Here is a 55,267-nt window from a genome sequence, read left to right as displayed (position 1 = left end):
GCTGATCCCAACCAGAGTGAGCGGACACCCCTTCTGGACACACGTCTTGAAGTGAGCACAAAACGCGACCCCGCCGAAACACCCGTGTCAGCTGCGTTACCCGACACGCGCAGTCCGAAAGTGCCTGAAACCGAGCAAACCGGCCAGGCCAATACGGTCGATAGACTGGATGCAGGCATCAATGATTCGCGCAAAGTTACCCCGGACTTTCAGCACAGCGCGGCATTGAGGACCGCGTCACAACCAATAGCAACGCGGGGAAAGGCGGACCTCGCGACTTCTGCGTTGCAACCTGTGGGCGTACCCCCGAAAGAGACCGCGGATCTGACCGTTCATACAGCGCGGCACCAGCGTGAAACGCAACATCCGCCGTTAAACAATCTTGCACCACCGCAAACGACCAACCCGGATCGCGCGCCGAGCATCGCCCAATTGCAGATGTTCGCGTCGGAAAAAACCCGTGCTCAGGCTGACGCGCCAACATTTCACGAGGTGGAAGACGTTCACTCCCTCAGGGCAGATTCGCCCGTTTCGGCGGGTCGGGATTCGGTATCTTCTACGCAAGTCATGGCACAGACTGCCCGGGCCGAGACAGCGCGCGCCGTCGCCGGGCAAATGGCTGCCGTCATCACCGCACAGCCGAAATCCGGTTCCGTTGAAATCGCGCTGAACCCCGAAGAACTGGGGCGGGTTTCCATCATGTTGAACGGCCGCGATGACGGATTGCATCTGACAATTTCCGCCGAGCGCCCGGAAACCCTGGAGATGATGCGGCGTCATTTGGCGGTGCTGGAGGAAGAGTTCAAAAATTTTGGCTTAGGTGATCTGTCATTTGACCTCGGGACATCCGAAGACGCCGACCAGAACCAGGCGAGCCATCAGGAAGGATCGCCCGCTGAGGCCGCGCAACTCCCCGATTCCTCTTCAAACGCGTCTCCCATTCCAAAAACCGGCCCCGTTGGCCGCATCGACATGAGGTTGTGAAATTGATTACCCCGACCCAACCCAACGCCCAACCGTCAGCCACAGCACAAACCCAAGACGCGCCAAAGCAAACAGGTCTGGCATCAGACTTTGAGACATTCCTAACAATGCTGACCGTACAGGCCCAGAATCAGGATCCTTTGAAACCGTTGGATGCCTCGGAATATGCATCGCAACTGGCGCAATTCTCAATGGTCGAACAACAGGTTCAGACAAATGATTTGCTGGAGACACTTGGGCAGGCGCTGGGTGGTGCAAATCTGGATAAACTCGGCAAATGGATCGGGATGGACGTGCGAGCGCCCACGGCTTTCCAATATGAGGGCGAGCCCGTGACGCTGTTTGCCACACCTGCACCTGAGGCTGACAAGGCGGTCATAGTCATCCGCGACAGTGACGGTGCCGTTGTCGATCGTGTGGCTGTTTCCACGACCGACAGTAAAACAGTTTGGACTGGTCAGGGAAGCGATGGGCAGCCTTTGGCGGCGGGAAGTTACTCGGCCACACTGGAAAGTTATGATGGTGACGAACTGTTATCGGCACAACTGGCAGAGACCTATGGCGAGGTTGTCGAAGCTCAGGTTACGGGCAATCAGGTTATGCTGACCCTCGAAAGCGGGCAGGTTGTCGCCGCCACGACGGTAACCGGGGTCAGAGCCGGAACTTGATCTGCCGGGCAGGACAGTTCAAACCTTGGCAGATTCGACTCGCTAACTGCATTGGTGAAACTCCTGCCTGCCCCAACCCACCCCCCTTCTGATCTGGTCAACGATCTGCGCGCCCGTGACTTTGTTCAGCCCGGCGCAGAATTTCATACGTTGTATGGCGGGCGAACAAATCAGGTCTGGAAAGTACTGGGTGGCAGCGGTGATAAGGTTCTGAAGTTGTATCGCGCAACACCGCGCAATCCACTGTTTCGCAACGATCCCGAACTCGAAGCGCAATGCCTGCGCGCCCTTGAGCCCACCGGATTTGTTCCCCGCCTGCGTGCGACCGGAACACATGATACAGGCCATTGGGTGTTCTACGATCACGCCCCCGGATCACCGTGGCAAGAAGGGCCTGAGAGTGTCGCCGGTTTGCTGCGTGAACTGCACAGGCTTGATGTTTCGGTCCAAGCACCGGATGGCTGCAACGGCAGCCGGGACCTGGCTGAACATGCCGAACGTATTCTTAGCGTCTGCACCTCTGATACACGCGCACGGCTCGTGCAGCTGCGCCCAAAAGGCCATGTGCCCGCGACCGCACACACATGCCTGATCCATGGCGATACCGTGGCCGGAAACATCCTTGTCGCGCCGACTGGCATAACCCTGATCGACTGGCAGTGCCCGGCTTGGGGCGATCCGTGCGAGGACATTGCGATGTTCCTGTCCCCGGCCATGCAACGGCTTTATCGGGGCGCACCCCTGAGCGTGACCGAGGAAGAGCGGTTTCTGACTGCTTATGGTCACGATGAAACTGTCGCGCGATACCGGGATTTGCGCCCGTGGTATGCATGGCGCATGGCTGCCTACTGTTTGTGGCGCATCGAAAACGGGGCTGCGGATTATGCCCAAACGCTCGAACTGGAAGTCGCCGCGCTTTAGAGCGATAGCCGATCCGCGATTGCCATCGCAGCATAGGCGGGCGGCATTAACGCGCGCCGCCAGAATCCAAGGGGAAACCGACCTGGCGGCTGTGCAATCGGCGCGGGCAACTCGGTCTGCTTATCCAAAACCACGCGGGCAAGGGCGCGTCCGCAATACGTCCCCATGGCAACGCCATTCCCGTGATAGGCAAAGGCAGTAAACATTCCGGGTTGATCGGGAACCGGCCCGACATAAGGCGTCAGCTTGCGCGACAGGCACACCATTCCGGACCACATATGGGTCACATCCACATCTTTCCATTCCGGAAACATGGCCTGAAAGTCCCGGCGCATTGTCTGGCGAATGGCGGCCTCAGCCCGAGGGGATGACCGCAGCCCTCCGCGCATGCCGAACAGGAACCTCCGATCAGGCATCAGGCGGAAATAGTGCAGCAGGTTTCGGGTGTCATAACACATCTGCTCCGAGGTCCACCCTTGCGCCTGCAACTCAGCGTCTGTCAGGGGCCGGGTCACCAGAACCGTGGATTGTGTGGGCATGTAGCGTCCCGACAACCAGGGCGGCATATCCTCGCTGGAGTATCCGTTCGTGCAAATCAGAACATTCGTGGCGCGGATTTGACCTGATCCGGATTCAATATCGAACCCGGCCTGAGTTCTCCTGATGGTTTCAACCGGCGATTTCTGGAAAACCTGTACGCCCCGCGCCTTGGCGGCACTTGCCAAACCAAACAGATACTTTCGAGGGTTAAGAGCGAAACCAACCGGATTTGTATATGCACCATGAAAGAAACCGCCCAGACCCAGGCGCTGCAGGTCACCAGAACCGTGCAAGACACCTGATGCTTCTGCGTTACGACGTAGCTTTTCCATCGCCCGCACCGAATGGGCCAGTTGGGTTTCCCCTTTCGAATGGGTATCGGCGTCGATCTGATGCTGTTCCAGCAAATCTGCGACAAGCTGAACAGCATCTTCTTCCGCTTGTTCGTAGGACTGCGCAGCCTCAACACCAAACCCACGGACCAAAGCCGCATGGCTCAGCTTGGACCCTCCGAGACAACAAAATCCTCCATTCCGGCCCGAGGCACCCCACCCCGGGGTTGCGGCCTCAAGAACCGCAACTTTCACACCTGCCTCGGCCAGATGCAGGGCTGCCGAAAGCCCCGTGAAGCCGCCGCCGACGATTGCGACGTCAACGTTCAGATCACCGTTATGGGTCGGCCAATCAGGTGCCGAAATTGTCTGATCCCACCAGCAGTTCTGACGGGGTCCAGGCCCATAGGTGTAGTCCGGAAAAAGACGTTTCATTCGGTGCGCGCAGCGGCAAGTTCATCCTGCTTTTGCCGAACCATTGCGCGTTTCGTCACCAGCGAGGCGGTGATGACGCCAACGGTAACAACTGCGATCATGATCGTGGACAAGGCATTGATCTCGGGGCTGACGCCCAGACGCACGGCCGAGAATATCTTGATCGGCAGCGTTGTCGCCGACGGGCCCGAGGTAAAGGACGCGATGACCAGATCGTCCAGCGACAAGGTAAATGCCAGCAACCATCCCGAAATCACCGCGGGCGCAATGATCGGCAGTGTCACAAGACGGAACGCTTGCGCTGGCGAACATCCCAGATCCAAAGCGGCCTCTTCCAGCGACTTGTCAAAGGTTACAAGGCGCGAGGATACGACGACCGACACAAAACACATCGAAAAGGTTGTGTGGGCCAGAACGATGGTCAGAATGCCCCGATCCAGTCCAATACCGATAAACAGCAGCAGCAGCGACAGACCGGTGATCACTTCGGGCATTACCAGAGGTGCATAAATCATTCCAGAAAACAGTGTCCTGCCAAAAAACCGCCCGCCTCGGACCAGAACATATGCGGCAGCGGTGCCAAGAACCGTGGCCAATGTGGATGAGAACACCGCAACCCGTATTGTCACCCAGGCCGCGTTCAGAAATGCCTCATTCTGGGCAAGCTCACCGTACCATTTGGTCGAGAACCCTGCCCATACTGTGACCAGCTTGCTTTCGTTAAAGCTGAAGATGATCAGGATAACCATCGGGATATAGAGGAACGCAAAGCCCAGTGTCAGAGACACCGCGTTGAACCAACTCAGCCTGTTCATTGCTCGGCCTCCGTCTGTTTCTGCTGGTTGCGCTGGAACAGCACAATCGGGATCACGAGGATAAGCAACAACACAACGGCAACGGCACTGGCCACCGGCCAATCGCGGTTTGAGAAGAACTCTTCCCACAGCACCTTGCCGATCATTAGCGTGCTGGACCCGCCTAACAGCGACGGGATCACGAATTCACCGATCACCGGGATCATCACCAGAAAACAGCCGGCAATGATGCCGGGGCGCGACAGCGGTATAGTCACCAGCCAGAACGCCTTCAGACGGGAACAGCCCAGATCTTCGGCTGCTTCGATCAGGGATTCATCCATGCGCTCCAACGACGAATAAATCGGCAGGATCATGAAGGGCAAATAGGTGTAGACGATACCGATGTAGACGGCAGTGTTGGTGTTCAAAATGGTCAGCGGGGTCGAAATGATACCCAGCCACAACAGAATCTGGTTCAGATAGCCTTCATTGCTGAGAATTCCCATCCACGCGTAAACGCGGATCAGGAACGAAGTCCAGAACGGCAGGATCACCAGCATCATCAGCGTCGGGCGCCATTCGGCTGGCGCACGAGCCATTCCATAGGCAATCGGATAACCCACCAGCAACGTCAGAACCGTCGAGATCAGAGCGATCTTGACGCTGGACAGGTAGGCTTTCCAGTAAAGGTCATCTTCGGTCAGCCAGACGAAGTTTTCGAAATCCAACTGGCTGAAAAAGTCGGTTATCCCAGACCAACCCTGCGACAGATCCAGTGTCGGCGTATATGGCGGGATCGCCAGTTCGACATCCGACAGCGAAATCTTCAGAACGATGAAAAACGGTATCAGAAACAGGGCCAGCAGCCAGACGTAAGGAACAGCGATCAGAAGGGCGCGGCGCATCAGTTTGCCAACAAAACCGCAGCCGTTGCCGTCCACGACAGCCAGACCGGGTCTTCCCATGTAAAGGATCGGCGCGAGATTCGGCGCGTGTTGGCCGATTGCGCCTTGATGATCGTGCCATTCGGCAGTTCCACGTAGTACGTGGACAAGTTGCCCAGATAGGCAATGTCAAGCACCTTACCCTGTACCGCATTGATGGCATCCGCCGGGCGGTCGGCCGAGATCGTCACCTTTTCGGGGCGGATCGCAAGATGGCAGCTTTGCCCGTTCGAGAATTCTGTCGACGAGGTTGCGGTCAGCGGCGATTGCCCCTCGGCCCAGTCGATTTGGTAGGCTTCATCGCCGTTCGCAGTCGCCCGGCCCTCGATGATATTCACATCCCCGATAAAGTCAGCGACATAGACTGAGTTGGGGTTTTCATAGATCCTGTCCGGCGTCGATACCTGCATCAGCTTGCCCTGATCCATCACGGCGACGCGGCTGGCAACAGTCATCGCCTCTTCCTGATCGTGGGTCACGATCACAAAGGTGGTGCCGGTCTTTTCCTGAATATCCATCAGCTCGAACTGAGTGTCCTGCCGCAGTTTTTTGTCCAGCGCACCCAAGGGTTCGTCTAGCAACAGCAGTTTTGGCGCTTTTGCCAGTGACCGTGCCAGCGCGACCCTCTGCCGTTGGCCACCCGAAATCTGGTGCGGTTTACGGCGGGCGAATTGCTCAAGCCGGGTCAGGCGCAACATCTCTTCCACGCGGTCTTCAAGATCCCGCTTGGGCATGTTGTCCCGGCGCAGACCGAAGGCGATGTTCTCCCAGATGCTAAGATGAGGAAACAGCGCATAAGACTGGAACATCATGTTCACAGCCCGCTTGTTTGGCGGGATCGGGTCGATGTCCTGCCCGCCCAGCATGATGTGCCCTTCGGTAGGCTTTTCAAACCCTGCCAGCATCCTCATCATGGTCGTCTTGCCGCAGCCGGATGGACCGAGCAAAGCAAAGAATTCCTGTTCAAATATGTCCAGTGACAGGTTGTCGATCGCCGTGAATCCGCCAAAACGTTTGGTCACATTCTGGAATTGGATCAATGGTTTCGCCTGTGGATCTTCCCACGGCGCAAAGACGTTTGTGTTCAAGGCGGCCCCCGTTCGACGGTCTGATTGAAAGGGCAAGGCGGTCGGGCCGCCTTGCTCAGATACTTCGGTTCAGGTGCCCGATTTGATTTTGGTCCACAGGCGGGTCACGCTCCGCTGCGTTTTGACGGGATAAGGCGTCGTGATGTAGAGATTCTGCATCGTGGCATCACTCGGATAGATTGCCTGATCACCAATCACGTCTTCCTCAAGGAACTCCTGAGAAGCCTTGTTGCCATTGGCATAGTACACATAGTTCGATGCGGCAGCCATGTTGTTGGCGTCCAGAATGAAGTTCAAGAACTGGTGTGCGCCTTCCGGGTTCGGAGCATCTGCCGGGATGGCCATCTGGTCGAACCACATCAGCGAACCTTCAGCGAATGGGTGGTATTCAATTTCCACGCCATTTTCGGCCTCGGCCGCGCGATCCCGCGCTTGCAGGATGTCACCTGACCAACCGACAGCTACGCAGATATCGCCATTTGCCAGCGCGTTGATGTATTCCGAGCTGTGGAATTTCTGGATATGCGGGCGAACGCCAGCCAGGACTTCTTCGGCTTTACCGATCACATCGGTGTCATGGCTGTCCGGATCTTCACCGATATACTGCAGCACCATCGGAATAATCTCGGCCGGAGCGTCCAGGAAATGGACGCCGCACGAGGCCAGCTTTTCCATATTCTCCGGCTTCAGAACCAAGTCCATGCTGTTCAGAGCAACGTCATCGCCCAGCACTTCCTTAACCTTACCAACGTTAACGCCGAGGCCGGTCGTCCCCCACATGTAGTTGATCGAATAGGCGTTGTTCGGGTCATAGCCTGCGGTACGTTCCTGAATCACGTCCCATAGGTTTCCTGAATTCGAAAGCTTTGCTTCGTCCAGTTCCTGAAAGGCGCCAGCCTGAATCTGACGCTGTAGAAACGTACCCGACGGCACAACCACGTCATAGCCTGATCCACCGGCCAGCATCTTGGTTTCCAGAACCTCGTTGCTGTCAAACACGTCGTAGATCAGGGTCAGCCCTGTCTCTTCTTCGAATTTTTTCAGTAGATCCTCGTCGATATAGTCGGACCAGTTGTAGACGCGCACCTCTTCGGCAAAAGCCGCCGAAGTCCCCAGCGCGACAATCGCTGTCATCGTCAGCGTTTTGATTGACATATTTCTCTCCCTGCAAGTGTACGGGTATTCTCCCGTTTTTTTTGATTTGATCAAGTTTTGCGTTTTCCCCCGATCCATCGTATGGTTTCACGAGGTCAGGCGTCTGGCAAGTCGACACCACGCGAAACAGGGTAAACCACTTGGATTTGATCAAAAATAAAGCATCCAGCTCGAAAGTGGATGAGGGAAAAAGACCGGCGCATGAACAGGTGTACCAAACCCTGAAATCTCAGATCATGTACGGTGATCTGGTCCCGGGACAACCCGTCACGATACAGGGTTTGACCGAATCGCTCGGGGTTGGAATGACCCCCGTCCGCGAGGCGATCCGGCGGCTGATTTCGGACGGTGCGCTGGTGTTTCAAGGCAATCGGCGGGTCAGCGTCCCTTTGTTGTCGGGTACCGATGTCGAGCAGATGATTTTTGCCAGAATATCAATAGAATCAGAACTTTCCAGGCGGGCAACCGCAAAGTTAAAGCCTGCCGATATCGACCAGCTCGAAAAGCTTGATCAGCGATTGGATCAGACCATCACAGACGGCGACGTCAGTGGTTATTTGCGCTTGAACCACCAGTTTCATGAAACGCTCTATGCGCATGCGGATGCTCCGATTCTCAACGATCTGGCCGAGCGGCTTTGGCTGCGGTTCGGCCCCTCACTACGCGTTGTCTGCGGACGGTTCGGAACACATAGCCTGCCGGATCGGCACAAGGACATCATTGCAAGCTTGCGGGCGAAAGATGCGGAAAAGGTCGCGAAAGCAACCGCTCAGGACATTGAGCAGGGTATGGAATTGATGTCGGACGCTTTGATCTCCGCCTGATTCAGGTCGATTCGATTGACACGAAAAAATTTGATCATATTGTGATGGGTAACCGCCTTTTGCAGGAGATTCTCTGATGTCGACCATCACCAATCACATGCCGACCGCCGAATTGCAGGCACTGGATGCGGCGCATCATATGCACCCGTTTTCGGCCAACGGATCATTGGGCGAGGAAGGAGCGCGCGTCATCACTCGCGCCAAAGGCGTGTACCTGACCGATAGCGAAGGCGAAGAGATTCTGGACGCCATGGCCGGTCTTTGGTGCGTCAATATCGGTTACGGTCGCGATGAACTGGCCGAGGTTGCTGCCCGTCAGATGCGTGAACTGCCCTATTACAACACGTTCTTCAAAACGACCCATATTCCGGCCATTGCTTTGGCAGCCAAGATCGCAGAACTGGCGCCGGGGGATCTGAATCACGTATTCTTCGCGGCAGGCGGGTCCGAGGCAAATGACACCAACATTCGCCTGGTGCGCACCTATTGGGCTGAGAAGGGTCAGCCGGACAAGAACATCATCATCAGCCGCCACAATGCCTATCACGGGTCCTCCGTTGGTTCGGCCTCGCTGGGCGGTATGGCGGGCATGCATGCGCAGGGCGGCATCCCGATCCCGAACATCCACCACATCAACCAGCCGAACTGGTGGGCAGAAGGCGGCGACATGGCGCCGGAAGAGTTTGGCCTGGCCCGCGCGCGTGAGCTGGAAGAAGCCATTCTGGAACTGGGCGAAGACCGCGTCGCGGCCTTTATTGCCGAACCCGTGCAGGGTGCGGGCGGGGTGATCGTTGCCCCCGATACCTACTGGCCCGAGATCCAGCGCATTTGCGACAAATACGATATCCTGTTGATCGCCGATGAGGTGATCTGTGGCTTTGGACGCACAGGCAACTGGTTCGGGTCCGAAACCGTTGGTATCAAGCCGCATATCATGACGATCGCCAAGGGTCTCAGCTCGGGCTACGCACCCATTGGCGGATCCATCGTAAATGACGAGATTGCTGAGGTGATCGGCGGCACCGAGTTCAATCACGGCTATACCTATTCCGGCCACCCGGTTGCGGCGGCTGTCGCGCTGGAGAACCTGCGCATCCTCGAAGAAGAAGGGATCGTCGACCACGTCCGCGACGTGGCCGCCCCCTATCTGAAAGAGAAATGGGAGGCCCTGGCCGATCATCCATTGGTCGGTGAGGCCAAGATCGTCGGCATGATGGCCTCAATCGCTCTGACGCCGGATAAGGCCAGCCGCGCCAAATTCGCGTCCGAGCCCGGTACGGTCGGCTACATCTGCCGCGACCGCTGCTTTGCCAACAACCTGGTCATGCGCCATGTGGGCGACCGGATGATCATCTCACCCCCGCTGGTCCTGACTCCTGCGGAAATCGATGAGATGTTCGTGCGGATTCACAAGTCACTGGACGAGGCGCAGGCCGAGATCATAGCGCAGGGGCTGATGAAAGCAGCGTCATAGTCCAGATTGCTACTTTCCGGGTTTAAGGGGCGCACTAAAATGCGCCCCTTCTCACTTTCTAAATCGCAATTGCACGTCAATCGATCCAGCTCAATTGCTGAACACGGCTAGATCCGATCAAATCGATCGACAAAAAGAAGTAATCTTGTATCGCGCGGCAACTAAAAATTTATCGCGCGATAAATATCTTGATTTGATGTGTCTCAGATTCAAGTATGCGAATGCGAGTCGGTTATTTGTATTACCTCTACCGGCGTCGCGACCCGCTCTTCTGCTGGGTCCACCTCCCGTCTATCGTAGTGAGTGCCGGTAGTCGGGAGGTTGCACAGCCAATAACTGAGAGAGTATCCGCGGCGCATACCCAGGCAATAGATCAACGCCCTTCCATTGTCACCGCAACGCTTCCAAGAGGTTCAGACTGGCATATCCGTCTGGCAGCAACCCCTGCGCCAATTGATAAGCCCGAACAGCTTTGACTGTGTTTGGCCCTGTACGCCCGTCGACGCCTTGGGTATCAAATCCAGCCTCTGTCAGTCGGGATTGCAGTTCCTTTTTCTCGGTGAAACTCAACACCCGATCACCGCGCGGCCATTCGGTCTGGAACGACCCCCGTCCGGCCAGACGGTCGGACAGGTGGCCGATGCCGATCACATAGGCGTCGGCACCGTTGTACTTTTCGATCACCTTGAAATTGTCGAAGATCATCAGCGCGACGCCCTGCCCTCCGGCAGGCAACAGGATCGCCGCCTGCCCGTGATCCGATACAGGCCCGCCGTTCGCCGCCACCACGCCACGTGCGGCCCATTGTGAGGGCATCAATGTGTGATCCCGCCTTGCGGTGGAATAGTCGAACCCTTTGGGCAGGGTCACCTCGACGCCCCACGGCTGCCCCTTGGTCCACCCATGCCGCGCCAGATAGGCGGAGGCCGAGGCCAGCGCATCGGTTGGATCGTCCGACCAGATATCGCGCCGCCCGTCCCCGTCGAAATCAACCGCATGGTCCAGAAACGAGGTTGGCATGAACTGTGTATGCCCCATCGCCCCGGCCCAGCTGCCCATCATACTGCGCGGGCTGACGTCGCCCGCCTGAATGATCTGCAATGCGGCGATTAACTGGGTTTCGAAAAACTGCGCGCGCCGCGCGTCAAACGCCAATGTTGCAAGAGATCGGATGGTGTGGTCGTTGCCCCGAAACGTTCCAAACGACGTCTCAAGTCCCCAGATCGCTGTCACGACCTCTTTTTCGACACCGTACTTGGCTTCGATGCGGGTCAGTGCTTCGCGATGGCGCTCCAACCCCGCCCGGCCGTTTCTGATGCGCGTGTCTGAGACGGCAGAATCCAAATACTCCCAAATGGGTTTCGAAAATTCCGCCTGATTGCGGTCGCGCCTGATCACGTCCTTATCGTAGGTCAGTCCCGCCAGCGACCGATCCAGAGTTGAGGTTGATATCCCTTGCTTTACCGCCCGCTCACGAAAAGCTCCAAGCCACGCCTGAAACCGCGCGTTTCCTTCCGTCGACACCCGGTACTCCTTAGCTGAGGGTCGTAAAACTGGCCGGATCGATATCGCCACGCCAGCTGACGCCAGCTGTATGGCCTGTGACCCGCCCAGAGTATTGATAGATTCCGCCTGCACAATGGATGCCCATAATGCGGCGGTCATAACGCCACCTATGCATTTACGCATTCCGAATTTTCCTGGTTACTGCTCGACTTCAGAATACCGCAAAATTCGCGTTTTCCAAAGCGTTCAACTCGACCCCTCGCGATCTTTTGCTTTGTGTTCCGCACGAATTCCGGCAAGTGCCTCACGCAGCAAAGGGATGCGGTTTGGTCTAAAGCTTTCGCCTGTCACGGACATTTCGCGTATCCGGTCCAGCCGAAAGACGCGAAAATCCTGCCTCAGATGGCACCAGGAAATTAAAACGCTGGCGCGGTCCATATAGACGATACTCAGTGGGTTCACCTTACGGCGCGTGCCATCGCCCTTGGCATCAGTGTAGGCGAACTCGATCGTGCGTTCGTCCCATGTGGCCTGCCGCAAGTCAGCCACCGCGATGGTGGGCTTGGCTGGGCGATCAAAGCGCGTTGCCGTCAGTACTGCATGGGACAGGCGGTGAGATTGGCGCTGTGGCAATCGCCCCTGCAATTTGCGCAACGTATTGCTGGCAGCGTCTGCCAACCCAGGATCACCAATGGCCTGAACCTCTCGCAGCCCCAAAACCAGCGCTTCAAGTTCATCATCTGTGAACCCAAGCGGCGGCAGGGTTGCGTCTTCGATCAGGGTAAAGCCAAAACCGGCCTCACCGTCGATCACCGCTCCAAGCCCGCGTAACGACTCAATGTCGCGATGGACGGTGCGCGGCGACACGCCCAGATCCTGCGCCAGGTGTTGGGACGTCTTGGGTGACGGACCAGAGCGCAGGGCTTGCATCAATTGGAACAGGCGGGCGGTTCGGGACATAGTGCAGATTAATCTAAACCTAATGACAGAAACTGTCATCAGGCAAAGCTATTCCTCGGACATCCCGAAATTGGAGCCTCCGATGTTGACCCTAATGATTTACCCTTCGGCCTTTGGCCTGTTCAGCGCCAGCCCCTTCTGCGTCAAGGCCGCTTACATGCTGGAACATGCGGGCCAGCGTTGGCAGCGGTCCGATATGTTGGACCCCCGCAAGATGCCCCATCAGAAACTGCCGGTTCTGCGCACGCCAGAACGGCTTGTCCCCGACAGCGACCTGATCCGCGATTGGCTTGAGGCGCAGGGCGCAAACTTCGACACTGGGCTAAGCGACATACAAAAGGCGCAGGCGCGGACGCTGATCCGCATGGCAGAAGAACATATCTATTTTCAGGTCGTCCAGGACAGATGGGCCAATGACGACGTCTGGCCAATTCTGCGTAAGACCTTCTTTTCGGTTATTCCTGCGTTGATCCGAACGCCGGTGTCGAACTCAATCCGGAAAAAGGTCGTCCAAGGATTGGTGTTTCAGGGTGTCGGCCGTTTCTCACCCGCTGAGCGTCAGGACCGTCTTGAGCGGGACCTTGAAGCGATATCCGCTTATTTGTGGCAATCACCGTACCTTCTGGGCGACCGGCCAACATCAGCAGATATGAGCGTTGGGCCCATGTTGGCCGCAATGCGCGCAACCCCGGTGGAAACCCCGCTGACCCAGCGGATCAAACAGGATAGGCTGCTCAACGACTACGTGGACCGAATGGAACAGGCGATACCGCTGCCATGACACCTTTTGACGACCCTGCGGTGCAGACCGCCTTTGAAGCGTTTCCCGAAGACACCCGTTCGGGTGTCCTCGTCTTGCGCGAGCTGGTGTTTTTAACGGCCGGGACTTTGCCTAAAGCTCAGCCATTGAATGAAGCACTGCGTTGGGGCCAACCCGCCTATCTGGCGCCCAAAGGTTCAACCATCCGGCTGGGCGGGCACAAAGCGGCATCCTTTGCACTGTTCGTGCATTGTCAGAGCCGACTAATGGGTGATTTCATCACCGCCTTTCCGGGCGAGGATCGGTTGGACGGCAACCGGGCCATTCTGTTTGATGACCCGGATCAGATTGATAAAACCCGGCATGGCTGGTTGATCGCACGGGCGCTGACCTATCACCTTTGACGGCGTTTGCGTTCGACCTTGCGCTTGATCTTGTCTTTCTTGCGCTTGGTACTGACAGCCTTGCGCCGCGCACCCCCTCGCTTAGCAGGCCCGCCTCCGCGCGGCAGGGCCTGGTCATCGATGGACAGCAGCTCCAGCTCGAGCCCGCCGGTAACGGGCGTGGCCTCGGTCAGGCGCACGGTGACCCGCTGGCCGATGGCAATGATCAGCCCTGAGTCCGATCCCATAAGCGTGCCGGCTTCGCGGTCGAAATGGAAAAACTCGCGCCCCAGTGACCGGACTGGCACCAGACCGTCCGCGCCAGTTTCATCCATCTTCACAAAGGCGCCGAACCGCGCGATGCCGCTGATGCGACCACTGAATTCATTGCCCACACGCTCGCTCAGATAAGCGGCCAGATAGCGATCCGTCGTATCCCGCTCGGCCATCATCGAGCGGCGCTCGGTGTCCGAGATATGCGTTGCCGTTTCATCGAGCCGCGCGATTTCATCCTCGGTCAACCCATCGTCACCCCAGCCATGCGCTGTGATCAGCGCCCGGTGCACGATCAGGTCCGCGTAACGACGAATGGGAGAAGTGAAATGCGCATAGTTGCGCAACGCTAACCCGAAATGGCCGAAATTCTCGGGATTGTAATAAGCCTGTGCCATTGAGCGCAAAGTTGAAAGGTTGATCAGCTCTGCATCCTCTGTCCCGGCAGCCGCGTTCAGCAATGCATTCAGGTGCCGGGTTTGCAGCACCTGACCCTTGGCCAAATTTAGGCCCGCAGCCTGCGCGGTTTCCCGCAGGCTTTCCAGCTTTTCTTGCGCCGGTTCCTCGTGCACACGGAACAGCAACGGGCGTCGCTTGGCGATCAATGTCTCGGCGGCGGCGACATTGGCGAGGATCATGAACTCCTCGATCAGCTTGTGCGCGTCCAAGCGGTCGCGGAAGGCCACGCTTTGGACCTCACCCGCGTTGCTGAGAACGATCTTGCGTTCGGGCAAGTCCAGTTCCAGCGGTTGCCGTTCTGCCCGCGCTTTCTTAAGCGCGGCATAGGCATCATAGAGCGGCTTCAACACAGGCTCTAACAAAGGCCCTGTGCGGTCGTTTGGATTGCCGTCGATAGCGTCTTGAACTTCGGCATAGTGCAGCGACGCGGCCGAGCGCATCAGACCACGTACAAAGCGATGAGCAATCTTGTTTCCATCCGCATCGATCTGCATCCGAACAGCGATACAGGCGCGCGGAACGCCTTCGTGCAGCGAACACAGGTCTCCAGAGAGTCGATCCGGTAGCATTGGTACCACCCGGTCCGGGAAGTAGCTGGAGTTGCCGCGCTTGCGCGCCTCGCGATCCAGCGCCGTACCGGGCTGCACATAGGCGGCAACATCTGCAATGGCGACCCAGATCACATGCCCGCCAGGGTTCTTGGGATCATCGTCGGCATGGGCATAACAGGCATCGTCATGATCCCGCGCATCTGACGGATCGATGGTAAGCAAAGGTATATCCCGCAGGTCTTCGCGGCCTTTTAGACCAACCGGTTTGGCCTTATCGGCCTCGGCAATCACCTTGTCGGGGAAATCATCCGGAATGCCGTGCTGATGAATTGCAATCAGTGACACTGCCTTGGGCGCCGATGGATCACCCAGCCGTTCCACGATACGCGCAGGTGGCAGGCCCATGCGATTCTTTGGCCCGGCCTGTTCAGCCTCGACCAATTCTCCATCCTTGGCACCCAATACGGCCCCATCAGCAACCAGCCATTCGGTCTGACCGGCCTTGTCGATGGGCACGATCCGTCCGCCTTCCGCCCCTTTGCGAAAGATGCCCACGATCTTGCGCGGGTTCGTCCCGACACGTCGGATCAGGCGTGCTTCGTAATTGTGGTCTTCTTCATGCACAACCGTGAGGCGGGCCAGAATGCGGTCGCCCTCGCCCAGCGCAGGATCGCTGGCACGGGTGATGAGCAGAATGATCGGCTCGACCCCTTCGCCATGCCATTCCAAGGGCCGTGCGAACAGATCACCATCCGAGTTCGGTGCCTTCACCTGCAGCACACTGACCGGTGGCAGGCGGTCCGGGTCGCGATAGCTGCGCTTGCGCTTTTCCAGATGCCCCTCGGCCTCTAGCTCTTTCAGGATGCGTTTCAGATCGATCCGGTCCGCGCCCTTGATACCAAAGGCTTTGGCGATATCGCGTTTCGAGGTCAGGGTGGGGTTCGCCGAGATCCAATCGAGGACCTCCTGCTTGGTAGGTATGCGAGTCATACCTCCGGCCTATCACGGGTATGCGACCGCGTCATGACCAAAAAGTTCAGGGCGTCAAGTCAGCCACCGTATCAACGTCGCGCAGATGGTCCAGCAATCCTACGCGGCACCCCGGAACTGAGGCCAGAGTGTCAGCCAGCGCGGTTTCAGTAGACCAGCGTACACTACGGAACAGGCTTGTCGGCAACGCCTTGTACCGCTGAGCCCCTACCAACCAATAGCCACCGTCCGGCGCAGGGCCAAATACAAATTCCGACTGTCCCAATTCCTTGAAGGCTCGTGCGATATGCTGGGATGTGATCCCGGGAATGTCCGCGCCGATCAGACAAACCGGTCCCTGAGGCATACCGCGCAACATGCGCCCCATGCGGTCGCCCAGATCGCCTCGCCCTTGCGCCGCGCGGGGCAGATCAACAGGCCAGATGCGGCTGGTCAGACCTTCCCGATCCGGGGCGACGGCAAGCACTATCTGCCAGCGTGGGTCCCGCAAACGCCGGATCAGCGCGCGTGTCTGATGGCGAAACCACCATGCAGCACCAACCATGCCGATGTCTCGCCCCAGCCGCGTCTTGACCCGACCCGGGCGAGGTTCTTTCACCATGATGACTAATGTGCGTTGCATGGTTCAGGCGAAATAGTCCCGAAGGATGCGCGTGTAGATCGCCTTGAGCTGTTCGATCTGCGCCACCTCGACGCATTCATCGACCTGATGCATCGTTCTGCCGACAAGGCCGAACTCAACCACTGGGCAATGGTCTTTGACAAACCGCGCATCCGAGGTGCCACCTGTTGTCGACATCTCGGGGCGTACACCGGTTTCGGTCTCGACCGCTTTCGCGACCAGATCAGACAGGGGGCCGGGTGGGGTCAGAAAGCTCTCGCCTGAGATCTTGATCCGGACGTCGATCGCGACATCGTAGGTTTCAGCCACGGCTTTGGCTTCGGCCTGCAACCACTCACTGAGGCTGGCGCCCGAGTGCAGATCGTTAAAGCGAATGTTCACGGCTCCGGTACATTGCGCCGGAATCACGTTGGTTGCTGCGTTGCCCGTGTCAATACTCACAACGGCCAGGGTTGAGGCATCGAAATGGTCCGATCCCTGATCCAGTTCGTGGCTGGCCAGCTGATGCATCAAACGCGCCATGGCGGGCAGAGGGTTTTTGGCCCGGTGCGGATAGGCCGAATGCCCCTGCACACCGGTCACAGTAAACCAGGCGGTCATCGAACCACGCCGCCCGATCTTCATCATCTCGCCCATTGTGTTGGGGCAGGTCGGCTCGCCCACCAAACAGGCAGACATGTGTTCTCCAGCCTCGGACATGTAATCAAGCAGTGCCGTGGTGCCGTCCACCGCGTCCGCCTCTTCATCGCCCGTGATCGCAAGAATAATCGCCCCGTTCGGGGGTGTGTCGCGCACGAAATCCACAGCGGCCGCCGCAAAGGCCGCCACGCCGGATTTCATGTCTGTGGCCCCGCGCCCATACATCACACCTTCGCGGATTTCTGCGCCAAAGGGGGGCATCGTCCAGGCCGCTTCGTCCCCCACTGGGACAACGTCAGTATGCCCGTTAAACCCAAAGCTGCGCGGATGGGCTTTCGGCCCCCAGCGCGCGTACAGATTGCTGACATCACCCCGATCTGCACGGGTGCAGTCGAAGCCTGCGTCGGACAGAAGCTTCTCCAACAACACAAGCGCGCCGCCTTCCTCAGGTGTGACCGATGGGCAACGGATCAGGTCCGCCGTCAACTTTACCGGATCTGTCATTTCTGGGCCCTTTTGGTTGGTTCAATCGCGGGATCGTGCACAGATTCAACGAATTGGACCAATTGCCAACCCCTCGCCACCGGATTCCGGGCGCTTTTTTTCGCGAGTCTTGAAATGACACCCCAATAAAACATGGCGGTTTACCTTGCGGCCACCTTGCCGTGCCTTTCAAATCTGCGTTAGAGGGCCGCGAAACAGGTGAATTGACGATGACACGTGCGCTTCTCGTTTGGATCTGCCTGACTTTCGCCGTTCTTGCACAGCAAAGCCAGGCGCAGACGCTTTCGGTCACGACCGTGACCCGCCCCCCGTTTTCCTATGTCGAGGACGGGGCCCAAACCGGTTTTTCAATGGACCTGCTGCAAGCCCTGGCCGAGGCATTGAATTGGGACTACTCGGTCACCAGGGTCGAAGCCTTCAGCGATATGCTGGGTGCCGTGCAGGATGGAAACGCGGACCTGGCCGTGGCCAATATCTCGATCACGGCTACACGTGAAACGCAGATGGATTTCAGCCAGCCCATATTCGAGGCCGGCTTGCAGATCATGGTTCCTTCGGATGCAGCGCGCAGACCATCGCTGCTGCACGCATTGCTATCTGTCGAGCTGTTCATTGCCATTGGTCTGGCCTTTGCGATCCTGCTTGGCGGCGGGATGCTGATGTGGGGGTTTGAACGTCGCGCCCAGCCCTATTTCGACCGCAAGCTGAATGAGGCATGGTTCCCGTCATTTTGGTGGGCGCTGAATCTTGTGGTCAATGGCGGTTTCGAGGAACGCATGCCACGCACGCCGTTCGGGCGTTTGCTGGGCGTGGTTCTGGTTGTGTCTTCGCTGTTCATCGTATCGGTCTTTACGGCGCGCATCACGTCGGTCATGACCGTGGATGCCATCAGCGGCAACGTGAACTCGGTCAACGATCTTTACGGCAAACAGGTGGGCACAATCTCGAACTCGACTGCGGCAAACTTCATGAACCGACGCGAGATCGAGTTTTCCGGTTATGAAAACCTGGATGATGTGCTGACCGCATTCCGGGACAAGGAGTTGGACGCCGTAGTCTTTGACGCACCGATCCTGTCCTATTACGCGGCGCATGAAGGACGTCGGATCGCATCGATGACAGGTGGCGTTTTCCTACGAGAGAACTACGGGATAGCGTTCCCAACCGGCTCGCCATTGGTCGAGGACGTGAACCAAGCCCTGTTGGCGCTGCGCGAAGACGGCACCTATGACGAGATTTATCGCAAGTGGTTCGGGGTGCGGAACTAAGCTGGTTCTTCATCCCCGAAAAACGGGGTCATCTGCGCCACGATAACGGCGTTTTCGTCCAGCGCCCGCTGCATCAGGGCGCGTTCGTCCGGGTCGATGTCGTGCCCCTGCGCCTCACGCTCGGCCAGAGTTCCATAACCGGTGACGTCCAGTGGCGCGGTGTCGGCCTGTTTCAGGATCGCCACGGTTTCACGCACCGCTTCAGCCTCATCCACCCCGCTGGCAAAACACATCAGCGCTGCTCCGGTCGCACCTTCGGGCAGGCCGTCGCCTTCCTTGCGGCCAATCTGAACGAGCAATGTATAGACTTGCTGACGGGACGGTTTCTTTTGCTTTTCCATGCAGGGGGCCATAGCCGCGCACCTGTCCGTGGTCAAGCAGCCAGCCAATTGCAAGACGATGGATGGATGGACATAGTGGCGTTGCTTTTAATCGCCGACACACCAAAGGACGTTTCTATGACCTATCCTGATTTCATCACAGATTTCCCAAGCCTCGACGTGCCATTCCCCGAGGACGTGGTGCAATCCGCCGTCATCCGGTCAGATGCGGGTTTGGTCGCGTTCTTCACCTTCCTCAAGGATTTCGAACTGCCACCGCATTCACACAAGGCGCAATGGGGCACGGTGGTCGAGGGTGAGGTTGAGCTGACAATCGGCGGGGAGACTAAGACCTATCGCCCCGGCGACAGCTATTCGATTCCGTCGGGTGTTGAACATGGCGGAAAAATCAAGTCCGGAAGCCGCGTGATCGACGTGTTTGAGGAACCCGACCGCTATCCAATCAAAGGATAAACAAAAAAGGGCTGCGGCGAGATACGCCACAGCCCCGTTTCAAATCCGCGCTTAATTTAGTCGCGCAGCAGTTCGTTGATCCCGGTTTTCGAACGGGTCTTCTCGTCCACGCGTTTTACGATCACGGCGCAATACAGGTTGACGTTGTTCTTGGATGGCATCGAGCCCGCGACAACCACCGAGTACGGTGGAACTTCGCCGTAAGTGACTTCGCCGGTTTCGCGATCCACGATCTTGGTGGATTTGCCGATAAAGACGCCCATTCCCAAAACCGAGCCTTCGCGCACTATGCAACCTTCGACCACTTCGGACCGCGCGCCGATAAAGCAATTGTCTTCGATGATTGTCGGGCCAGCCTGCATCGGTTCCAGAACGCCGCCGATGCCAACACCGCCTGACAGGTGTACGTTTTTACCAATCTGCGCGCAGGAACCAACGGTGGCCCAAGTGTCGACCATGGTGCCTTCGTCGACATAGGCGCCCAGGTTCACGAAGGACGGCATCAGAACCACACCGGGTGCGACATAGGCCGATTTGCGCACAACACAGTTCGGAACCGCGCGGAAACCGGCTGCGCGCCACTGGTTTTCACCCCAGCCGGCGAACTTGCTGTCCACCTTATCCCACCAGCCGCCATCCTGCGGGCCGCCGGTTTGGATTTCCATATCCTTGATGCGAAAGCCCAGCAGAACCGCCTTCTTGGCCCACTGGTTCACATGCCAATCACCGCTTTCCAGCTTTTCAGCAACCCGCAGCGAACCACTGTCCAGCGCGGCCAGCGTATCCTCGATCGCTTCGCGTTGTTCGCCGGTGGTGGCGGGCGTAATGGTGTCGCGCGCCTCCCAGGCGGCTTCGATAGCGGTTTCCAGTTGCGCGTTGGACATCGGATGGCTCCCTGCAGAATCTGTTCACGTTTGTTTGGCCTATACGCAACTGCACCTCGCGGTGCAATGCGACGCAGAAGGTACGATTTGCGGCTAGGTTAACCTGTGATCAGCTTGCGCGGCGGATATGACGCGTCAGAATGGCCGTCGCCGTGGCCGCGTCCTTGCGCTTGAGCGCCTGAACGATGGCTGCGTGGTCACCATCCGCACGGTGTACCCACTTGGGGCGCCAATGGGCAAACAGGTGGCGCGCACCGGCGATATGAAGGTCATCGATTGCATGCAGCAGGCGTGGCAACCCACATGGCGTCAGGATCGAGCGATGAAAGGTACGGTTGCACGCTTCCCACTCGGGCATCGTTTGCGCAGCATCACAGGCGATCCGAGCATCATCCGCCTCTTTGAGCGCGCCAGGCGTCATATTCTGTACCGAATGCTGCAAGGCCAGGGATTCCAGCGCGACGCGCATTTCAACCACTTCGCGTACTTCTGCCGGGTCCAGCGCCGAAACACGCATACCGCGGCGCGGCTCACTTTGGGCCAACCCGTGCGCTTCCAGACGCAGCAAAGCCTCGCGCACTGGTACATGGCTGGTCTCAAAGGCCCGTGCGATGTGATCCTGACGCAGCTTTTCGCCGGCAAGCAATTCGCCGGTGATAATCTTCTGTCTGAGGTTTTGGTAAATTGTGTCGGCGATCGTAGTGGTCATAGATTATCGATAAAATCCTTAACCACCTTCCACAAGCCGATAATTCACCCCATCAGCGGGTCCGGGGTAATATTCCCCCCGCACACCAGAACCGCCACGCATTCGTCCGGTTCTGGCTTATATACACCTGAGGTCAAAGCCGCCAACGCAGTCGCCCCGGCCGGTTCGACCAATATGCGATGGGTCTGCCACAGCGCCTTTTGCGCATCGGCAATCGCCTCGTCTGAGACAAGAACAGATGTCATTCCTTGCGCAAGATCGAAACAAATCCCTCCGATCCGCCGCGCGCCCAGCGCGTTGGCTGCAATCCCCGAGACCGAGACATCCACCGGTTCACCCGCCTGCAGCGCCGCGTTCAGCGCGCAGGAGGTTTCCGGTTCGACTGCTACGATCTTGCGCGCGCCATCAAACCAACCCAAAGCCCCGCCAATCAAGCCACCGCCGCCCACGGCGACCAGAATGGTGTCAGCCTGCAGCCCCTGTGCCTCCCATTCGGCAAAACACGTGCCCTGCCCTGCTACGGTTGCCGGTGCATCATAGGCGTGGATTTGCATCGCCCCGGTTGCTGCCTCATGCGCTTTGGCCTCGCTCAGCGCGTTCGCGTATTCACCCTGTACAACTGTCAGATCTGCGCCCGTCTGTTCAATCAGGGCAATCTTGGATGGTCCGGCAAGGTCTGGCACGAAAATCTTGGCCGGATATCCCAGCGTTTGTGCCGCATACGCCGCCGCCGCACCGTGATTGCCGCCCGAAGCCGCCACAACGCCAGCCTCGGGCACGTCCAAGCTGAGCAGCGTATTAAACGCCCCGCGCGCTTTGAAACTGCCCGTGTGCTGCATATGCTCCAGCTTCATTTCGACCGGATAATCCAATCCGGGCACGCGGCTTTCAATCACCGGGGTCACCTGCGCATACCCATTGATCCGTTTGGCGGCGGCCGAAATTTCACTCTTCCAATTCATTCTTGTTCTTCCGTGACTGGCACTCTGCCTGCGAACCCTATAGCTGTTTTATGAACACGCAAGCAGGGAACCATCACCCATGAGAGAAGACCGCCTCAGCCCTTTCCGCGACGCCCAGACTGACCGCTCGACCGCGAGCGAGGTGCCGGACACGCCGCAGACGCGCTCACCCGCCTATCGCCTTGCCTTTGCAGACGATGATTTCCTGTGCCGGGATGAGCTACGCCCCGTGCGTTTGCAGCTGGAGTTGCTGAAGCCCGAGATGATCATGACCGAGCGCGAGATCACCTCGACCATCGTCATGTTCGGCGGCGCACGCATTCCTGAGCCGTCGCAGAAACACACCGCGCGAACCCAGACGCTGGCCAACCTGTCGCAATATTACGACGAAGCGCGGGAATTCGCCCGTCTGATGACCGAAAAATCCAATGAAACCGGCTGCCGCGAGAACGTGATCGTCACCGGCGGTGGCCCGGGCGTGATGGAGGCCGGAAATCGCGGTGCCCAGGATGCTGGCGGTTGTTCGATTGGCCTGAACATTGTGCTGCCGCACGAGCAGGCGCCGAACCTGTATGTAACGCCCGAGCTCAGCTTTAACTTCCACTATTTCGCCATTCGCAAGATGCATTTCCTGATGCGCGCCCGCGCCATCACCATCTTCCCCGGCGGCTTCGGCACGATGGACGAGCTGTTCGAGTCGCTGACGCTGATCCAGACTGGCCGGATGGAACGTGTACCGTTTCTGCTGTTCGGTCGCGATTTCTGGGAAAAGGTCATCAACTGGGAGGCGCTGGCTGATGCGGGGACCATCTCGGACGAGGATCTCGATTTGTTCCGCTTCGTGGATACCGCGCAAGAGGCGGTGGATATTATTGAAAACTGGGAACCGGCCCCACCCCGCGATGAAATTCCGGGGCGCTGAGACATGAAGCCACCTAAGACCGGTGAGATGTTGCACCTGCGCGGGAACGCGCTGAACAAGGGCGATCCGGTGGCCCTGCCGCTGACGCAAAGCAGTATGTACCATCTGCCCGGCGTACCGGACGGGCATCCGACCTATGGTCGGGTCGACAACCCGACCTGGGTGCATCTGGAACACGTGCTGTCCCATTTGGAAGACGCGCCCTGTCTGACCTTTCCTTCGGGCATGGGGGCGATTTCTGCCGCTTTGTTCGCGATGGTCAAAGCCGGATCCCATATCCTGATTCCGTCGGACGGGTATTATGTCACACGACTGCTGGCCGATCGGTTCCTGTCCAATCTGGGCGTCTCGGTTACTGAGCGTCCGACGACGGCGTTCGCAGAGGGCGGGTTTGGCGGGTTTGACGTGGTCTTTTTGGAAAGCCCCTCGAACCCCGGTCTGGATATGATGGACCTGCCTGCGATCGCCACTGCCGTTCGCGCGGCGGGCGGTCTCACGATTGCCGACAACACAACGATGACCCCACTGGGTCAACGCCCGTTGGATTTGGGCAGCGACGTGGTAGTCGCTTCGGATACAAAGGCTATGGGCGGCCATTCGGACCTGCTAATGGGTCATGTCGCCAGCCGCAACGCGCAGATCATGGAACGGGTCGAAGAATGGCGGCGCGTTTCCGGCGCGATCCCCGGCCCGAATGAGGCATGGCTGCTGCATCGCGGGTTGGAAACGCTGGACGTTCGTTTCGACCGGATGTGTGCATCGGCGCAAGTGCTCGCGGAACGGTTGGCAGAACATGAGGCCGTGAAACAGATCCGCTATCCCGGCCTGTCGGATGACCCGTCCTATGCTCTGGCCAAGGCGCAGACGTCCCGGTTTGGGTTCTTGTTGTCGATCACGTTAGAGACCGAAGAAAAGGCCGAAGCTTTCATCAACACCTGCCCGATGCTGCGACCGGCCACATCGTTTGGCGGTGTTCATAGTTCTGCTGAACGACGCGCACGCTGGGGCGATGACGTCGATCCGGCCTTTATCCGCTTGTCTGTCGGATGTGAACCGGCGGATGAACTGTGGCAGGCGATTGAAACCAGCCTGAACGGGCTTTGATTATTTCTTGGGCTCACGCAGTTCGGTGAACACATAGATCGGCAGCAGAACGCTGGCGATCAACGCGCCCAGCCAAACGAGCAGGGTCGCCGCTAACAGGTTGGCAACGCCGCCAACTGTCAGCCCTGCCGTAATCAGATCCGTCACCAACAGACCGACAAACGTTACGATCAAAGCAATCCCACCTTTGATCGAGGGGGCTTTTTTCTCACCCAGTTTCAGGATCAGCGGCTCGGCCACCACCTGCACCAGAGTGAACACGATCACCACGACGATGAATGAAATCGGTTTGATCGCAAACCCCGACAACAACAGCGTAGCAAGCAGTAGCCCTATGGCATTGCCGGCCAAAAGGGCCAGTGCGGACTTGATTCTGCGCGTCATGGGGTTCTCCGTGGATGTTCAGTTAGAAACATGCAGATATTAACAGGCTCGCGCGATTTTGCGAGCGGTTTCAAAAGCCGCTTTCTTTCGGGCCATTGAAATCGCATGATAAAACACATTCATCAAGATCAGACCCGCACCCGACATCAACGAGAGGCGAGATGAGCGACGATCCCTATACCGTTCTTGGCCTAGCCAAAGACGCCAGCGCCGCCGAGATCAAAAAGGCTTATCGGCGCATCGCCAAGGAATGCCACCCGGATCTCAAGCCCGGGGATGCCGAGGCTGAAGAAAAGTTCAAGGCGGCGGCGTCCGCCTATGACCTGCTGAAAGACCCGGAAACACGTGAGCGATACGATAATGGCGAGATTGATGCATCGGGTCAGGAAAGGCCACAGCAGCAATATTATCGTGAATATGCCGAGGCAGCCGGAAATCCCTACCGCGGTCGAGCGGCAGATCCGGATGACATGTCCGACATCTTTGCCGAGTTCATGCGGGGCCGGGGGGGACACCAGCAGCGTACCCACGAATTTCACGCGCCGGGCCACAATCGCGCTTACAATCTGCAGATCAGTTTTCTGGACGCGGTGTTTGGCGCCAGCCAGAAGCTGACTCTGCCCGATGGCGATCGGATCGAAGTCAAAATACCCGCTGGCATCACCGACGGGCAGACCATCCGCCTGCGCGGTAAGGGTGATCCGGGGTTCGGCGACGGGCCCGCCGGCGACGCCTTGGTAACCGTGTCTGTGGCAAAGCATCCGGTATTCGATCGTCAGGGCGACGATATTCATATCACTCTGCCGATCACGATTGACGAAGCCATTCTGGGTGGCAAGGTTCCTGCCCCCACCATTGATGGTGGCGTCAATGTCAGTGTTCCAGCCGGCACCAGCAGCGGTAAAACCCTGCGCCTGCGCGGCAAGGGAGTTAAGAAACGCGGCTCGTCCGATCGCGGCGATCAGTTGATCGAACTGACCGTGTCCATGCCGGACCAGATTGATGATGATCTGAAGCAATTCATGGAGACATGGCGCGAAACCCACAGCTATGATCCGCGGAAAGGAATGCCGTCATGACCCGCACCCTGACCGAAGAGCAGCTGATCGCAACCGTCACCCGCCTGACCTCGACCCGCCTGACCGAATACCTGGCTGCCGAGATCGTCATTCCCGAGCAAACCGAGCAGGGGCTGGTGTATCACACCCTTGACGTCGCGCGGTTGGAGCTGGCGTGCGAGCTGCACGACCAATACGAGATGGAGCCTGATGCGCTGTCGATGATGATCTCACTGATCGACCAGATGCACGGCCTTCGTGCCGAGTTACGAGAGGTTCTGAATGCGGTAGATACGCAACCGGAGCCGGTGCGTCAGACGTTGATCGAGGTGATCGGAACGGCGCGGTTCGGTCGCAGGTGACCCGCGCTTAGTTGCCGACAACATACTCTTCGGGAACAAAGAAAGTGTAATCCCGATCAGCCACCGCTTCGTGGCAATCATGGCAATAGACGACAGCGTCCGAACGCGCGCCCATCGTGTCACCAAACAATGACCCGTCCGGCATCACCATGATGTAACGCCAGTCCGCTGTTTCCGGACTGGTGCCTTCAGCGAGTTTTTCCATCACGAACAAAGCCCCGGGATGGACATTGCCCTCATCCGTGACCGTGACGCTGTCCTTGGCCAGCACTGACCCCATCGGCAGCTTTTCACCCTCGGCCAAAGTGCCATAGTTGTGCGCCATGCGGTTGGCATAGCTGTTCACATAGCGCTGCCCATGGGTTGCCGAGATGTAAGGGGCATCGTTGAACAGCGGCCATGCCTGATAGTTCATCAGCAAATCCAACTGCGCGGCGGCATAGCCACGCTCCATCCGTCGCTGCAGGGACTTGTAGATGCCCAAAGCTTCTTCTTTGGACAGCTCGGCAGGATTTTCAATGGCAAGGTGAGCATCCTCACCACTGGATTGAGCGCCAGCCTGATGCGCAGCAAGCCCCACCACAAACAAAGCCGCAAGAAATGTCGGAAACAGTCTTATAAATCGTACAAACATGTATTTGGCCCACCTGTTTCAAAAGGTTCGCCTGAACGCCGCAAGTTACGTGTAAAATGATAGCGGCCATGAACAAACGCGCCACGACCGGAATGCGACTCTCACTGCTTTGTGCGCAAGCGTGAGGCCTAGGCAGCCGGTTTCAGCCCCCAAAACATATCAAATTGTGCATACAAATAACAGCGGCCAGAAAATTAATTTCTTGGCGTAGTTTGCACGAAATTTGGGCTTGTCAGCTCTGCAATCCCGCTTCGGCTTCGATCTGCTTGCGCGACTTGCGGGCGCGCTCTGTGGCCGATTTCAACTGACCGCAAGCTGCCATGATGTCCTCGCCACGCGTCTTGCGAATGGGAGAGGCATATCCTGCCTGATAAATGATGTTCGCAAACGCCCGGATGCGGTTATTCGAGCTGCGCTTGTAAGGCGCGCCGGGCCATTCGTTGAACGGAATCAGGTTGATCTTGGCGGGAATGTTGTGGCTTTTGATGTGGTCGATCAAGCGATGCGCATCTTCGTCGCTATCATTCACACCATCCAGCATCACGTACTCGAAAGTAATCCGCTCGGAATTGGACACCTTGGGATAATTTGCCAATGCCTGCAGCAGTTCTTGGATGTTCCAGCGCTTGTTGATGGGCACCAGAAAATCGCGGGTTTCATCCGTTGTCGCGTGGAACGAGATCGCCAGCAAGCAGCCGATCTCGTCAGCTGTGCGCGCAATTTCCGGCACCACGCCGGACGTCGACAAGGTGATCCGACGGCGTGACAGAGAAATGCCTTCGGGGTCCATGGCGATCTTCATCGCGTCGCGCACGTTTTCGAAGTTGTAAAGCGGCTCACCCATGCCCATCAGAACGATGTTCGACAACAGGCGTGTTTCGTCCTTTGGCGCACCAGGGGTCGGCCATTCGTCCAGATCGTCGCGGGCCATCATCACCTGACCGACGATTTCTGCAGCCGTCAGGTTGCGCACCAGTTTCTGCGTGCCCGTATGGCAGAAGGAACAGGTCAGCGTGCAGCCAACCTGAGACGAGATACACAGCGTCCCGCGATCCTCTTCGGGGATGTAGACAACCTCAACCTCATGGCCACCCGCGATGCGGCACAGGTACTTGCGCGTGCCGTCTTCGGACACCTGCCGGGTCACGACCTCCGGGATTTCAACAACGAAATTCTCAGCCAGTTGCGCACGATACGCTTTGGCGAGGTTGGTCATCTCGGCAAAATCGCGCACGCCCCATTGATAGATCCACTGCCAGATCTGCCCGGTCCGCATCTTGGCCTGCTTTTCCGGCGTGCCATGTGCGATCAGAGCGTCACGCAACTGATCACGGGTCAACCCGACTAGGTTGATCTTCCCCTCGGGCAATTTGCGGGGGATGGTCATGACATCTTGAGTGATCGGCGCTTTGGGCGACATGTGGCTATCTCAACGAATTCGGGCTTGGGATGCGCCTCTATATAGGATCGCGCGCAAAGATCAAAAGAATTCGTATCATTTAATTTGCCATGCGCAGCAATTCATCCACACGCGCCCGGCCCAGATCGACGCGGCAGGACGCAATGGCGATACCGGTGCCAGAGCCGCCGCCGTATGAAGCCCCCACTGCTTCACATTGCGCATCGCGATATCCTCTCCATGCCTCTTGTGCAGCCTCAAGTGCCGGTTGTGCGACCACACGGTCTGTGACCTCGTCCAACTCAACTGCGGACTGCATGGCAAAGCCGTAGCTTGCCTCAACAGCCATATTCACGCGTGTCTCCATCTCCCCAACGCAGGCTCCGATTTCGACCTGCGAACCTGCGTCGAAACATTCCAGGCTGGGATCTGCCCACGCGGCCGAAGAGAAAAGCACTGCAATCAAGACGTAACGCATTATCCGTTTCCACATATGAACCCTTGTATGTGGCCACCGTAGCACGCGTTGCGCCGTAGTCCCAATTGCAAGTCGGCCGTAAAGGCCAAACCGATGCGACCGAACTATCTGCATTACGATCGCGAGGAATCAAGTCAGGTGAACATGTCAGATCCCTGCAGGCAGGATGTCGCAATCATCCGCGTCCAAAGTTTGCACGGGATCTTTTGGACCGCATTGCTCGCCAGAAACCGGATAGGTTTCGTTGTTTTTTTCACATGCGCTCAGAAATACGGCGGCGACCACCAACACGGCAGCAAGAGGTTTGTTCAGCATGGATAAGCTCCTTCCATATATTTGAACTGATTGGTTCAGAAAGATGGGTCGCTTGCCTTGATGCGGATCAATTTGGGGTGGTGGACGTGGCGTAAAGATCGGATGACACGTATGATCGCCCACGAAAAAGCCCCGCCAAATGACGGGGCTGCGTAAACCTGTTGTCCTTGTTTATTGGGTGCAGCGCTTTTCGGCGTCTTCGATCGCAGCACTGAAACCCAACAGCGAGAACGTGTCTTTGGTCTGGGTTCCGCGCTCGGACCGGGCGGTCAGAACGGCCTCGGTGCCGCGCTTCATCGCTGCGACGACCTTCAGGTCTTCGCCTTCGGTTGCCGGCCAGGCCCATTCACCTTCGGTGATCAAAGCGAACTCGGTGCCGTCAATCTCAAGGGTGACCGTCGATCCTGCCGCGAAAGGATAGCCGCCGGTAAAGGTCACCTGACCTTTGACTTCGGCATTCGGGCGGTAGAACACGAACAACAGGATGTCGCTGCGGCGCACCGAAACCACTCGCCCACCTTTGGTGTTCACAGTCTCTTTGGGCGCGGATACGCTCCAGCACTCTGTGGGATCTTTCTCCACAAAAACGCTCCAGTCGGTCTTCGCAGCAACCCGATTGGTGCTGGTCGCCTGCTGAGCGATTGCGGTTGTGGCCATTCCTGCCACGCACAGACCCGCAATTGTGCGGACGAGTTTTAATCCCATCTGTCCAGCCTCCTAGCTCGACCTAATACCTCATACCCATCGAGACCGCATACGAACTCTGTCGGTTCGTCTGTAAGTTGCGTATTCCGATGATTGTCGACATACACACACTAACGCAGGTTTCGCCACAGGCGAAAGGGCGATTGGCAGATTTTTGCGCATATAATGGAGGGGCCAGATGACGCAGCCGGTACCAATGACAGAACTATGGCGAGGCCCCTTGTTGGAAAGCCTGCATCTGGGCCACGCAGTGATCTGTGACGACAGCGGCCAAATCGTACGCAGCTGGGGCGATCCGGACGCGGTGATTTACCCTCGGTCGTCTGCGAAAATGATCCAGGGGCTGCCGCTGATCACATCGGGTGCAGCCGCCAAATATGGCCTGAACCCCGAGCATCTGGCCCTCGCCTGTGCCTCGCATAGCGGCGCACATATCCATACTGACAGGGTTTCAGCCTGGTTGGATCACCTGGGCTTGACCGAACACGATCTGCGCTGCGGTCCGCAAGAACCGCAGGACATGGCCGCGCGCGACGGGCTGATCCTTGCCGATGACACGCCCTGCCAGATCCACAACAATTGCTCGGGCAAACATTGCGGGTTTCTGACGGTCGCACAGCACATGGGTGCCGGACCGGAATACCTTGAGATCGACCACCCCGTACAGCAGGCCTGCCTGTCCGCGCTGGAAGAAACCACCGGGGAAACCAGCCCCGCCTATGGAATCGACGGATGTTCGGCCCCGAACTTTGCGACGTCACTGGTGGGACTGGCGCGTTCGATGGCGTGGTTTGCCTCAGCCGCTGACCGGTCGGACCGTGTCAGCGACGCAGCGCAACAGCTTACGGCGGCCATGATCAAGCACCCCGAACTGGTGGCGGGCGAAAGCCGCGCCTGTACTGAGCTGATGCGCGCTATGGACGGTCGCGCCGCAATCAAAACCGGGGCTGAGGCGGTGTTCATTGCCATCATCCCGGAAAAACGAATGGGTGTTGCGCTGAAAATCACTGATGGCACCACCCGCGCGAGTGAATGCGCAATCGCAGCCATTCTGGTCAGCCTTGGAGTGCTGGAGGCCAATCACCCGGCCACCCGCAAATTCATGAACGCCACGCAATACAGCCGTCGCGGGCTGGAATGCGGCGTAATCAGACCTGCGCCGGGGTTCCCCGGCTAAGGTTACATTTCGATTTCATGCACCTCGGCCACTTCGACCGAGCCTGAGCCGTTGACTACCATCGGACACCCTTTGGCCATTTCGGTCGCGGCATCAATGCTATCGGCCTTTACGACCGTAAAACCGGAGGCCGGGTTTGCGCCGCCATTGTCAACGACGCTTCCGTTGCTGACCGTATAGGATTGACCGACCGGGTTGCCGGGAATGTCCAGCGCCTCGCCCATGCCTTGGAACCATGCACCCCAGGCGGCCATGGTTGCTTCGACTTCGGCGGGGTCCGTCGGCGTGCTTCCGCCGTGATAGACAAACAAAAATTGTGGCATTTTATTTCCTCCCTAATGAAAACTTATCCAAACTGCGCCTCAAGCTTGGCCAGCGACGATGTCCAGCCCATGTTGTGGTTTGCTGCGGCCTCGGCATCTGCCAGTTCGCGGTGATCCAGCACTAGCCGCGCCCCGTTTTCGGTCGCAACGACCAAAAACGTCACGTGACTTTCCGGCCCGCGCTGATCCTGATCGTCATGCCAGGCCCAGGTGAACCCAACCGAATTGGGCGGATCAACATGGGTGACATAACCGGACACTTTGAATGTCTGGCCTTCTGCATTCTTCATTATTGAATACCAAGGCCCCGTGCGTGAGAAATTCAGGTCATGCTCGGGCACATGCACCCCTTCGGGCCCCCACCACTGCAACAGCTTCGCCCCGTCACTTATCCAGGCAAACAGGTTTTCGGGGGTGGTCGGGAACTCACGTTCCAATTTCAGGTCGGCCATGAGTTTTCCCTTTCAATGAGGTCGCCCAGACGATCGAGGCTGTTTTCCCAGAACTGACGTTTCGAGATCGTCCATTCCGCAATCGCCCGCAGCCCGTCGGGCTGGATAGAATACATCCGCTGGGTGCCGTGGACGCGCTGTTGCACCAATCCGGCCTCGCGCAGCACTTTCAGGTGGCGCGAAATCGCTGCGCCCGACATACCGCGCCCTTGGATCAGGTCACCGGCAGGCAGCTCTCCGTCCTGCATCAGTTGCTCAACGATCGAGAACCGAGTGGAATCGGACAAAGCAGAAAAAGCATTTATCAGAGTGTTCATAGCCTTTATTTAACATGTGCGTTAAATAAAGGGAAGACCTTTAACCGGACACAAATTCCGAGCGGCTATAGCCCTGAACGTACAGCAGTGCTGTCAGATCGCCATGGTAGATTCGAAACTCGCATTGCTCGGCAACCGTGGGCTTGGCATGCAGGGCCACTCCTGTTCCTGCCCGGTTCAGCATCCCCAGATCGTTGGCCCCGTCGCCTACGGCAATAACGTCTTCTTCACGCAAGCCCAATCGCTCGGTGATCTGTTCCAAGGCATCCACCTTGGCTTGACGCCCCAGAATGGGTCGCGCCACATCCCCGGTCAGTTTTCCGTCTTGGGCCAGCAGGGTGTTGGCACGGTTTTCGTCAAAGCCCAGCACCTCGGCCACTTTCGTGGTAAAAGCCGTAAACCCGCCCGAGACCAAGGCGGCATAGCTTCCGTTCTGGCGCATCGTCGCGACCAGTTCTTTACCGCCCGGCATCAGAGTGATGCGTTCATCCAGTACTTTACCGATCACCGCCTCATCCAGACCTTTCAACAGACCAACCCGTTCGGTCAGCGCGCCTTCAAAGTCCAGCTCACCATTCATGGCGCGTGCGGTGATATCCTTGACGCGATCGCCGACGCCGGCTTCATCCGCCAGTTCGTCGATACATTCCTGCTGGATCATGGTGCTGTCCATATCGGCCAACAGCATCCTTTTGCGACGTCCTTCTGCCGGTTGGACCACCAGATCGACGCCCATTTGTTGCAGGTCCACCCAGACTTCCCAGCGGTTCCCCGGCATTTCGAATAGGGTGAATTCCGCTGCTTCATCCAGGCTGAGCCAAACGATCTCACCACCGCCCCATGCGTTCCGCAAGGACTCGACAAGCGACAAATCCAGATTAGACACATCGGGGTTGGTCAACAGGGTTGCAACGTACATGTTTGATCTCCGGCAAGCTCACCTGCGAATATCGCAGGTGCAGCATTTTCGCCAGAGTCTGTTTCGAACTAGCCCAAAATACCCGGCAGACGCAGCCCGTGGGCCCGCGCGCAATCCTTCGCGACTTCATACCCTGCATCCGCATGGCGCCAAACGCCCGAGGCCGGGTCATTCCAAAGAACCCGCTCCAACCGCCGCGCGGCATCTTCGGTGCCATCGGCACAGATCACAACACCCGCATGTTGGCTAAAGCCCATCCCGACGCCACCACCGTGATGCAGAGACACCCATGTCGCCCCGCTCGCCGTATTGATCAGCGCATTCAGCAACGGCCAGTCGCTGACCGCATCCGAGCCATCCAGCATCGCCTCAGTCTCGCGGTTGGGGCTGGCCACAGACCCCGAGTCCAAATGGTCGCGTCCGATCACCACCGGCGCCTTTAGCTCGCCATTGGCGACCATCTCATTGAACGCCAGCCCAGCGCGGTGCCGGTCACCCAATCCAATCCAGCAGATACGCGCAGGTAGACCCTGAAACGCGATCCGCTCTTGCGCCATGTCGATCCAGCGATGCAGGTGCTCATTCTCGGGGAACAGTTCCTTCATCTTGGCATCGGTTTTGTAGATGTCCTCGGGGTCGCCCGACAGAGCACACCAGCGGAACGGGCCGATGCCTTTGCAAAACAGCGGGCGGATATAGGCGGGTACAAAGCCGGGGAAGGCAAAGGCATTCTCAAGCCCTTCATCCTGCGCGACCTGCCGGATGTTATTGCCGTAATCCAGCGTCGGAACGTCCGCGTTCCAGAAATCCACCATCGCCGCGACATGCTGCTTCATCGAAGCGCGAGCGGCTTTTTCCACCGATTTAGGGTCTGTTTCACGCTTCTCGCGCCATTCGCCCATGGTCCAACCCAATGGCAGATAGCCGTTGATCGGATCATGCGCGCTGGTTTGGTCGGTGACGATATCGGGACGCATCCCGCCCGCCTGCATCCGGGCGTAGATCTCGGGGAAAACCTCTGCCGCATTGCCCAGCAGACCAACCGACTTCGCCTCGCCCGCCTTGGTCCAGCGGTCAATCATCTCCAGCGCTTCGTCCAGCGTTTCGGCCTTTTCGTCGAGGTATTTGGTCCGTAGGCGGAAATCGATGCTGTCCGGGTTACACTCAACAGCCAGACATGAGGCGCCTGCGAACACGGCCGCCAGCGGTTGCGCGCCGCCCATTCCACCCAGGCCTCCGGTCAGAATCCACTTGCCTGTCAGGTCACCGTCGTAGTGCTGACGCCCTGCCTCGGCAAAGGTCTCATAGGTGCCCTGAACGATACCCTGCGTACCGATGTAAATCCACGAGCCAGCGGTCATCTGGCCGTACATCATCAGGCCCTTCTTATCGAGCTCGTTGAAGTGATCCCAAGTCGCCCAATGGGGCACGAGGTTGGAATTGGCAATCAGCACCCGCGGCGCATCCTTATGCGTGCGGACGATCGCCACGGGCTTGCCGGATTGGACGATCAGAGTCTCATCCTCTTCCAAATCCTTCAAACCAGCAACGATAGTGTCGAAATCCTTCCACGTGCGCGCGGCACGACCGATACCGCCATAGACCACCAGCTCATGCGGGTTTTCGGCCACATCCGGGTGCAGGTTGTTCATCAGCATCCGCAGCGGCGCTTCGGTCATCCAGCTTTTGGTGTTCAACTCGGGGCCGGTCGGTGGATAGATGTCGCGGGTGTTTTTGCGCGGATCGCTCATTTCTGGGCTCCTTGTCTGGTCAATGCGCCCGAGAGGGCAAGATCGTTGAGGCGTGTCAGCATGGTTTTCAAATGGGGGCGCAGTTTCGCAGCGCGGTCCTCGCGCCATGTCCACGGGGGTGTCTCGTCCATGTAAGCCCGCTGCGCGATCTCCATCTGGATGGCGTGTATGCCATCAGAAGGGCGACCATAGTGGCGGGTGGTCCATCCCCCGCGAAACCGGCCATTCAGGACCGAAGTGAACCCTTGGGCCTTGCTCGCCACGTCGTGCACGGCTTGCTCAATGGCCGTGTCACACGTCAGCCCATCATTGGTTCCAGTGTTGAACACCGGCAATTCACCTTCGAACAGAAACGGGATCAGCGACCGGATCGAGTGGCAATCAAACAGGATCGCCACGCCGTGCCGATCCCGCACGCGGTTCAGTTCATCCTTCAGGGCAGCGTGATAAGGCGCGTGGTATTTACGCCGTCGATCTTCGACCTCATCCTCGGACGGTGATTGCCCGTCATTCCAGATCTGCTGCCCGTCGAAATCGGTCAGAGGCACAAGTGTGGTGGTATTCTGGCCCGGATATAGCGAGGCGCCGAACGGATCACGATTTGCGTCGATGACGTAGCGATGAACATGCGACTGCACGACCGTGGCATCGCCCAATATCCCGTTATAGAGCCTGTTTATGTGCCAATCCGTATCGGCCAATAAGCGCCCGTTGTCATTCAGACGGACCGCTATTTCGTCTGGCACATAAGTTCCGCCATGAGGCTGCCCCAGCACAATGGGACCGTCCCCGCGCTGAACGCTGAACACCTGCATCAGAACAGCCCCGGCATCTGGGCACCCACTGCCCCAAGGATGTCACCCTCAGCCACCAAGCACTTGGACGTTTCCAGATCGGGGGCCAAATAGCGGTCTTCGTTCAGTGTTGGGATCTCTGCCCGTACCCTATCCATGACTCGTTGCAATGGTCCGCTGGTTGCCAGCGGTGCGCGGAACTCCACCCCCTGAGCGGCGCAAAGCAACTCAACACCAAGAATGTAGTTCAGGTTTTCGACCATCCGCGTCAGACGCCGCGCACCATGTGCAGCCATCGACACGTGATCCTCCTGGTTGGCCGAGGTCGGTGTGCTGTCGGTTACACAAGGATTGGCAAGGTGTTTGTTCTCGCTCATCAAGGCGGCGGTCGTGACTTCGGCAATCATCAGACCCGAGTTCAGGCCGGGATCAGGCGTCAGGAACGGCGGCAGATCAAAGCTGAGCGTCGGGTCGACCATCAAGGCAATGCGCCTCTGTGCAATCGCGCCGACCTCGGACACAGCCAGTGCGATCATGTCTGCGGCAAAGCCGACCGGTTCGGCATGAAAGTTTCCACCTGAAACGATGGCACCCGCCTCAGTCAGAACCAGCGGGTTGTCGGTGGCCGCGTTCGCCTCGATCTCAAGCGTGGTGGCCGCTTGGCGCATGACATCCATGGCCGCGCCGGTGACCTGCGGCTGGCATCGGATGCAATATGGGTCCTGAACGCGCGTGTCGCCGTCCCGGTGGCTTTCGCGGATCTCGGAACCGGCCAGTGTGGCACGCATGGCGCTGGCGGCTTCGGTCTGGCCGCGGTGCCCACGCAGGGTATGGATTTCGGGCTGCAAGGGCGCGGTCGACCCCATGATCGCATCCGTCGACAGGGCCGAGATGACAAGCGCGCTTTGCGCGGCACGCCAGGCTTCGAACAAACCAGCCAGCGCAAAAGCAGTCGAGAATTGCGTGCCGTTGATAAAGGCGAGTCCTTCCTTTGGACCGAGTTGAGCAGGCTCTAATCCAACTGATTTTAGCGCTTCTTCGCCTGACAGGATGGTTCCGTCAACCTCGGCTTCACCTTCACCGATGACTACGGCTGTCATATGCGCCAGGGGCGCAAGATCGCCCGAGGCCCCGACCGACCCCTGCGCGGGAATAACCGGGGTCACGCCCTTGGCCAGCATCTGCTGCAACAGGTCGATCAGCTCCCAACGCACGCCCGATGCTCCGCGTCCGAAAGACAACAGCTTTAGCGTCATCATCAACCGTGTGACACGCCGAGGCACGGCAGAACCAACGCCGCAGCAATGGCTAAGGATCAGGTTGCGCTGAAGGGTCGAAGTATCCTTGGCCGCGATCTTGTGGCTGGCCAGCTTTCCGAACCCGGTGTTAACGCCATAAACCGGGTCTTCCCCGGCCGCAGCTTCGAGAATGCGATTGGCTGCAGCCTCCACCTTGGGTTTGCACCCGTCATCCAGCGATACCGCGGGCTGCGACCAATACACTTCGGACAGATCCGACAGCGTGACCTGACCGGGCACAAGCGACAGGGTCTTCATTACAAACCTCCGAAAATGCGGGTGTGCAGCGGGTTGAAGCCGATCCGATAGGACAGCTCGGCTGGGTGCGTGATGTCCCATACCGTCAGGTCCGCGCGCTTGCCTTCAGTTATTGTGCCAGTGTCCATCAGGCCCAAGGCTTGCGCCGCATTGCGGGTCACGCCAGCCAATGCCTCTTCCGGCGTCAGGCGGAACAGGGTGCAAGCCATATTCATGGTCAGCAGAAGCGACGTCAGAGGGGACGAGCCGGGGTTACAATCCGTCGCCAGCGCAATCGGCACCCCATACTGGCGCAGCAGTTCAACCGGCGGCACCTGTGTTTCGTGCAGCGTATAGAACGCCCCCGGCAGCAGCACACCCACGGTTCCGGCCTGTGCCATGGCGGCCACGCCCGCTTCGTCCAGATATTCGATATGATCTGCCGACAACGCCCCGTACGAAGCCGCCAAGGCTGCCCCTCCGAGGTTCGACAGCTGCTCTGCATGCAACTTAACCGGAAGATTCAATTCTTTCGCCACATCGAAGACCTTGGCGATCTGAGACGGATCAAAGGCGATCCCCTCGCAAAAGCCATCAACGGCATCCACCAGCCCCTCTTCATGCGCCAAACGCAGAGTCGGGATGCAGACATCGCGAATGTAGGTATCAGCGCGCGCCTGAAACTCAGGCGGCACCGCATGGGCTCCTAGGAAACTTGTTTTCACTCGCACCGGGCGCACCTCGCCGATCCGGCGCGCGACACGCAGCATCTTGAGCTCTGTGTCGGTGTCCAGACCATAGCCCGACTTCACCTCGATGCACGACACGCCCTCGGTCAGCAGGGCGTCCACTCGCGTCAGGGCATCCTCTAACAGGGTCTCTTCGCTGGCCGAACGGGTCGCTGTGACCGTCGACAGAATCCCACCACCTGCGCGCGCGATCTCTTCGTACGAGGCACCATTCAGGCGCATTTCGAACTCGACCGCCCGGTTGCCACCAAAGACGACATGGGTGTGTGCGTCGATTAGCGCCGGCGTTATCAGACGGTCGCCATAGTCCACGGTCGGCCAGTCAGAATAGTCAGCAGGCAGTGCATTCCGAGGCCCGATCCAGGCAATTTTCTCACCATCAACAACAAGTGCTGCGTCCTGAACCATCCCATAAGGCTCGGCGCCATCGTCCATGGTCGCCACCCGCGTGCTCAAAAGGACAGATTTTTTGACCATATCGATTCTTTTGGGCTCCCTTTGTTGTTAGATTTTTCGTATACGTATAAAAGTTTAAAGTCTACACAAAATGGAAATGCGATGACCATCCATGCGAAAACGGCTTTATTAGGCTCTGATTGGGTCAGTAACTTGCGGGTAGAAATCGCGCACGGTCAGATCCAAAGCCTGGAATCACAAGTGTCCGCGCGATCCGGAGACACACAGGTTGATGTCTTGCTGCCAGCCTTGGGAAACCTGCACAGCCACGCCTTTCAGCGCGCTATGGCCGGTATGACCGAAGTGCGCGCCGCTGGGCGCGAGAGCTTTTGGACCTGGCGCACCCTGATGTACCGGTTCCTGGACAGATTGACGCCGGATCACGTAGAGGCCATTGCCGCTTTGGTCTATCTGGAAATGCAAGAGGCCGGATATGCCTCGGTCGGTGAGTTTCACTATGTCCATCACCAGCCGGGCGGCGGACGCTACGACCACATGTCGGAACTGAGCCAGCGCATATTTGCCGCAGCCAGCCAAACTGGAATCGGGCTGACGCACCTTCCGGTTCTCTACACCTACGGCGGTGTCGAACAACAACCCTTGGCGGGCGGTCAGCTACGCTTTGGCAATTCTGTGGATCAGTTTCTGAACCTGGTCGAGGAATGCCGTTTGGCCCCACCGCATGCGGATTCTGTGATCGGTATCGCCCCGCATTCTCTGCGGGCAACATCGCCTTCGGATTTGCGCAAAGTTCTGAATGCCACTCCTGATGGTCCCGTCCACATCCACATCGCCGAACAGCTGAAGGAAGTGGCCGATGTAGAGGCCGCGCTTGGACAGCGGCCGGTCGAGTGGCTGCTGGACCATGTCGACGTCGATGACCGGTGGTGCCTTATCCACGCAACTCATATGACCGATGTCGAAACACGCGCCGTTGCGCGTTCGGGCGCCGTTGCCGGGTTGTGCCCGATTACCGAGGCGAATTTGGGCGACGGTATTTTCAATGGGGCTTTTTACGTCGAAGAAAGTGGTCGATTTGGCGTGGGATCAGATTCTAACGTGAGGATTTCTCTGCCTGAGGAGCTGCGGACGCTGGAGTATTCCCAACGCCTGCGGGACCATGCGCGGACGGTTTTGGTCAAAGATGAAGGCTCAGTCGGCCAGGCGTTGTATACAGGTGCCGCAAAAGGGGGCGCGCAGGCACTGGGACGAAATGCCGGGGAAATCGCAGTCGGCAAGCTGGCCGACCTTGTGGCGATCGACCGATCTCATCCCACGATCTGCGCGCTGACCGACGAACAGGTGCTGGACGGGCTGTGCTTTGCTGCACCGGATGGGCTGGTGACGGATCTTTGGTCAGCGGGGCGCCACATGGTGCAACAAGGTCGACACATCGAACGGGATCGGATCATTCCCGCGTACCGGTCGGCGATTGCCGATCTTTTGGCAGACGTCTAAACGCACCTATTCAGGTAACCAGAGGCACCATGACCCAATCGAACGAAACCACCAGCTACAGGGACATCAAAGAAACCGTGCTGGCGCGCATTCGGTCGGGTGAGTGGCAGCCGGATTCGCTGCTGCCCAACGAGCAGGACCTGGCCGTCGAATTCTCGTGCACCAGAACGACCGTGAACCGCGCAATGCGAGAGCTGGCGGACGAAGGGTTTCTGGAGCGTCGCCGCAAAGCCGGTACACGGGTTCTAAGCGCGCCGCAAAGGCAGGCCCGTTTCACGATACCGAAGGTGCGGGACGAGGTTGAGGCGTTGGGCGGAATCTATCGCTATGCGCTGGTCTCGTCTGTTGCCGAGCGAGCGCCCGAATGGCTGTGCGCAAGACTTGCGCTGAAACCGGACCAAAACGTGATGCATGTTCGCTGCATGCACTTTAACGGCAATACTCCGTTTCAATACGAAGACCGATGGATCGTCATTGACTCGGTTCCACAGGTGGTGAATGCGGACTTCGCCTCAATAGGCCCGAATGAGTGGCTAATACAGACCGTTCCCTTCACCAATGTCGAGCTGAGTTTCCTGGCCAGTCGCGCCGATGAATCGGTGGCCGCTTTCCTGGATCTGCCCATCGGCGACCCGGTGTTCACGGGCGAGCGGATCACATGGCTTGAGGGCCAGCCTGTCACCTTTGCAAAGATGTACTTCGCCGCAGGGTACCGAATGACCACTCAGTTCTAAACCTGACTACGATTTCCGCTTTACCGTGCTTCTAATCCACGCCAGATTCGGGGCAATCTGGTCCTGCGAGAAGGAAGTATGGGATGGGTAACCCGCTCTACGATCGGTTGTTTGGTATCCATGCGGGCAAGGATACGCCGTTTCTTCACCTGCCTGACGGCCAAACCATCACCCATTCAGCTTTTTTGGACATGGCGTCGCGGATCGCTAACGCGTTGAACGGGTACGAGCTTGAGCCCGGAGACCGAGTTGCTGTTCAGGTGGAAAAATCACCAGAAGCGCTGGCGCTCTACGCGGCTTGCGCGCAAACCGGATTGATCTTTTTGCCGTTGAACACGGCCTACACATCGGGCGAGCTTAGCTATTTCATCGAAAACAGTGGGGCTGCGCTGGTGGTCTGCGACAACGCCAAGCAAGCGGAGCTGACGCCCATCGCCGAGGCGCAAAACGCAAGGTTAGAGACGCTCAACGCCGATGGCTCGGGAAGCTTGATGCGGCGGGCTTTGGGCATGATTCCTGCCTTCGAACCAGTCAAGCGGACCGAAGGTGACCTTGCCGCATTCCTCTACACCTCTGGCACGACCGGGCGCTCCAAAGGTGCGATGCTGACGCAAGCCAACCTGCTGTCCAATGCCGAGGCGCTGGTGGACGAATGGCGGTTTACGCTGGATGATGTGCTGCTGCACGCCTTGCCGATCTTTCATACCCACGGGCTGTTTGTAGCGACGAACATTATTCTGGCCTCGGGCGGGTCGATGATCTTTCTGCCGAAGTTTGATCTGGATGACATCCTGCGCCTGATGCCCAACGCGACCTCGATGATGGGCGTGCCGACCTTCTATACCCGGTTGCTGGCGGATGATCGGTTCACCGGTGATCTGGCCCGGCACATGCGGTTGTTCATCTCGGGTTCGGCCCCCCTGCTGGCCGAGACACATGAACGGTTCGAGGGCCGAACCGGACACCGCATCCTTGAACGCTATGGTATGACGGAAACCAATATGAACACCTCGAACCCTTATGACGGTGAACGTCGCGCGGGAACTGTCGGGTTTCCGCTGCCGGGTGTCGAACTGAAGGTGACCAACCCTGAAACCGGCGAGGCGTTGCCACTGGGCGAGATTGGCATGATCGAAGTACGCGGACTAAACGTCTTCGAAGGTTATTGGCAAATGCCCGAAAAAACCGCTGCGGAATTGCGCGACGACGGGTTCTTTATCACCGGTGATCTCGGGCGCGTGGATGCGGATGGTTACGTACACATTGTGGGTCGCGGCAAGGACCTGATCATTTCGGGCGGGTTCAACATCTACCCCAAGGAGGTTGAGCTGGTTCTGGACGACCAACCCGGTGTCCTGGAAAGCGCCGTGATTGGCGTACCACACCCCGATTTCGGCGAAACCGTTCTGGGTATTCTGGTTGCAGAACCGGGCCGAGCGCCTGACCTTGATGCCATTATGGCCAGCGTTCAGAACCAACTGGCGCGGTTCAAACACCCCAGCCAACTGATCGTGCTGAATGAGCTGCCCCGAAACACCATGGGGAAAGTGCAAAAGAACGCCTTGCGCGAGCTTTACAAAGATAGGTTTACCGCGGATTAGGCTCTAATCGGACCCGGCTGGCGTCCGTCAGCAACCAGCACTGACGCCCTTCGAACACGGCTGTGGCCAGTGGTCGACCATAACCTGCCCCTGCGTCCAGATTGACACGATTGCCGCAATGCTCCGCCGTATCCACGGGTGTGTGCCCATGCACGATCAGCCAAGGGTACGGGCTGGATTCGATTAAGAACTCTTGTCGTATCCAAACCAGATCATCCTCGGATTGCTGCGCCAAGGGGATACCGGGTCGAATGCCAGCGTGAACGAACAAAAGCTCACCCTCTTGATGATAGGCCGGCAGAGCATTGATAAAGTCCAAATGTTCCGGCGGCACAGCGGCGCAAGCCCGTTCGTGAACCTGAAAGATCCGGTCATTGTCCGTGACCTCGACACCGTAGGATGCCAGCGTCTCTCGGCCCCCAAGCCGGGGATTCAGCCAGTTCAGAGTGATCGGCAACTGCTTATCTGCGATCTCGCAATCCTGCACGAAACGGACCATCATCCGGTCGTGGTTGCCTTTGACCATGACCCAGTTCCGCCCCGCCTTGCGCCCTTCGATCAGCAGATCCAGAACCTCGCGGCTGTTCGGGCCACGATCCACATAGTCCCCAAGAAAGACTACACGCGCATCCGGCCCGCCATCCGCCTCGATCCGGGATAGCGCGTTTTGCAGCATGCCCATTTGCCCATGGATATCGCCGACTGCGTAAATTGGGATGCTCAAAACGTTACCTCTTGGAATATGTCAGTCACTTTGTGCAACAACTCGGTTGCAGAAAAAAGACAATGCCCGCACATTTTTTGCACGGGCATCGCCAAGGTCACAATTTTCGGACAGAATCTTATGCTACGTCAAATTCCAGCGGTTTGATCTGAGTGAATAGACCCGTTTCCGCCAGTTTCGCCCGCGCTTCAGCCGGAACAGGTTCGTCCACATACAGCAAAGCAATCGCTTCTCCGCCCGCTTCGGCACGGCCCAGCGTAAAGTTAGCGATGTTCACGTCGTTCTCGCCCATGGTCTGACCCAGCGCGCCGATGATGCCCGGAACGTCTTCGTTGGTGGTATAGAGCATATGGGCACCGACCTCGGCGTCGATATTGATGCCTTTGATCTGGATAAAACGCGGTTTGCCATCGCTGAAAACCGTACCCCCGATCGAGCGTTCGCGCTTATCGGTTACCACAGTCACCTTGATGTAGCCGTCAAAGACACCGGTCTTGTCCTGATTGGTGGTCGATAGCTGAATCCCGCGCTCTTTCGCTACAACCGGGGCCGACACCATGTTCACTTCCGGGTTGAATTTTTTCATGATCCCGGCAACCACGGCGCAGTTCAGGGCAGCCAGGTTCATCTCAGCCGCGACACCGTCATACAGGATGTTGATTGCCTTAACCGGTTCATCGGTCATCTGACCAATGAAACTACCCAGGTGACCGGCCAGCTTGATCCATGGACCCATGACCTTGGCTTCTTCGGCAGTGACGCTGGGCATGTTCAGCGCGTTTTCCACCGCGCCAGTCAGCAGATAGTTCGAGATTTGTTCAGCCACCTGCAGGGCAACATTTTCCTGCGCTTCGGTCGTTGCAGCACCAAGGTGCGGCGTGCACACGACGTTCGGCAAGTTGAACAGCGGGTTGTCCTTTGCCGGTTCTTCTTTGAACACATCAAACGCTGCCCCTGCGACATGGCCGGATTGCAGCATCTCGGCCAGCGCCTCTTCGTCGACCAGACCACCACGGGCGCAGTTGACGATGCGTACGCCGGGCTTGGTCTTGGCCAGGTTTTCACGGCTCAGGATATTGCGCGTCTGGTCGGTCAGCGGCACGTGCAGTGTGATGAAATCGGCGCGGGCCAGCAACTCGTCCAACTCGACCTTTTCGACGCCCATCTTGGCGGCTTTCTCTTCGCCAAGAAAGGGATCGTAGGCGACGACCTTCATTTTCAGGCCCAGCGCACGTTCACAAACAATACCGCCAATGTTGCCCGCGCCAATGACGCCGAGGGTCTTATTGGTCAGCTCGATGCCCATGAATTTGGATTTTTCCCATTTGCCTGCATGGGTCGACGTGCTGGCCTCGGGGATTTGACGCGCGACGGCGAACATCATCGCAATTGCGTGTTCGGCGGTGGTGATCATGTTGCCAAACGGCGTGTTCATGACGATCACACCTTTTTTTGACGCGGCATCCTTGTCGACATTGTCGGTGCCAATACCAGCGCGACCGATCACTTTTAGATTGTCGGCTTTTTCCAGCAAGGTCGGCGTAACCTTGGTGGCCGAACGGATGGCGAGACCATCATACTGGCCAATCAGCTCGGCCAGCTTGTCCTTGTCCTTGCCCAGATCGGGCATGAAATCCACGTCGATGCCGCGGTCGCGGAATATCTGCACGGCGGTTTCGCTGAGTTTGTCGGATACGAGTACTTTGGGGGCCATGTTTGTGGTCCTTGAATGTCATGAAAAATCCGGGCCTGAGACGGCCCGGTAAAAAGGGTCAGGCAGCTTCTGTCTGTGCCGCGATCTCGGCCTCAAAGGCCCATGCCAGCCAGGGCAACATCGCCTCGATATCCGAGGTTTCAACCGTGCCACCGCACCAAATGCGCAGGCCTGCGGGTGCGTCTCGGTAGGCGCCGATATCCAATGCGATATTCTCGGCCTCAAGCCGCTTGGCCACAGCTTTGGCGAATGTCGCACCGTCCTGAATGCGTGTGTCGGTGAACTTTAGGCAGACCGAAGTGTTCGACTGTGTCGCCGCATCCTCTGCCAGATTGGCGATCCAGTCGTTTTGGTCGCAGAACGCGTGAACCGCACCGGCATTGGCATTCGCACGGGCGATCAGGCCCTGCAGGCCACCAACCGAGCGCGCCCAGTCCAATGCGAACAAGTAATCTTCGACCGCCAGCATCGAGGGCGTGTTGATCGTTGCACCGGTAAAGATACCGTCGATCAGCTTACCGCCCTTGGTCAGGCGGAAAATCTTGGGCAGGGGCCATGCGGGGGTGTAGCTTTCCAGCCGCTCCACTGCACGGGGGCTCAGGATCAACATCCCGTGCGCCGCTTCACCGCCCAGCACTTTCTGCCAGCTAAACGTGGTCACATCCAGTTTGTCCCAGGGCAGGTCCATCGCAAACGCAGCCGAGGTTGCGTCACAGATCGTCAGACCCTGACGCTCATCCGCGATCCAGTTGCCATTGGGAACCCGGACGCCCGAGGTGGTGCCGTTCCACGTAAAGACAACGTCATTGGCAAAATCAACCGAGGCCAGATCAACGAGCTGACCGTAATCCGCGGTCTTCACCTCGGCGTCGATCTTCAGCTGCTTAACTACGTCGGTCACCCAGCCGGAACCAAAGCTTTCCCAGGCCAGCATTTCGACCTTGCGTTCGCCCAGCAGCGACCACAGGGCCATCTCAACCGCGCCGGTGTCCGAGGCGGGAACGATGCCGATTTTGTAATCTGCGGGAATGCCCAGCACCTCACGCGTACCTTCGATCGCGGCCTTCAGCTTGTCCTTGCCGACCGCAGCACGGTGCGACCGGCCCAGCGCGGCATCGGCCAGTTTGGTCAGATCAAATGTGGGGGGTTTGGCGCAGGGGCCCGAGGAAAAACGCGGATTTGCCGGCCGCGTCGCCGGTTGTTCAATGCTCATGTGTATTACCCTTACAGATACACGCCCCTCGTTGGGGAGGGGTGTCCCACAGACAGAGCTATTGCCTCGAACGACGCCCAGCAAGCGGAAAAGACGCATCGGGTGCCAAAAACGACACCCGATTATGTGCGTATCTGGAACGCGGGTTTCCTATCGGCATCATGACGAGAAGCGCACAGTCTCTCCGGTTGCCAATGCCTGTTGCGCCGCCAAACCGATGCGCACGGCCCAAAGACCATCGTTCAGGGTGACGTCAGGTTGTGCCTTTTCGCCCCGCAGAACCGCCAGAAACCCCTGATGTTGGTAGAAAGTCGAACCATTGTGGTCCCCGGCGGCCAACAGGCGCGAATCGACGGGGATCTCTTTGGTGACCGGACCTTTTGGGGCACGTGGGCTGACAATGATCTGCGGGACCGGCGGCGTGCCAAGATGTTCCGGCCAGAACCGCCCCGGCCCTGGCACCAACGCTTCGATCTTGGCGTCTGGCCCAACGGCCGAGATTTCCTCTTGATACCGTGATCCTTCGGCAAACATGCACAGCTCTAGCATCGCACGCGCGCCCGAGGCGAAATCCACGATGACATAGCCATGGTCAAGGATATCGGGCGTTTCGCCCTCATAGTCCTCATCCAGATGATTGACCGCCTGCCCACCACTTGCAGTGACGCGAACCGGATCGGATTGCAGGATCAAACGCATCAGGTCGAAGAAATGGCAGCACTTCTCGACAAATGTTCCGCCGGTATTCCGGTTGAACCGGTTCCAATTACCGACCTTTTCCAGAAACGGAAACCGATGCTCGCGGATCGACAGCATCTTAACGCCGCCCGTGGCCTCAACCTCGGCAATCAGCGCGGCAATGGGCGGCATATAGCGGTATTCCATCGCCACCCAGATCGGATGGGGATAGTCATGCTGTAAAGCCTCGAGGCGCGCCGCATCCACCGGATCTGTGAAAAGAGGTTTCTCTACCAACAATGGCAACGGGCGTGTCCGGGCAATCTCTTCGATCTGATCCACATGCAGGTGATTGGGGCTGACGATGACAACGCAGTCCAGATCCTCGACCGCAAGCAAGTCCTCAACCGACGACACCATTACCGCATCAGGCGCAATCGCTTGTGCGGCCTGTGCCATCTGGGCGTCGGGTTCGAAAATCGCTGAAACGCGCGTGTCGTCCAGCAGGGCAATATTGTGCAGATGTTCCTGCCCCATCATACCGCATCCGATCAGCCCGTAGTGAATGGTCCGGGTCATGCGCAGTTCCTCTTATTTCAGTCGTTGGACATAGGTGGCCCGATCGGGGTCGAACCATGTTTTTGAAAACTCGACGGGTTCAGATCGCTCAGACCAACTGAACCGTTCGATGTATCCGACTAGATCTCCGGCCGGCTTGGTGAAATCAGGAGGCGTCCAGTCCGGCAGTGCTCCTAGCGAAACCCTGTCTTCAGCCCGCGTAATCCAGAACCCAAGCTGATGCTGATAGTACCTATACAGCGAGTCGGACAGCAGGTGCTGATCGATCCGACCGACGGACTCATCCAGCCAGATTTCTTCAACCGCGATAATTGTGTCATTCAGATACCGCATTCGACGCACCCGCGAGCCCATCTCCGAGGACCCAAATCGCGGCAGATCCACAGGCTTTTTCAGGTGGTCAACCGAGAGGATGTCTGCGCGCGGCAACCCACCCCCCTCGGGCAGCTCCAGGCGGAACATCGCATAGACGCTGTTCTGCGTTCCGGTCTCGCGAACGTAATTCCCTGATCCCTGAATGCGTTCGAGCATCCCTTTTTTATCAAGCTCAGCCAGCGATTTTCGCAAGGTCCCGACCGATACTTTCAGTTCCGCCGCCAGATCTCTTTCCGGCGGCAAACGCTCACCATCGATCAGGCGACCGGCGGCAATGTCGCGGATCAGAAGCTCGGCAATCTGAACATAGACCGGCAGGGCGTTCGGGTTTCGGTTGGCAGAAGACATCTTTTGGCGCTTCACTCGGTCGCAGGAAAAATTGATACACCATTGATCTACATCAATGTGATTGCTACGCAAGAGGAAAGTCACAGCTTTGCGGAGAACGAATCAGATGACCATCGTCCCCATCACCTCACCCGATCTGGATGCGGCCGAGGTTTCATGGTTCGCGGCGCTGTGTTCGGACGATTACCAGTTTCTTGGAATGCCCGATGGTGACCTGCGATCCAGCTGGGATCACTGTTCAGGCATCGTGAAAGAGGCCGAGGCGCAAGGGTTTAGAAATATCCTCTGCCCGTCGTCCTATCAGGTGGGGCAAGACACGCTTAGCTTTGTGGCAGGCTGCGCGCCGATCACCGACAAGATCAACATGCTGGCCGCTGTGCGCTGCGGCGAGATGCAACCGATTATGCTGGCTCGCACCATCGCAACCCTGGATCACATGCTAAAGGGGCGGTTGACGGTCAACATTATCTCATCCGATTTTCCCGGAGAGAAAGCCGACAGCGCCTATCGCTATCAACGCTCGCGCGAAGTGGTCGAGATTCTAAAACAAGCGTGGACGCAGGATGAGATCAACCATGCCGGTGAGGTCTACAACTTTTCGGGCCTGACGACCGACCCGGCGAAACCCTATCAAACCGGCGGGCCGCTGCTGTATTTCGGGGGCTATTCCCCGTCCGCCTTGGATTTGTGCGGTGAACATTGCGACGTCTATCTGATGTGGCCGGAAACCAAGGATCAACTGGCCGAACGGATGAAGGCCGTGCATGCGGTTGCGGAAAACTATAACCGCACACTGGATTACGGCCTGCGCGTGCACATGATCGTCCGCGACACCGAAGCCGAGGCGCAGGAGTACGCCGATTACATCGTCTCAAAACTGGATGATGAATACGGCCGGGCAATTCGTGAACGCGCACTGGATGCAACGTCGCTGGGCGTGGCGCATCAGGCCAAAAATCGCGATCTGGCGGATGAATACGGCTATGTCGAACCCGGCCTGTGGACCGGTGTAGGTCGTGCACGTTCCGGGTGCGGCGCGGCACTGGTCGGGTCGACCGATCAGGTTATGTCCAAGATCGAAGAATATCAGAAGATGGGCATCCGCGCCTTCATCTTCTCGGGCTATCCTCACATGGACGAGGCCCGCCATTTTGGCAGCCGTGTTATGCCTAACCTGAAAACCTGTTCCCTTCCCGAAGCCTACGGAAGGGTCCCTGCAAATACCCCGGCCACGCCGCTGGGCAACGGAGTTCGCCGCTGATGCAACGTGTAAAACTATCTGACTCGCTGGACATGAGCCGCCTTGTCTATGGCATGTGGCGACTGGGCGACGACACGGATACATCGGCAGGCCATGTCGAGGCCAAGATTGAGGCCTGTCTGGATCAGGGCATCACGACTTTTGATCAGGCCGATATCTATGGCGGATATGCCGCCGAGGCCGTTCTGGGCAACGCCCTGCGCGCAAATCCGGGCCTGCGTCAACGGATGGAGATCGTCACCAAATGTGACATCGTCGCGCCAATGGGCCGGTATGCGGACGCGAAGGCGAAATACTACGACACCTCACGCGCGCATATCCTGAAATCGGTTGAGACATCGCTGTCCGAAATGGCGATTGACCATATCGACCTTCTGTTGATCCACCGTCCCGATCCGTTCATGGATCATCACGAAACCGGTGCCACGCTGGATGAGGTTGTCGCCAGCGGCAAGGTCGGCGCCGTTGGCGTGTCCAATTTCCGCCCGTGGGACTGGAAACTGCTGCAATCGGCGATGAAAACCCAATTGGTGACCAACCAGATCGAGATTTCGCTGGGCGAGATCAAGCCCTTTACCAATGGTGATCTGGCCTTTCATCAGCAGCATGGTAAGCCGGTGATGGCCTGGTCGCCGCTGGGTGGTGGGTTGCTGATGGCCGGGAACCCTCCGGTCGGGGTTGTTGCGGATGAGATCGGGGAAAAATTTGGTGTGGATCGCGCCGCTGTCGCCGTGGCGTTCCTGTTGGCGCACCCCGTTGGCATCCTGCCGGTTCTGGGCACCAACAATCTGGACCGGATCAAACGCATTTCCGACGCACTGAAAGTCAATCTGGATCGCGAAAGCTGGTTCCGTCTGTACGAGGCGGCACTGGGGCATGAGGTACCATGATGAACGCAATCTCAAAGGACATGACCCACACATTCGTTCCCCACAGGGAAGACACCCGAACCCTGCGCGACGCTTTTGGTCGTTTTGCCACCGGTGTCACCGTTGTTACGTGTGACAGCACAGACGGGCCGGTCTGCATCACGGCCAACAGTTTCTCGTCCCTGTCTCTCGACCCACCACTTGTCATGTGGGCGGGCGACCGCAACTCTCGCCGGTTCCGTTACTTCCAAGAAGCACGGCATTTCAGTGTTCACGTCCTTTCAGCGGAACAGGCCGAGCTTTGCTTTGGATGTTCGAAAGATGCGTTTGCGCTTCTGGATATCGACCACGACCGATGTGAAAACGGAACCCCGCTGCTGCCTGATTGCTTGGCCCGTTTCGAGTGTGAACGGCACGCGTATCACGATGCCGGCGACCACGTTATCGTTATTGGAAAGGTTTTGCGTGCCAGCATGGCAGAGGGAGACGCACTGACATTCTACGCCGGAAAGCTCGGCCAATTCGCGCATCAATAACCGCGGGATAACTGTCGCGGGAATTCTCGCGGCTGAAAAGGGAGGATCCGCATGGGCGGATTGACGTCGGTGCTTGCGCCGATCGCGTTTGCAAATGAAACCGTGCTGCGATTGGGCCGCGCGGTTGGTGTCGTTGCGATCGCGCTGATGGTAATCGCAATCCTGATACAGGTGTTCTTCAGATACGTTTTGGGCAACGCGCTGCCCTGGCCGGATGAGGCCGCTCGGTTCTGCATGTTATGGATGACGGGCCTGATGGCCCCCACGGCATTTCGGCGCGGCGGGTTCGTCGCCATCGACATGGTGCCCCTGATGCTGCCGCGTGGGATCGGGCAGACCCTGAACATCCTGCTTCTTTTGGTTTCGCTGGCTGTGCTGCTGGTCGCGGTCAAAATCGGCTGGTCCGAGGTCACCGGGTTTGGCGGCAAGTTTGCCACCGCTGCACTGTATTTGCCAACTTCCTTTGGGTTTGACGAGTGGTATCGCATCCCGCGCAGCTGGATGATGGCCTCGCTACTGGTGGGGGTCGTCCTGCTGATCTCAGTCAATATCGAGCTGATCCTGCGCGCCGTCGTAACCCTGTTGGGCGGTGGACATCTGCTGCCGGATATTGCCGATGCACCTGTGGGGGCCGAATAAATGCTGATATGGTTCCTACCCACATTTCTGGTGTTTCTGCTGATCGGTCTGCCGGTCTTTTTCGCATTGCTGGCCGCGCCCGGCATTCTGCTGTGGCTGAACGGTCAGACAGCCGACATCACGCTGCTGTATCGCAATGTCTATAACGGCATGGACAGCTTTCCTCTGATGGCCATCCCCTTCTTCATGCTGGCCGGAGAGCTGATGAACCGCGGTGGCATCACAATTCGTCTGGTTGAATTCAGCCAAGCCCTGATGGGTCATTTCCGCGGCGGTCTGGCGCATGTGAATGTCCTGAGTTCGATCCTGTTTGCCGGGCTGTCAGGCTCAGCCGTGGCCGACACCTCGGCCTTGGGTTCGATGCTGATCCCAGCGATGGAAAAACAGGGCTACACGCGGAAGTTCGCTGCTGCGATCACGGCGGCCAGTTCGGTGATTGGGCCGATCATCCCACCCTCAGGCATCATGATCATCTACGCCTATGTCATGGGCGAAAGCGTGGCCGCGCTGTTTCTTGCCGGCATCGTGCCCGGCGTGATGGTCGGCGTCGGCTTGATGCTGATGATCAAGGTGATGGCCGACAAATACGACTTCCCCGTCGCCAGCCGGAAATACACCTGGGGCGAACGCCGACAGGCCAGTCTCAAGGCGTTCTTCCCCCTGCTGACACCTGTCATCATTCTGGGCGGTATTCTGGGCGGTATCTTCACCCCAACCGAGGCCGCGGCGGTCGCCGTCGGCTATGCGTTCCTCATCGGCTTTTTTGTCCTGCGCACGCTGACGCTGAAAGAGGTGCCTGAAATTCTCAGCAATGCGGGTCTGACCTCGGCCGTCGTTTTGTTGCTGGTCGGCGCGGCGATGGCCTTCAAAACCGTTGTCAGTCTCAGCCATGCGCCCGAACAACTGGCCGAGTTGATCCTCAGCCTGTCAGAAAACCCGCTGATCCTGCTGTTCCTGATTAACCTGCTGCTGTTTGTCGTCGGCATGTTCCTGGACGCAGGCCCCGCGATCATCATCCTTGGTCCGATCCTGGCTCCGATCTTCACTAGCCTGGGTGTCGATCCGATCCACTTTGCCATCATCATGAGCGTCAACCTGACCGTTGGTCTGGCCACGCCGCCAATGGGGTTGGTCCTGTTTGTAGCCGCCGCCGTGTCCCGCGAAAAGGTCGAGACAATCGCCAAGGCGATCCTGCCGTTTCTGGCCGTCGAAATCATAGTGATCTTCCTGATCACTTATGTCCCCGCACTATCCATGACGATCCCGCGCATAACGGGATTTGCAAACTGACTGAGTATCACAGGGAGGAAACGCATGCTCGGAAGATTTATCAAGACAGCAGCCTTAGCGACATCGCTGGTTGCCGCATCGGCCATCGCGGCCACGGCAGCAGACTACACGCTGCGCGCCACAGCAAACTCAAATGAAAACGATGAGGACTATGACGGTCTAATCGTTTTCAAGAACTACGTCGAAGCGGCCTCAAACGGCGCGATCGAGGTCGAGCTGTTCATCGGAACGCAACTTTGTTCGAACGGGGCGGAATGTCTGCAGGGTGTAGCTGATGGCACCATCGACATCTACATCTCTACCTCAGGCGGCGCATCGGGGATCTTCCCGTATGTGCAGGTTCTCGACCTGCCCTACTTGATGGCCGATGATCGCGTGGCCGAGCGTGTTCTGTCCGGTGACTTCACCCGCACGATGCGCGAGATGGCGCTGGAGGATTCCGGTGGTGCGATCCGCCTGATGACCATCGGCAATACCGGTGGCTGGCGGAACTTCGCGAACACGCAGCGCAGAATTGCCGAACCCGCCGATATGGAAGGCCTGAAAATTCGTACAGTGGTCGCCGACCTGCCTCAGGAACTGGTCAAGGCTCTGGGCGCGTCGCCTACCCCGATCCCGTGGCCGGAACTGTTCACCAGTTTCCAGACTGGCGTTGTTGAAGGCTCAAAAAACGGCATCACCGACATCATGGGCATGAAGTTTCCGGATGCCGGTCTGCAATACGTCACGCTGGACGGCCACGCCTACATGGGTGCACTGTGGTGGATGAATAACGCCAAGTTCCAGGAGATGCCCGAGGAACTCCGCCGTGTTGTGGTCGATGGTTTCTATGCCCTGCAGCAAGCGACCTTTGCATCGCCCAAGCGCAAGTCGATCCAAGCCTATGAAGATTTCGTCGCAGGTGGTGGTGATCTGTACGTTCCAACTCCCGAACAGAAAGCCGCGTTCAAAGACGCAGCAACACCGGTTTACGAGTGGTTCCAGTCCAACGTGGCCCGTGGTGACCAAATCTTTGCCGCGCTGACCGAGGCCGTGTCCATCGCAGAAGGTGAGATCAACGCATCCCGCGATGCGGACCTGAACTAAGCAACACTGGGTCGGGCTTTTGGCCCGGCCCTTTCACCGAAACGGGTACATCCACCCTTTGTAGTCGTTGACCAGAACATGCGCTTTTTCGATCTGCTCCGGCGACATTTTCTTGACCACTTCCTCAAGGCTGATCGCCGCATCGGGATCGCCGCCAATAGCGCTGAGCGTGTACCACATATACGCGCGCACCAGATCGGGCGCAGGCATGCCCAGACCCAACTCATAGTACCAGCCAACGCCGGACTGCGCCCCCGGATGCCCTTTCATCGAGGCCCGCAGGTACCATTCAAACGCCCTTTCATAGTCTTGCTCGACGCCCAGCCCAAGGCCGTACATCACGCCGATCAGTTCCTCTGCCTCGGCATTGCCCGATCGGGCGGCTGGCCAAAGCTCCTCGCGCGCGGCCTCGAACGCGCCGGCCTCCATCATATCACGGGCCTGCTCCAGTTCGGCCAGCGCCGGGGTCGCAAGACAGCAAAGGGCAAATACAAACTGGCGCATGGGGCTGCTTTCCTTTTCGTCGGTGCGGCGGCGGCGCAGGATTTACCGCGCCCGCTGACGGATGATGACTTCATCGCCTTTGATATGGAACAGGCCACCATCGGTCATCAACTGTTTTACGATCCGATCCTGTCCGGCAATCAGAACATCACCTGCGCCCATTGCCATCACCCGGATTTCGGCACGTCCGACGGGTTATCACTGGGAATTGGCGAGGGAGGTCAGGGGCTCGGCCCAGACCGAACCCCAGGAACCGGAGCGGAAAAAATCCGCAAACGTATTCCGCGCAATTCTCCGGGTCTATGGAACCTTGGGGCAAAAGACATTCATACGGTTTTCCATGATGGCCGCCTCAGCATTTCAGACCTGTATGGCAACGGCTTCAATTCACCTGCGCAGGAATGGTTGCCTGACGGTCTGAATTCGCTGCTGGCCGCGCAAGCGCTGTTCCCACTGACCTCGCAATTCGAAATGGCCGGGAATGTCGCCGAAAACCAGGTCACGGGCGCGGTCCATGATCGCATCGACAAGGGCTGGCCGATCCTGGCCAAACGCGTCCGCACCGATCCGCGCTATGGCCAGGCAATGGTCGCCGCGTTTGACGAGATCGAAACGACCGAAGACATCTCGATCACACAAATCGCCAACGCGCTGGCGGCGTTCATGGCCACCGAATGGCGCAGCACCGACAGCCCATTTGATCGGTATCTGGCCGGGGACACAAATGCCCTGTCGCCGTCCCAACTGATCGGAATGAACCTTTTCTACGGAAAGGCGCAATGCTCTGACTGCCATTCCGGTCCGCTGATGTCCGATCAGAAATTCCACGCTCTGGCCCTGCCCCCATTTGGTCCCGGCCGTACCCGGCAGTGGGATCCCTATGTTCGCGACGTGGGCCGGATGGGCGAAAGTGACCGGCTTGAGGATGCCTATCGCTTCCGTACTCCGATGCTGCGCAACGTGGCCTTGACCGCACCCTACGGCCATAACGGCGCCTTTCCTGACCTTGAAAGCATGATCCGCCATCACCTGGACCCTGTGGCCAGTTTCGCAAACTGGGCACCCGAAATGGCGCAATTACCCAGTGTACCATGGCTGCAAAAGGCAGATTTTGTTGTTTGGCAGGACCAGTTTGAGATGCGGCGTGTGCACAGTAAGATCGACATCGCTCCGGTGAAACTATCACAAACGGAAATCAGCAGCCTTGTCTCGTTTCTGCACTCCCTGACCGGGGCCAGCGTGGACACGCCACCCTTTGGCGTACCCGCTGACTTCGCACCCTAAGAAAAACCCCCGCTGAGGCGGGGGTTTGTTTCGCGTTTTACTCTGCGGCTTCTTCGTAAGCGTCCATTGGGGGGCATGTGCAGATTAGGTTTCTGTCGCCGTAAGCGTTGTCGA

The 55,267-nt window shown here is 58.1% G+C and carries 58 protein-coding genes (1 of these 58 cut by a window edge); 24 read left to right on the top strand and 34 right to left on the bottom strand.

Annotated elements, in window-relative coordinates:
• The 3 genes in view from AC2FIS_RS14640 to AC2FIS_RS14630 are tightly spaced (at most 54 nt apart) and all read left to right on the top strand, a layout consistent with a single transcriptional unit that may run on beyond the window.
• A protein-coding gene (locus AC2FIS_RS14640) for a flagellar hook-length control protein FliK (protein WP_496774074.1) crosses the window boundary here: on the top strand, positions 1-984 show its 3' portion. Its footprint begins 228 nt before the window's first position; only the last 984 of its 1,212 coding nucleotides appear in the window; the start codon falls outside the window, past its left edge; it ends in the stop codon at positions 982-984.
• The gene (locus tag AC2FIS_RS14635; protein WP_496774073.1) at positions 981-1,652 is read left to right on the top strand and encodes a flagellar hook capping FlgD N-terminal domain-containing protein; all 672 of its coding nucleotides are present in this window, start codon (positions 981-983) and stop codon (positions 1,650-1,652) included. The genes AC2FIS_RS14640 and AC2FIS_RS14635 overlap by 4 nt, the downstream gene beginning before the upstream one ends.
• Before the next feature lie 54 nt (positions 1,653-1,706).
• The gene (locus AC2FIS_RS14630; RefSeq protein WP_496774072.1) at positions 1,707-2,573 is read left to right on the top strand and encodes a phosphotransferase family protein; all 867 of its coding nucleotides are present in this window, start codon (positions 1,707-1,709) and stop codon (positions 2,571-2,573) included.
• Here the strand turns inward: AC2FIS_RS14630 and AC2FIS_RS14625 are convergent.
• From AC2FIS_RS14625 to AC2FIS_RS14605, 5 genes are all read right to left on the bottom strand, one after another.
• Positions 2,570-3,880, bottom strand: a complete 1,311-nt coding sequence (locus AC2FIS_RS14625) for an NAD(P)/FAD-dependent oxidoreductase (protein WP_496774071.1) — start codon at positions 3,878-3,880, stop codon at positions 2,570-2,572. The two genes, AC2FIS_RS14630 and AC2FIS_RS14625, sit on opposite strands and share 4 nt — an antisense overlap.
• Positions 3,877-4,695 (bottom strand): ABC transporter permease, encoded by an 819-nt coding sequence (locus AC2FIS_RS14620; protein WP_058272596.1) that lies wholly within the window; start codon positions 4,693-4,695, stop codon positions 3,877-3,879. The genes AC2FIS_RS14625 and AC2FIS_RS14620 overlap by 4 nt, the downstream gene beginning before the upstream one ends.
• Positions 4,692-5,582: an ABC transporter permease subunit gene (locus AC2FIS_RS14615; protein ID WP_108861206.1), complete on the bottom strand. Its 891-nt coding sequence runs from the start codon at positions 5,580-5,582 to the stop codon at positions 4,692-4,694. The genes AC2FIS_RS14620 and AC2FIS_RS14615 overlap by 4 nt, the downstream gene beginning before the upstream one ends.
• Entirely contained in the window at positions 5,582-6,709 is a 1,128-nt protein-coding gene (locus AC2FIS_RS14610; RefSeq protein ID WP_109310740.1) for an ABC transporter ATP-binding protein, read from the bottom strand. Before AC2FIS_RS14610 ends, AC2FIS_RS14615 begins: the two co-directional genes overlap by 1 nt.
• Positions 6,710-6,778: 69 nt before the next feature.
• Positions 6,779-7,864, bottom strand: coding sequence for a polyamine ABC transporter substrate-binding protein (locus tag AC2FIS_RS14605; protein ID WP_113791802.1), 1,086 nt, complete (start codon positions 7,862-7,864; stop codon positions 6,779-6,781).
• Between the two features lie 140 nt (positions 7,865-8,004).
• On the opposite strand from AC2FIS_RS14605, the gene AC2FIS_RS14600 reads away from it, so the two are divergent.
• Positions 8,005-8,688, top strand: a complete 684-nt coding sequence (locus tag AC2FIS_RS14600) for a GntR family transcriptional regulator (RefSeq protein WP_496774070.1) — start codon at positions 8,005-8,007, stop codon at positions 8,686-8,688.
• Positions 8,689-8,764: 76 nt separating this feature from the next.
• Positions 8,765-10,162 carry an aspartate aminotransferase family protein gene (locus tag AC2FIS_RS14595; RefSeq protein ID WP_496774068.1) on the top strand — a complete coding sequence of 466 codons (1,398 nt, stop codon included), beginning with the start codon at positions 8,765-8,767 and terminating at the stop codon, positions 10,160-10,162.
• A 390-nt stretch (positions 10,163-10,552) separates the two neighbouring features.
• Here the strand turns inward: AC2FIS_RS14595 and AC2FIS_RS14590 are convergent, their stop codons facing one another.
• Positions 10,553-11,851: a lytic murein transglycosylase gene (locus AC2FIS_RS14590; RefSeq protein ID WP_496774067.1), complete on the bottom strand. Its 1,299-nt coding sequence runs from the start codon at positions 11,849-11,851 to the stop codon at positions 10,553-10,555.
• Positions 11,852-11,914: 63 nt separating this feature from the next.
• Positions 11,915-12,628 (bottom strand): helix-turn-helix transcriptional regulator, encoded by a 714-nt coding sequence (locus AC2FIS_RS14585; protein ID WP_496774065.1) that lies wholly within the window; start codon positions 12,626-12,628, stop codon positions 11,915-11,917.
• A 22-nt stretch (positions 12,629-12,650) separates the two neighbouring features.
• Between AC2FIS_RS14585 and AC2FIS_RS14580 the strand changes: the two genes are divergently transcribed.
• Positions 12,651-13,409: a glutathione S-transferase family protein gene (locus AC2FIS_RS14580; RefSeq protein WP_496774064.1), complete on the top strand. Its 759-nt coding sequence runs from the start codon at positions 12,651-12,653 to the stop codon at positions 13,407-13,409.
• Positions 13,406-13,792 carry a DUF1801 domain-containing protein gene (locus AC2FIS_RS14575; RefSeq protein ID WP_496774063.1) on the top strand — a complete coding sequence of 129 codons (387 nt, stop codon included), beginning with the start codon at positions 13,406-13,408 and terminating at the stop codon, positions 13,790-13,792. Before AC2FIS_RS14580 ends, AC2FIS_RS14575 begins: the two co-directional genes overlap by 4 nt.
• On the opposite strand, the gene rnr is transcribed toward AC2FIS_RS14575, so the two are convergent.
• Genes rnr through dapE form a run of 3 tightly spaced genes read right to left on the bottom strand, consistent with a single transcriptional unit; the run spans position 13,783 to position 17,809 of the window.
• Positions 13,783-16,044, bottom strand: coding sequence for a ribonuclease R (rnr, locus tag AC2FIS_RS14570; RefSeq protein ID WP_496774062.1), 2,262 nt, complete (start codon positions 16,042-16,044; stop codon positions 13,783-13,785). The genes AC2FIS_RS14575 and rnr overlap by 10 nt on opposite strands.
• Before the next feature lie 46 nt (positions 16,045-16,090).
• Positions 16,091-16,666 carry a TIGR04282 family arsenosugar biosynthesis glycosyltransferase gene (locus AC2FIS_RS14565; RefSeq protein ID WP_496774061.1) on the bottom strand — a complete coding sequence of 192 codons (576 nt, stop codon included), beginning with the start codon at positions 16,664-16,666 and terminating at the stop codon, positions 16,091-16,093.
• Positions 16,667-16,669: 3 nt separating this feature from the next.
• Positions 16,670-17,809 carry a succinyl-diaminopimelate desuccinylase gene (dapE, locus tag AC2FIS_RS14560; RefSeq protein ID WP_496774060.1) on the bottom strand — a complete coding sequence of 380 codons (1,140 nt, stop codon included), beginning with the start codon at positions 17,807-17,809 and terminating at the stop codon, positions 16,670-16,672.
• Positions 17,810-18,018: 209 nt separating this feature from the next.
• Between dapE and AC2FIS_RS14555 the strand changes: the two genes are divergently transcribed.
• On the top strand, positions 18,019-19,077 hold the full coding sequence (locus AC2FIS_RS14555; protein ID WP_496774059.1) for a transporter substrate-binding domain-containing protein: 1,059 nt from the start codon (positions 18,019-18,021) through the stop codon (positions 19,075-19,077).
• Here the strand turns inward: AC2FIS_RS14555 and AC2FIS_RS14550 are convergent.
• A complete protein-coding gene (locus AC2FIS_RS14550; RefSeq protein WP_058272663.1) occupies positions 19,074-19,418 on the bottom strand; it encodes a DUF8846 family protein in 345 nt (114 codons plus the stop codon). The genes AC2FIS_RS14555 and AC2FIS_RS14550 overlap by 4 nt on opposite strands.
• A 117-nt stretch (positions 19,419-19,535) precedes the next feature.
• Here AC2FIS_RS14550 and AC2FIS_RS14545 point away from each other — a divergent pair, with 117 nt between their 5' ends.
• Entirely contained in the window at positions 19,536-19,871 is a 336-nt protein-coding gene (locus tag AC2FIS_RS14545; protein WP_496774058.1) for a cupin domain-containing protein, read from the top strand.
• A 56-nt stretch (positions 19,872-19,927) separates the two neighbouring features.
• Here AC2FIS_RS14545 and dapD read toward each other — a convergent pair whose 3' ends face one another.
• The 3 genes from dapD to AC2FIS_RS14530 form a co-directional block, all read right to left on the bottom strand.
• Entirely contained in the window at positions 19,928-20,755 is an 828-nt protein-coding gene (gene dapD / locus AC2FIS_RS14540; RefSeq protein WP_058279709.1) for a 2,3,4,5-tetrahydropyridine-2,6-dicarboxylate N-succinyltransferase, read from the bottom strand.
• A 109-nt stretch (positions 20,756-20,864) separates the two neighbouring features.
• Positions 20,865-21,464: a GntR family transcriptional regulator gene (locus AC2FIS_RS14535; RefSeq protein WP_058279708.1), complete on the bottom strand. Its 600-nt coding sequence runs from the start codon at positions 21,462-21,464 to the stop codon at positions 20,865-20,867.
• A 44-nt stretch (positions 21,465-21,508) separates the two neighbouring features.
• The gene (locus tag AC2FIS_RS14530) at positions 21,509-22,426 is read right to left on the bottom strand and encodes a threonine/serine dehydratase (RefSeq protein ID WP_496774057.1); all 918 of its coding nucleotides are present in this window, start codon (positions 22,424-22,426) and stop codon (positions 21,509-21,511) included.
• Positions 22,427-22,505: 79 nt separating this feature from the next.
• On the opposite strand from AC2FIS_RS14530, the gene AC2FIS_RS14525 reads away from it, so the two are divergent.
• Together AC2FIS_RS14525 and AC2FIS_RS14520 are read left to right on the top strand one after the other, a co-directional pair.
• Positions 22,506-23,348, top strand: coding sequence for an LOG family protein (locus AC2FIS_RS14525; protein ID WP_496706450.1), 843 nt, complete (start codon positions 22,506-22,508; stop codon positions 23,346-23,348).
• 3 nt (positions 23,349-23,351) lie between these two features.
• Positions 23,352-24,452, top strand: coding sequence for a cystathionine gamma-lyase (locus tag AC2FIS_RS14520; RefSeq protein WP_496774056.1), 1,101 nt, complete (start codon positions 23,352-23,354; stop codon positions 24,450-24,452).
• On the opposite strand, the gene AC2FIS_RS14515 is transcribed toward AC2FIS_RS14520, so the two are convergent.
• A complete protein-coding gene (locus AC2FIS_RS14515; protein ID WP_058272613.1) occupies positions 24,453-24,836 on the bottom strand; it encodes a hypothetical protein in 384 nt (127 codons plus the stop codon).
• A 161-nt stretch (positions 24,837-24,997) separates the two neighbouring features.
• Here AC2FIS_RS14515 and AC2FIS_RS14510 point away from each other — a divergent pair, with 161 nt between their 5' ends.
• Positions 24,998-25,915: a DnaJ C-terminal domain-containing protein gene (locus AC2FIS_RS14510; protein ID WP_496774055.1), complete on the top strand. Its 918-nt coding sequence runs from the start codon at positions 24,998-25,000 to the stop codon at positions 25,913-25,915.
• The gene (locus tag AC2FIS_RS14505; protein WP_496774054.1) at positions 25,912-26,256 is read left to right on the top strand and encodes a hypothetical protein; all 345 of its coding nucleotides are present in this window, start codon (positions 25,912-25,914) and stop codon (positions 26,254-26,256) included. Before AC2FIS_RS14510 ends, AC2FIS_RS14505 begins: the two co-directional genes overlap by 4 nt.
• Before the next feature lie 7 nt (positions 26,257-26,263).
• Here the strand turns inward: AC2FIS_RS14505 and AC2FIS_RS14500 are convergent, their stop codons facing one another.
• From AC2FIS_RS14500 to AC2FIS_RS14480, 5 genes are all read right to left on the bottom strand, one after another.
• Positions 26,264-26,890 carry a cytochrome P460 family protein gene (locus AC2FIS_RS14500; protein ID WP_496721928.1) on the bottom strand — a complete coding sequence of 209 codons (627 nt, stop codon included), beginning with the start codon at positions 26,888-26,890 and terminating at the stop codon, positions 26,264-26,266.
• A 232-nt stretch (positions 26,891-27,122) separates the two neighbouring features.
• The gene (rlmN, locus tag AC2FIS_RS14495; RefSeq protein WP_496774053.1) at positions 27,123-28,310 is read right to left on the bottom strand and encodes a dual-specificity RNA methyltransferase RlmN; all 1,188 of its coding nucleotides are present in this window, start codon (positions 28,308-28,310) and stop codon (positions 27,123-27,125) included.
• Positions 28,311-28,389: 79 nt separating this feature from the next.
• Positions 28,390-28,767 carry a lysozyme inhibitor LprI family protein gene (locus tag AC2FIS_RS14490; RefSeq protein WP_496774051.1) on the bottom strand — a complete coding sequence of 126 codons (378 nt, stop codon included), beginning with the start codon at positions 28,765-28,767 and terminating at the stop codon, positions 28,390-28,392.
• 147 nt (positions 28,768-28,914) lie between these two features.
• A complete protein-coding gene (locus AC2FIS_RS14485; protein WP_186437396.1) occupies positions 28,915-29,082 on the bottom strand; it encodes a hypothetical protein in 168 nt (55 codons plus the stop codon).
• A gap of 171 nt (positions 29,083-29,253) precedes the next feature.
• Positions 29,254-29,787, bottom strand: a complete 534-nt coding sequence (locus AC2FIS_RS14480) for an invasion associated locus B family protein (protein ID WP_058272619.1) — start codon at positions 29,785-29,787, stop codon at positions 29,254-29,256.
• A 178-nt stretch (positions 29,788-29,965) separates the two neighbouring features.
• Between AC2FIS_RS14480 and AC2FIS_RS14475 the strand changes: the two genes are divergently transcribed.
• Positions 29,966-30,964, top strand: a complete 999-nt coding sequence (locus AC2FIS_RS14475; RefSeq protein ID WP_496774050.1) for an asparaginase — start codon at positions 29,966-29,968, stop codon at positions 30,962-30,964.
• Positions 30,965-30,966: 2 nt separating this feature from the next.
• Here the strand turns inward: AC2FIS_RS14475 and AC2FIS_RS14470 are convergent, their stop codons facing one another.
• The 8 genes from AC2FIS_RS14470 to hutI form a co-directional block, all read right to left on the bottom strand.
• Positions 30,967-31,287, bottom strand: a complete 321-nt coding sequence (locus AC2FIS_RS14470) for a YciI family protein (protein WP_496774049.1) — start codon at positions 31,285-31,287, stop codon at positions 30,967-30,969.
• 23 nt (positions 31,288-31,310) lie between these two features.
• Positions 31,311-31,739, bottom strand: coding sequence for an SRPBCC family protein (locus AC2FIS_RS14465; protein WP_496774048.1), 429 nt, complete (start codon positions 31,737-31,739; stop codon positions 31,311-31,313).
• Positions 31,727-32,056: an ArsR/SmtB family transcription factor gene (locus AC2FIS_RS14460; protein WP_282120371.1), complete on the bottom strand. Its 330-nt coding sequence runs from the start codon at positions 32,054-32,056 to the stop codon at positions 31,727-31,729. The genes AC2FIS_RS14465 and AC2FIS_RS14460 overlap by 13 nt, the downstream gene beginning before the upstream one ends.
• Positions 32,057-32,096: 40 nt before the next feature.
• A complete protein-coding gene (gene serB / locus AC2FIS_RS14455; RefSeq protein WP_496774047.1) occupies positions 32,097-32,975 on the bottom strand; it encodes a phosphoserine phosphatase SerB in 879 nt (292 codons plus the stop codon).
• Positions 32,976-33,043: 68 nt separating this feature from the next.
• On the bottom strand, positions 33,044-34,726 hold the full coding sequence (gene hutU, locus AC2FIS_RS14450) for a urocanate hydratase (RefSeq protein WP_496774046.1): 1,683 nt from the start codon (positions 34,724-34,726) through the stop codon (positions 33,044-33,046).
• Positions 34,723-35,541: an N-formylglutamate deformylase gene (gene hutG / locus AC2FIS_RS14445; RefSeq protein WP_496774044.1), complete on the bottom strand. Its 819-nt coding sequence runs from the start codon at positions 35,539-35,541 to the stop codon at positions 34,723-34,725. Before hutG ends, hutU begins: the two co-directional genes overlap by 4 nt.
• Complete coding sequence (gene hutH / locus AC2FIS_RS14440; protein ID WP_496774043.1) at positions 35,541-37,076, bottom strand: histidine ammonia-lyase; 1,536 nt, start codon at positions 37,074-37,076, stop codon at positions 35,541-35,543. Before hutH ends, hutG begins: the two co-directional genes overlap by 1 nt.
• Complete coding sequence (hutI, locus tag AC2FIS_RS14435) at positions 37,076-38,281, bottom strand: imidazolonepropionase (RefSeq protein WP_496774042.1); 1,206 nt, start codon at positions 38,279-38,281, stop codon at positions 37,076-37,078. Before hutI ends, hutH begins: the two co-directional genes overlap by 1 nt.
• 81 nt (positions 38,282-38,362) lie before the next feature.
• Here hutI and AC2FIS_RS14430 point away from each other — a divergent pair, with 81 nt between their 5' ends.
• From AC2FIS_RS14430 to AC2FIS_RS14420, 3 genes are all read left to right on the top strand, one after another.
• Positions 38,363-39,718 (top strand): formimidoylglutamate deiminase, encoded by a 1,356-nt coding sequence (locus tag AC2FIS_RS14430; RefSeq protein WP_496774041.1) that lies wholly within the window; start codon positions 38,363-38,365, stop codon positions 39,716-39,718.
• Between the two features lie 29 nt (positions 39,719-39,747).
• Positions 39,748-40,452 carry a histidine utilization transcriptional repressor HutC gene (gene hutC, locus AC2FIS_RS14425; RefSeq protein WP_496774040.1) on the top strand — a complete coding sequence of 235 codons (705 nt, stop codon included), beginning with the start codon at positions 39,748-39,750 and terminating at the stop codon, positions 40,450-40,452.
• Between the two features lie 83 nt (positions 40,453-40,535).
• A complete protein-coding gene (locus AC2FIS_RS14420; protein WP_496774039.1) occupies positions 40,536-42,053 on the top strand; it encodes a malonate--CoA ligase in 1,518 nt (505 codons plus the stop codon).
• Here the strand turns inward: AC2FIS_RS14420 and AC2FIS_RS14415 are convergent.
• The 5 genes from AC2FIS_RS14415 to AC2FIS_RS14395 form a co-directional block, all read right to left on the bottom strand.
• Entirely contained in the window at positions 42,040-42,777 is a 738-nt protein-coding gene (locus tag AC2FIS_RS14415) for a metallophosphoesterase family protein (RefSeq protein ID WP_496774038.1), read from the bottom strand. The genes AC2FIS_RS14420 and AC2FIS_RS14415 overlap by 14 nt on opposite strands.
• Positions 42,778-42,895: 118 nt before the next feature.
• Positions 42,896-44,491, bottom strand: coding sequence for a phosphoglycerate dehydrogenase (gene serA, locus AC2FIS_RS14410; protein WP_058272633.1), 1,596 nt, complete (start codon positions 44,489-44,491; stop codon positions 42,896-42,898).
• A 58-nt stretch (positions 44,492-44,549) separates the two neighbouring features.
• A complete protein-coding gene (locus AC2FIS_RS14405) occupies positions 44,550-45,704 on the bottom strand; it encodes a phosphoserine transaminase (protein WP_496774037.1) in 1,155 nt (384 codons plus the stop codon).
• 159 nt (positions 45,705-45,863) lie between these two features.
• Positions 45,864-46,961, bottom strand: coding sequence for a Gfo/Idh/MocA family protein (locus AC2FIS_RS14400; RefSeq protein WP_282152908.1), 1,098 nt, complete (start codon positions 46,959-46,961; stop codon positions 45,864-45,866).
• 12 nt (positions 46,962-46,973) lie between these two features.
• On the bottom strand, positions 46,974-47,684 hold the full coding sequence (locus AC2FIS_RS14395; RefSeq protein ID WP_282152907.1) for a GntR family transcriptional regulator: 711 nt from the start codon (positions 47,682-47,684) through the stop codon (positions 46,974-46,976).
• Between the two features lie 106 nt (positions 47,685-47,790).
• Between AC2FIS_RS14395 and AC2FIS_RS14390 the strand changes: the two genes are divergently transcribed.
• The 6 genes from AC2FIS_RS14390 to AC2FIS_RS14365 are packed head-to-tail and all read left to right on the top strand — an operon-like array spanning position 47,791 to position 53,365.
• Positions 47,791-48,945, top strand: coding sequence for an LLM class flavin-dependent oxidoreductase (locus AC2FIS_RS14390; RefSeq protein ID WP_496774035.1), 1,155 nt, complete (start codon positions 47,791-47,793; stop codon positions 48,943-48,945).
• Positions 48,945-49,835: an aldo/keto reductase gene (locus AC2FIS_RS14385; RefSeq protein ID WP_496774034.1), complete on the top strand. Its 891-nt coding sequence runs from the start codon at positions 48,945-48,947 to the stop codon at positions 49,833-49,835. The genes AC2FIS_RS14390 and AC2FIS_RS14385 overlap by 1 nt, the downstream gene beginning before the upstream one ends.
• Positions 49,832-50,350: a flavin reductase family protein gene (locus tag AC2FIS_RS14380; protein WP_496774033.1), complete on the top strand. Its 519-nt coding sequence runs from the start codon at positions 49,832-49,834 to the stop codon at positions 50,348-50,350. Before AC2FIS_RS14385 ends, AC2FIS_RS14380 begins: the two co-directional genes overlap by 4 nt.
• A 51-nt stretch (positions 50,351-50,401) precedes the next feature.
• Entirely contained in the window at positions 50,402-50,989 is a 588-nt protein-coding gene (locus AC2FIS_RS14375) for a TRAP transporter small permease (RefSeq protein WP_496774032.1), read from the top strand.
• Positions 50,990-52,279, top strand: a complete 1,290-nt coding sequence (locus AC2FIS_RS14370) for a TRAP transporter large permease (RefSeq protein ID WP_496706483.1) — start codon at positions 50,990-50,992, stop codon at positions 52,277-52,279.
• Positions 52,280-52,303: 24 nt separating this feature from the next.
• On the top strand, positions 52,304-53,365 hold the full coding sequence (locus tag AC2FIS_RS14365) for a TRAP transporter substrate-binding protein (protein WP_108861052.1): 1,062 nt from the start codon (positions 52,304-52,306) through the stop codon (positions 53,363-53,365).
• Between the two features lie 33 nt (positions 53,366-53,398).
• On the opposite strand, the gene AC2FIS_RS14360 is transcribed toward AC2FIS_RS14365, so the two are convergent.
• On the bottom strand, positions 53,399-53,869 hold the full coding sequence (locus AC2FIS_RS14360) for a tetratricopeptide repeat protein (RefSeq protein WP_496774031.1): 471 nt from the start codon (positions 53,867-53,869) through the stop codon (positions 53,399-53,401).
• Positions 53,870-53,953: 84 nt separating this feature from the next.
• Between AC2FIS_RS14360 and AC2FIS_RS14355 the strand changes: the two genes are divergently transcribed.
• A complete protein-coding gene (locus AC2FIS_RS14355; RefSeq protein ID WP_496774030.1) occupies positions 53,954-55,153 on the top strand; it encodes a cytochrome-c peroxidase in 1,200 nt (399 codons plus the stop codon).
• Positions 55,154-55,267: the final 114 nt, after the last annotated feature.

Source organism: Ruegeria sp. CDSB113, assembly GCF_059611045.1.
Note: the sequence above shows the minus strand (reverse complement) of the source record. Positions and strands in the feature narration are given on the sequence as shown.

What these genes read in the sequence shown, in the direction of transcription:
- AC2FIS_RS14625 (WP_496774071.1), bottom strand. Translation starts at nt 3,880, where the DNA reads ATGAAACGTCTTTTTCCGGACTACACCTATGGGCCTGGACCCCGTCAG.
- AC2FIS_RS14620 (WP_058272596.1), bottom strand. Translation starts at nt 4,695, where the DNA reads ATGAACAGGCTGAGTTGGTTCAACGCGGTGTCTCTGACACTGGGCTTT.
- AC2FIS_RS14615 (WP_108861206.1), bottom strand. Translation starts at nt 5,582, where the DNA reads ATGCGCCGCGCCCTTCTGATCGCTGTTCCTTACGTCTGGCTGCTGGCC.
- AC2FIS_RS14605 (WP_113791802.1), bottom strand. Translation starts at nt 7,864, where the DNA reads ATGTCAATCAAAACGCTGACGATGACAGCGATTGTCGCGCTGGGGACT.
- AC2FIS_RS14595 (WP_496774068.1), top strand. Translation starts at nt 8,765, where the DNA reads ATGTCGACCATCACCAATCACATGCCGACCGCCGAATTGCAGGCACTG.
- AC2FIS_RS14590 (WP_496774067.1), bottom strand. Translation starts at nt 11,851, where the DNA reads ATGCGTAAATGCATAGGTGGCGTTATGACCGCCGCATTATGGGCATCC.
- AC2FIS_RS14585 (WP_496774065.1), bottom strand. Translation starts at nt 12,628, where the DNA reads ATGTCCCGAACCGCCCGCCTGTTCCAATTGATGCAAGCCCTGCGCTCT.
- AC2FIS_RS14580 (WP_496774064.1), top strand. Translation starts at nt 12,651, where the DNA reads ATGACAGAAACTGTCATCAGGCAAAGCTATTCCTCGGACATCCCGAAA.
- AC2FIS_RS14575 (WP_496774063.1), top strand. Translation starts at nt 13,406, where the DNA reads ATGACACCTTTTGACGACCCTGCGGTGCAGACCGCCTTTGAAGCGTTT.
- rnr (WP_496774062.1), bottom strand. Translation starts at nt 16,044, where the DNA reads ATGACTCGCATACCTACCAAGCAGGAGGTCCTCGATTGGATCTCGGCG.
- AC2FIS_RS14565 (WP_496774061.1), bottom strand. Translation starts at nt 16,666, where the DNA reads ATGCAACGCACATTAGTCATCATGGTGAAAGAACCTCGCCCGGGTCGG.
- dapE (WP_496774060.1), bottom strand. Translation starts at nt 17,809, where the DNA reads ATGACAGATCCGGTAAAGTTGACGGCGGACCTGATCCGTTGCCCATCG.
- AC2FIS_RS14555 (WP_496774059.1), top strand. Translation starts at nt 18,019, where the DNA reads ATGACACGTGCGCTTCTCGTTTGGATCTGCCTGACTTTCGCCGTTCTT.
- AC2FIS_RS14550 (WP_058272663.1), bottom strand. Translation starts at nt 19,418, where the DNA reads ATGGAAAAGCAAAAGAAACCGTCCCGTCAGCAAGTCTATACATTGCTC.
- AC2FIS_RS14545 (WP_496774058.1), top strand. Translation starts at nt 19,536, where the DNA reads ATGACCTATCCTGATTTCATCACAGATTTCCCAAGCCTCGACGTGCCA.
- dapD (WP_058279709.1), bottom strand. Translation starts at nt 20,755, where the DNA reads ATGTCCAACGCGCAACTGGAAACCGCTATCGAAGCCGCCTGGGAGGCG.
- AC2FIS_RS14535 (WP_058279708.1), bottom strand. Translation starts at nt 21,464, where the DNA reads ATGACCACTACGATCGCCGACACAATTTACCAAAACCTCAGACAGAAG.
- AC2FIS_RS14530 (WP_496774057.1), bottom strand. Translation starts at nt 22,426, where the DNA reads ATGAATTGGAAGAGTGAAATTTCGGCCGCCGCCAAACGGATCAATGGG.
- AC2FIS_RS14525 (WP_496706450.1), top strand. Translation starts at nt 22,506, where the DNA reads ATGAGAGAAGACCGCCTCAGCCCTTTCCGCGACGCCCAGACTGACCGC.
- AC2FIS_RS14520 (WP_496774056.1), top strand. Translation starts at nt 23,352, where the DNA reads ATGAAGCCACCTAAGACCGGTGAGATGTTGCACCTGCGCGGGAACGCG.
- AC2FIS_RS14515 (WP_058272613.1), bottom strand. Translation starts at nt 24,836, where the DNA reads ATGACGCGCAGAATCAAGTCCGCACTGGCCCTTTTGGCCGGCAATGCC.
- AC2FIS_RS14510 (WP_496774055.1), top strand. Translation starts at nt 24,998, where the DNA reads ATGAGCGACGATCCCTATACCGTTCTTGGCCTAGCCAAAGACGCCAGC.
- AC2FIS_RS14505 (WP_496774054.1), top strand. Translation starts at nt 25,912, where the DNA reads ATGACCCGCACCCTGACCGAAGAGCAGCTGATCGCAACCGTCACCCGC.
- AC2FIS_RS14500 (WP_496721928.1), bottom strand. Translation starts at nt 26,890, where the DNA reads ATGTTTGTACGATTTATAAGACTGTTTCCGACATTTCTTGCGGCTTTG.
- rlmN (WP_496774053.1), bottom strand. Translation starts at nt 28,310, where the DNA reads ATGTCGCCCAAAGCGCCGATCACTCAAGATGTCATGACCATCCCCCGC.
- AC2FIS_RS14490 (WP_496774051.1), bottom strand. Translation starts at nt 28,767, where the DNA reads ATGCGTTACGTCTTGATTGCAGTGCTTTTCTCTTCGGCCGCGTGGGCA.
- AC2FIS_RS14485 (WP_186437396.1), bottom strand. Translation starts at nt 29,082, where the DNA reads ATGCTGAACAAACCTCTTGCTGCCGTGTTGGTGGTCGCCGCCGTATTT.
- AC2FIS_RS14480 (WP_058272619.1), bottom strand. Translation starts at nt 29,787, where the DNA reads ATGGGATTAAAACTCGTCCGCACAATTGCGGGTCTGTGCGTGGCAGGA.
- AC2FIS_RS14475 (WP_496774050.1), top strand. Translation starts at nt 29,966, where the DNA reads ATGACGCAGCCGGTACCAATGACAGAACTATGGCGAGGCCCCTTGTTG.
- AC2FIS_RS14470 (WP_496774049.1), bottom strand. Translation starts at nt 31,287, where the DNA reads ATGCCACAATTTTTGTTTGTCTATCACGGCGGAAGCACGCCGACGGAC.
- AC2FIS_RS14465 (WP_496774048.1), bottom strand. Translation starts at nt 31,739, where the DNA reads ATGGCCGACCTGAAATTGGAACGTGAGTTCCCGACCACCCCCGAAAAC.
- AC2FIS_RS14460 (WP_282120371.1), bottom strand. Translation starts at nt 32,056, where the DNA reads ATGAACACTCTGATAAATGCTTTTTCTGCTTTGTCCGATTCCACTCGG.
- serB (WP_496774047.1), bottom strand. Translation starts at nt 32,975, where the DNA reads ATGTACGTTGCAACCCTGTTGACCAACCCCGATGTGTCTAATCTGGAT.
- hutU (WP_496774046.1), bottom strand. Translation starts at nt 34,726, where the DNA reads ATGAGCGATCCGCGCAAAAACACCCGCGACATCTATCCACCGACCGGC.
- hutG (WP_496774044.1), bottom strand. Translation starts at nt 35,541, where the DNA reads ATGCAGGTGTTCAGCGTTCAGCGCGGGGACGGTCCCATTGTGCTGGGG.
- hutH (WP_496774043.1), bottom strand. Translation starts at nt 37,076, where the DNA reads ATGAAGACCCTGTCGCTTGTGCCCGGTCAGGTCACGCTGTCGGATCTG.
- hutI (WP_496774042.1), bottom strand. Translation starts at nt 38,281, where the DNA reads ATGGTCAAAAAATCTGTCCTTTTGAGCACGCGGGTGGCGACCATGGAC.
- AC2FIS_RS14430 (WP_496774041.1), top strand. Translation starts at nt 38,363, where the DNA reads ATGACCATCCATGCGAAAACGGCTTTATTAGGCTCTGATTGGGTCAGT.
- hutC (WP_496774040.1), top strand. Translation starts at nt 39,748, where the DNA reads ATGACCCAATCGAACGAAACCACCAGCTACAGGGACATCAAAGAAACC.
- AC2FIS_RS14420 (WP_496774039.1), top strand. Translation starts at nt 40,536, where the DNA reads ATGGGTAACCCGCTCTACGATCGGTTGTTTGGTATCCATGCGGGCAAG.
- serA (WP_058272633.1), bottom strand. Translation starts at nt 44,491, where the DNA reads ATGGCCCCCAAAGTACTCGTATCCGACAAACTCAGCGAAACCGCCGTG.
- AC2FIS_RS14405 (WP_496774037.1), bottom strand. Translation starts at nt 45,704, where the DNA reads ATGAGCATTGAACAACCGGCGACGCGGCCGGCAAATCCGCGTTTTTCC.
- AC2FIS_RS14400 (WP_282152908.1), bottom strand. Translation starts at nt 46,961, where the DNA reads ATGACCCGGACCATTCACTACGGGCTGATCGGATGCGGTATGATGGGG.
- AC2FIS_RS14395 (WP_282152907.1), bottom strand. Translation starts at nt 47,684, where the DNA reads ATGTCTTCTGCCAACCGAAACCCGAACGCCCTGCCGGTCTATGTTCAG.
- AC2FIS_RS14390 (WP_496774035.1), top strand. Translation starts at nt 47,791, where the DNA reads ATGACCATCGTCCCCATCACCTCACCCGATCTGGATGCGGCCGAGGTT.
- AC2FIS_RS14385 (WP_496774034.1), top strand. Translation starts at nt 48,945, where the DNA reads ATGCAACGTGTAAAACTATCTGACTCGCTGGACATGAGCCGCCTTGTC.
- AC2FIS_RS14380 (WP_496774033.1), top strand. Translation starts at nt 49,832, where the DNA reads ATGATGAACGCAATCTCAAAGGACATGACCCACACATTCGTTCCCCAC.
- AC2FIS_RS14375 (WP_496774032.1), top strand. Translation starts at nt 50,402, where the DNA reads ATGGGCGGATTGACGTCGGTGCTTGCGCCGATCGCGTTTGCAAATGAA.
- AC2FIS_RS14370 (WP_496706483.1), top strand. Translation starts at nt 50,990, where the DNA reads ATGCTGATATGGTTCCTACCCACATTTCTGGTGTTTCTGCTGATCGGT.
- AC2FIS_RS14365 (WP_108861052.1), top strand. Translation starts at nt 52,304, where the DNA reads ATGCTCGGAAGATTTATCAAGACAGCAGCCTTAGCGACATCGCTGGTT.
- AC2FIS_RS14360 (WP_496774031.1), bottom strand. Translation starts at nt 53,869, where the DNA reads ATGCGCCAGTTTGTATTTGCCCTTTGCTGTCTTGCGACCCCGGCGCTG.
- AC2FIS_RS14355 (WP_496774030.1), top strand. Translation starts at nt 53,954, where the DNA reads ATGGAACAGGCCACCATCGGTCATCAACTGTTTTACGATCCGATCCTG.